Source organism: Tistrella sp. (assembly GCF_002684955.1).
Lineage (GTDB): Bacteria > Pseudomonadota > Alphaproteobacteria > Tistrellales > Tistrellaceae > Tistrella > Tistrella mobilis.
In genome coordinates, this window is the sequence record NZ_NYWI01000013.1 from 1 (window position 1) to 57,671 (window position 57,671).

Annotated in this window: 47 protein-coding genes and 1 riboswitch (1 of these 48 running past the window's edge); of the genes, 30 read left to right on the forward strand and 17 right to left on the reverse strand. The window is 70.8% G+C overall.

Annotated elements, in window-relative coordinates:
• The 12 genes from CMO28_RS02760 to CMO28_RS02815 all read left to right on the forward strand — a co-directional run.
• On the forward strand, positions 1-1,339 hold a 1,339-nt coding region (locus CMO28_RS02760; RefSeq protein ID WP_296709251.1), incomplete at its 5' end, for a dipeptide ABC transporter ATP-binding protein.
• A 117-nt stretch (positions 1,340-1,456) separates the two neighbouring features.
• A complete protein-coding gene (locus CMO28_RS02765) occupies positions 1,457-2,995 on the forward strand; it encodes an ABC transporter substrate-binding protein (protein WP_296709254.1) in 1,539 nt (512 codons plus the stop codon).
• A 280-nt stretch (positions 2,996-3,275) separates the two neighbouring features.
• On the forward strand, positions 3,276-4,199 hold the full coding sequence (locus CMO28_RS02770; RefSeq protein WP_014746240.1) for an ABC transporter permease: 924 nt from the start codon (positions 3,276-3,278) through the stop codon (positions 4,197-4,199).
• Between the two features lie 12 nt (positions 4,200-4,211).
• Complete coding sequence (locus CMO28_RS02775) at positions 4,212-5,057, forward strand: ABC transporter permease (protein WP_296709264.1); 846 nt, start codon at positions 4,212-4,214, stop codon at positions 5,055-5,057.
• Between the two features lie 99 nt (positions 5,058-5,156).
• On the forward strand, positions 5,157-6,908 hold the full coding sequence (locus CMO28_RS02780; RefSeq protein ID WP_296709266.1) for a M14 family zinc carboxypeptidase: 1,752 nt from the start codon (positions 5,157-5,159) through the stop codon (positions 6,906-6,908).
• Between the two features lie 117 nt (positions 6,909-7,025).
• On the forward strand, positions 7,026-7,925 hold the full coding sequence (locus CMO28_RS02785; RefSeq protein WP_296709269.1) for a metal ABC transporter substrate-binding protein: 900 nt from the start codon (positions 7,026-7,028) through the stop codon (positions 7,923-7,925).
• A 20-nt stretch (positions 7,926-7,945) separates the two neighbouring features.
• Positions 7,946-8,860, forward strand: coding sequence for a manganese/iron ABC transporter ATP-binding protein (locus CMO28_RS02790; protein ID WP_296709272.1), 915 nt, complete (start codon positions 7,946-7,948; stop codon positions 8,858-8,860).
• Entirely contained in the window at positions 8,857-9,717 is an 861-nt protein-coding gene (locus tag CMO28_RS02795; RefSeq protein ID WP_296709276.1) for a metal ABC transporter permease, read from the forward strand. The genes CMO28_RS02790 and CMO28_RS02795 overlap by 4 nt, the downstream gene beginning before the upstream one ends.
• A complete protein-coding gene (locus CMO28_RS02800) occupies positions 9,714-10,526 on the forward strand; it encodes a metal ABC transporter permease (RefSeq protein ID WP_296709279.1) in 813 nt (270 codons plus the stop codon). The genes CMO28_RS02795 and CMO28_RS02800 overlap by 4 nt, the downstream gene beginning before the upstream one ends.
• An 86-nt stretch (positions 10,527-10,612) precedes the next feature.
• Positions 10,613-11,218 carry a LuxR C-terminal-related transcriptional regulator gene (locus tag CMO28_RS02805; RefSeq protein ID WP_296709281.1) on the forward strand — a complete coding sequence of 202 codons (606 nt, stop codon included), beginning with the start codon at positions 10,613-10,615 and terminating at the stop codon, positions 11,216-11,218.
• A gap of 2 nt (positions 11,219-11,220) precedes the next feature.
• Entirely contained in the window at positions 11,221-13,017 is a 1,797-nt protein-coding gene (locus CMO28_RS02810) for a sensor histidine kinase (RefSeq protein ID WP_296709285.1), read from the forward strand.
• A 128-nt stretch (positions 13,018-13,145) separates the two neighbouring features.
• Positions 13,146-14,315 carry a hypothetical protein gene (locus CMO28_RS02815; RefSeq protein ID WP_296709288.1) on the forward strand — a complete coding sequence of 390 codons (1,170 nt, stop codon included), beginning with the start codon at positions 13,146-13,148 and terminating at the stop codon, positions 14,313-14,315.
• Here the strand turns inward: CMO28_RS02815 and CMO28_RS02820 are convergent.
• The 3 genes from CMO28_RS02820 to CMO28_RS02830 form a co-directional block, all read right to left on the reverse strand.
• Positions 14,308-14,835, reverse strand: coding sequence for a GNAT family N-acetyltransferase (locus CMO28_RS02820; protein WP_296709290.1), 528 nt, complete (start codon positions 14,833-14,835; stop codon positions 14,308-14,310). The two genes, CMO28_RS02815 and CMO28_RS02820, sit on opposite strands and share 8 nt — an antisense overlap.
• The gene (locus CMO28_RS02825; protein WP_156502970.1) at positions 14,823-15,143 is read right to left on the reverse strand and encodes a DUF1778 domain-containing protein; all 321 of its coding nucleotides are present in this window, start codon (positions 15,141-15,143) and stop codon (positions 14,823-14,825) included. The genes CMO28_RS02820 and CMO28_RS02825 overlap by 13 nt, the downstream gene beginning before the upstream one ends.
• A gap of 167 nt (positions 15,144-15,310) precedes the next feature.
• Positions 15,311-16,897, reverse strand: a complete 1,587-nt coding sequence (locus CMO28_RS02830) for a lysine--tRNA ligase (RefSeq protein WP_296709298.1) — start codon at positions 16,895-16,897, stop codon at positions 15,311-15,313.
• 214 nt (positions 16,898-17,111) lie between these two features.
• On the opposite strand from CMO28_RS02830, the gene CMO28_RS02835 reads away from it, so the two are divergent.
• From CMO28_RS02835 to CMO28_RS02850, 4 genes are all read left to right on the forward strand, one after another.
• The gene (locus CMO28_RS02835) at positions 17,112-20,075 is read left to right on the forward strand and encodes an ATP-dependent DNA helicase (protein ID WP_296709299.1); all 2,964 of its coding nucleotides are present in this window, start codon (positions 17,112-17,114) and stop codon (positions 20,073-20,075) included.
• Between the two features lie 82 nt (positions 20,076-20,157).
• Entirely contained in the window at positions 20,158-20,529 is a 372-nt protein-coding gene (locus CMO28_RS02840; RefSeq protein ID WP_014746260.1) for a tellurite resistance TerB family protein, read from the forward strand.
• A gap of 129 nt (positions 20,530-20,658) precedes the next feature.
• Entirely contained in the window at positions 20,659-21,318 is a 660-nt protein-coding gene (locus CMO28_RS02845; protein ID WP_296709302.1) for a ribonuclease HII, read from the forward strand.
• Positions 21,315-22,562: a site-specific DNA-methyltransferase gene (locus CMO28_RS02850; RefSeq protein ID WP_323755055.1), complete on the forward strand. Its 1,248-nt coding sequence runs from the start codon at positions 21,315-21,317 to the stop codon at positions 22,560-22,562. The genes CMO28_RS02845 and CMO28_RS02850 overlap by 4 nt, the downstream gene beginning before the upstream one ends.
• Positions 22,563-22,565: 3 nt before the next feature.
• On the opposite strand, the gene CMO28_RS02855 is transcribed toward CMO28_RS02850, so the two are convergent.
• From CMO28_RS02855 to CMO28_RS02865, 3 genes are all read right to left on the reverse strand, one after another.
• Positions 22,566-23,957 (reverse strand): tetratricopeptide repeat protein, encoded by a 1,392-nt coding sequence (locus CMO28_RS02855; RefSeq protein ID WP_296709305.1) that lies wholly within the window; start codon positions 23,955-23,957, stop codon positions 22,566-22,568.
• A 145-nt stretch (positions 23,958-24,102) separates the two neighbouring features.
• Entirely contained in the window at positions 24,103-25,278 is a 1,176-nt protein-coding gene (locus CMO28_RS02860; protein ID WP_014746264.1) for an A/G-specific adenine glycosylase, read from the reverse strand.
• Between the two features lie 99 nt (positions 25,279-25,377).
• On the reverse strand, positions 25,378-26,328 hold the full coding sequence (locus CMO28_RS02865; RefSeq protein ID WP_296709308.1) for a LysR substrate-binding domain-containing protein: 951 nt from the start codon (positions 26,326-26,328) through the stop codon (positions 25,378-25,380).
• 146 nt (positions 26,329-26,474) lie between these two features.
• On the opposite strand from CMO28_RS02865, the gene CMO28_RS02870 reads away from it, so the two are divergent.
• The 7 genes from CMO28_RS02870 to CMO28_RS02900 all read left to right on the forward strand — a co-directional run bounded on the left by CMO28_RS02870 (position 26,475) and on the right by CMO28_RS02900 (position 34,974).
• Positions 26,475-26,687 carry a hypothetical protein gene (locus tag CMO28_RS02870; RefSeq protein ID WP_296709309.1) on the forward strand — a complete coding sequence of 71 codons (213 nt, stop codon included), beginning with the start codon at positions 26,475-26,477 and terminating at the stop codon, positions 26,685-26,687.
• Between the two features lie 59 nt (positions 26,688-26,746).
• Entirely contained in the window at positions 26,747-27,364 is a 618-nt protein-coding gene (locus CMO28_RS02875) for a cysteine hydrolase family protein (protein ID WP_062761223.1), read from the forward strand.
• Between the two features lie 116 nt (positions 27,365-27,480).
• A complete protein-coding gene (locus CMO28_RS02880; protein ID WP_296709317.1) occupies positions 27,481-27,903 on the forward strand; it encodes a YciI family protein in 423 nt (140 codons plus the stop codon).
• Positions 27,884-29,164: an RNA polymerase sigma factor gene (locus tag CMO28_RS02885; RefSeq protein WP_296709318.1), complete on the forward strand. Its 1,281-nt coding sequence runs from the start codon at positions 27,884-27,886 to the stop codon at positions 29,162-29,164. Before CMO28_RS02880 ends, CMO28_RS02885 begins: the two co-directional genes overlap by 20 nt.
• A 71-nt stretch (positions 29,165-29,235) precedes the next feature.
• Positions 29,236-29,814, forward strand: a complete 579-nt coding sequence (locus CMO28_RS02890; protein ID WP_296709321.1) for a DUF721 domain-containing protein — start codon at positions 29,236-29,238, stop codon at positions 29,812-29,814.
• 180 nt (positions 29,815-29,994) lie between these two features.
• Positions 29,995-30,693 (forward strand): DsbA family protein, encoded by a 699-nt coding sequence (locus tag CMO28_RS02895; protein WP_062761229.1) that lies wholly within the window; start codon positions 29,995-29,997, stop codon positions 30,691-30,693.
• Between the two features lie 27 nt (positions 30,694-30,720).
• Positions 30,721-34,974 (forward strand): AAA family ATPase, encoded by a 4,254-nt coding sequence (locus tag CMO28_RS02900; protein WP_296709327.1) that lies wholly within the window; start codon positions 30,721-30,723, stop codon positions 34,972-34,974.
• 537 nt (positions 34,975-35,511) lie between these two features.
• Here the strand turns inward: CMO28_RS02900 and cobO are convergent.
• Genes cobO through cobW form a run of 3 tightly spaced genes read right to left on the reverse strand, consistent with a single transcriptional unit; the run spans position 35,512 to position 41,022 of the window.
• Complete coding sequence (cobO, locus tag CMO28_RS02905) at positions 35,512-36,117, reverse strand: cob(I)yrinic acid a,c-diamide adenosyltransferase (protein ID WP_062763574.1); 606 nt, start codon at positions 36,115-36,117, stop codon at positions 35,512-35,514.
• Between the two features lie 44 nt (positions 36,118-36,161).
• Positions 36,162-39,956: a cobaltochelatase subunit CobN gene (gene cobN, locus CMO28_RS02910; protein ID WP_296709333.1), complete on the reverse strand. Its 3,795-nt coding sequence runs from the start codon at positions 39,954-39,956 to the stop codon at positions 36,162-36,164.
• A 13-nt stretch (positions 39,957-39,969) separates the two neighbouring features.
• Positions 39,970-41,022 carry a cobalamin biosynthesis protein CobW gene (gene cobW, locus CMO28_RS02915; protein ID WP_296709337.1) on the reverse strand — a complete coding sequence of 351 codons (1,053 nt, stop codon included), beginning with the start codon at positions 41,020-41,022 and terminating at the stop codon, positions 39,970-39,972.
• Between the two features lie 126 nt (positions 41,023-41,148).
• Positions 41,149-41,382: riboswitch (cobalamin riboswitch) on the forward strand.
• Positions 41,383-41,529: 147 nt separating this feature from the next.
• Here cobW and CMO28_RS02920 point away from each other — a divergent pair.
• Genes CMO28_RS02920 through CMO28_RS02930 form a run of 3 tightly spaced genes read left to right on the forward strand, consistent with a single transcriptional unit; the run spans position 41,530 to position 45,156 of the window.
• Positions 41,530-43,497, forward strand: coding sequence for a TonB-dependent receptor plug domain-containing protein (locus CMO28_RS02920; RefSeq protein WP_296709340.1), 1,968 nt, complete (start codon positions 41,530-41,532; stop codon positions 43,495-43,497).
• Positions 43,481-44,242, forward strand: coding sequence for a (2Fe-2S) ferredoxin domain-containing protein (locus CMO28_RS02925; RefSeq protein ID WP_296709344.1), 762 nt, complete (start codon positions 43,481-43,483; stop codon positions 44,240-44,242). Before CMO28_RS02920 ends, CMO28_RS02925 begins: the two co-directional genes overlap by 17 nt.
• Positions 44,239-45,156 carry an ABC transporter substrate-binding protein gene (locus CMO28_RS02930; protein WP_296709347.1) on the forward strand — a complete coding sequence of 306 codons (918 nt, stop codon included), beginning with the start codon at positions 44,239-44,241 and terminating at the stop codon, positions 45,154-45,156. The genes CMO28_RS02925 and CMO28_RS02930 overlap by 4 nt, the downstream gene beginning before the upstream one ends.
• Positions 45,157-45,172: 16 nt before the next feature.
• On the opposite strand, the gene CMO28_RS02935 is transcribed toward CMO28_RS02930, so the two are convergent.
• A complete protein-coding gene (locus CMO28_RS02935; protein WP_296709350.1) occupies positions 45,173-46,579 on the reverse strand; it encodes a sensor domain-containing diguanylate cyclase in 1,407 nt (468 codons plus the stop codon).
• Positions 46,580-46,836: 257 nt separating this feature from the next.
• On the opposite strand from CMO28_RS02935, the gene CMO28_RS02940 reads away from it, so the two are divergent.
• The gene (locus tag CMO28_RS02940; protein ID WP_296709352.1) at positions 46,837-47,313 is read left to right on the forward strand and encodes a group III truncated hemoglobin; all 477 of its coding nucleotides are present in this window, start codon (positions 46,837-46,839) and stop codon (positions 47,311-47,313) included.
• On the opposite strand, the gene CMO28_RS02945 is transcribed toward CMO28_RS02940, so the two are convergent.
• A complete protein-coding gene (locus CMO28_RS02945) occupies positions 47,314-48,480 on the reverse strand; it encodes a Fic family protein (RefSeq protein ID WP_296709355.1) in 1,167 nt (388 codons plus the stop codon).
• A 109-nt stretch (positions 48,481-48,589) separates the two neighbouring features.
• Positions 48,590-49,156, reverse strand: a complete 567-nt coding sequence (locus CMO28_RS02950; RefSeq protein ID WP_296709357.1) for a helix-turn-helix domain-containing protein — start codon at positions 49,154-49,156, stop codon at positions 48,590-48,592.
• Between the two features lie 101 nt (positions 49,157-49,257).
• Between CMO28_RS02950 and rhtA the strand changes: the two genes are divergently transcribed.
• Entirely contained in the window at positions 49,258-50,154 is an 897-nt protein-coding gene (gene rhtA / locus CMO28_RS02955) for a threonine/homoserine exporter RhtA (RefSeq protein WP_296709360.1), read from the forward strand.
• On the opposite strand, the gene CMO28_RS02960 is transcribed toward rhtA, so the two are convergent.
• Positions 50,136-51,494, reverse strand: a complete 1,359-nt coding sequence (locus CMO28_RS02960) for a cobyrinate a,c-diamide synthase (protein WP_296709363.1) — start codon at positions 51,492-51,494, stop codon at positions 50,136-50,138. The genes rhtA and CMO28_RS02960 overlap by 19 nt on opposite strands.
• Positions 51,491-52,336 (reverse strand): uroporphyrinogen-III C-methyltransferase, encoded by an 846-nt coding sequence (gene cobA / locus CMO28_RS02965; protein ID WP_041606399.1) that lies wholly within the window; start codon positions 52,334-52,336, stop codon positions 51,491-51,493. Before cobA ends, CMO28_RS02960 begins: the two co-directional genes overlap by 4 nt.
• Before the next feature lie 122 nt (positions 52,337-52,458).
• Between cobA and CMO28_RS02970 the strand changes: the two genes are divergently transcribed.
• Together CMO28_RS02970 and CMO28_RS02975 are read left to right on the forward strand one after the other, a co-directional pair.
• Positions 52,459-53,640: a cobalt-precorrin-5B (C(1))-methyltransferase gene (locus CMO28_RS02970; protein WP_296709369.1), complete on the forward strand. Its 1,182-nt coding sequence runs from the start codon at positions 52,459-52,461 to the stop codon at positions 53,638-53,640.
• Between the two features lie 4 nt (positions 53,641-53,644).
• Entirely contained in the window at positions 53,645-54,439 is a 795-nt protein-coding gene (locus CMO28_RS02975; RefSeq protein ID WP_296709372.1) for a cobalt-precorrin-6A reductase, read from the forward strand.
• On the opposite strand, the gene CMO28_RS02980 is transcribed toward CMO28_RS02975, so the two are convergent.
• The 3 genes from CMO28_RS02980 to cobJ form a co-directional block, all read right to left on the reverse strand.
• A complete protein-coding gene (locus CMO28_RS02980) occupies positions 54,426-55,007 on the reverse strand; it encodes a HupE/UreJ family protein (RefSeq protein WP_014746286.1) in 582 nt (193 codons plus the stop codon). The genes CMO28_RS02975 and CMO28_RS02980 overlap by 14 nt on opposite strands.
• Positions 55,008-55,096: 89 nt before the next feature.
• The gene (cobM, locus tag CMO28_RS02985) at positions 55,097-55,942 is read right to left on the reverse strand and encodes a precorrin-4 C(11)-methyltransferase (protein WP_296709377.1); all 846 of its coding nucleotides are present in this window, start codon (positions 55,940-55,942) and stop codon (positions 55,097-55,099) included.
• Positions 55,939-57,671 carry the 3' portion of a precorrin-3B C(17)-methyltransferase gene (cobJ, locus tag CMO28_RS02990; protein WP_296709380.1) on the reverse strand. It continues 154 nt past the right edge of the window, so the window shows 1,733 of its 1,887 coding nt (coding positions 155-1,887); its start codon lies off the right edge, out of view; its stop codon occupies positions 55,939-55,941. The genes cobM and cobJ overlap by 4 nt, the downstream gene beginning before the upstream one ends.

Sequence of the window (57,671 nt, forward strand, 5' to 3'; positions counted from 1 at the left end):
GCGCCAGCGGGTGATGATCGCCATGGCGCTGGCCTGCCGGCCGAAACTGCTGATCGCCGACGAGCCGACCACGGCGCTCGACGTCACCATCCAGGCCCAGATCCTGTCGATCATCCGCGACCTGCAGAAGAAGCTGGGCATGGCGGTGATCTTCATCACCCACGATATGGGCGTGGTGGCCGAAATCGCCGACCGGGTGGTGGTGATGTGGCGCGGCCGCAAGGTCGAGGAAGGCCCGGTGGAGGAGATTTTCGCCCGCCCCGCCCATGCCTATACCCGGGCCCTGCTGTCGGCCGTGCCGGCGCTGGGTTCCATGACCGGCGAGCCCTTCCCCAAGCGCCTGCCGCTGACGGTGATGGATGGCGAGCAGTCGCGGGTGGTGGGCGTCGAAACCGTCCAGGACACCGCCCGGTACGACCAGGCGCCGATCCTGAGCCTGCGCGGGCTGGAGGCGCGCTTCGACGTGCGCCGCAACCTGCTTGGCCGGGTCACCCATCGGGTGCACGCGGTGGAAGGCGTCGATCTGGATCTCTGGCCGGGCGAGACCCTGTCGCTGGTGGGCGAAAGCGGGTCGGGCAAGTCGACCATCGGCCGCACCATCCAGCAGCTTCAGGACCCGACCGGCGGCGAGGTGCGTTTCGAAGGCCGGCCGATGTCGGAGATGTCGGCCCATGAACGCCGCAGGCTGCGCCGCCAGGTGCAATACGTCTTCCAGGACCCCTTCGCCTCGCTCGACCCGCGCCGGACCGTCGGCTTCTCGATCGCCGAGCCGATCACCACCCACGGGCTGATCGACGGCGCGAAGGCCATCCGCAGCCGGGTCGCCGAACTGCTGGAGCGGGTGGGGCTGAAACCGGAATTCGCCGACCGCTATCCGCATGAATTCTCGGGCGGGCAGCGCCAGCGGATCTGCATCGCCCGCGCGCTTGCCTCGAAGCCCCGGCTGATCATCGCCGACGAGGCGCTTTCGGCACTGGACGTCTCGGTCCAGGCGCAGATCATCAACCTGATGATGGAATTGCAGGCCGAAGAGGGGCTAGCCTATCTGTTCATCAGCCACGACATGGCGGTGGTGGAAAAGATCAGCCATCGGGTGGCGGTGCTCTATCTGGGCCAGATCGTCGAGATCGGCTCGCGCGCCGCGGTGTTCGAACGCCCGATGCACCCCTATACCCGCAAGCTGCTCTCGGCCGTGCCGGTCGCCGATCCGACCCGACGCCCCGACCGGCCGATGCTCGACGGCGAGATCCCGAGCCCGGTGCGCCGGGTCGGCGATGCGCCCCGGATCCTCTCCCTCAAATCCGTGGCCCCCGACCACAAGGTCGCCGAAACGGCATGAACCGTGCCCGCATCAAGGGCCGGGGCCACGTCCTGACCAGCAGCCGACCCGATCTTCCCATCCGACCGGGCCGGCCCTGAGGCCAACGTCCACTCGCATTCCACGCGGAGACGACGCATGAGACATCTCCAGACCACGAAACGCCTGCTGCTGACCGCGGCGCTGGCGGCGGCCCTGCCCTTCGGCATGGCCGCATCCGCCTCTGCCGCCGGCACCCTGACGCTGTCTTCCCCCCAGGATCCCGGCAGCTGGGACCCGATCGACACCTTCCTGGTCAACTGGTCGTCGGTTGCAACCAATGTCTATGAAGGCCTGGTCTATCGCACCCCCGACCTGAAGATCGTCCCGGCGCTCGCCACCAGTTGGGAGGTTCTGGACGAGGGCAAGCGGCTGCGCTTCAAGCTGCGCGACGGCGTCACCTTCCACAATGGCGAGCCCTTCACCGCCGAAGCGGTGAAGTTCACCTTCGACCGCCTGCTGGGCGAGGAAGGCAAGAAGGGCCCGCAGCGTTCCAACTATGCGGTCATCGACCGGGTCAACGTCATCGACGACCACACCGTCGACCTGGTGTTGAAGCAGCCCGATCCGGTGCTGATCACCAAGCTCGCCGGCTATGGCGCGATGATCGTGCCGCCGAAGTACACGGCCGAGCACGACGAGGCCTATGTCAACGCCCATCCCGTCGGCACCGGCCCGTTCCGCATGACCGCCTATGACCCCAAGGTCTCGGTCACGCTGGAGCCCTTCGCCGACTATTGGGACGGCGCGCCCGCCCTCGACAAGGTCACCTACCGCTTCATCGCCGAGCCCGCGACCGCGGTTGCCGAGCTTCAGGCCGGCCGCGTCGACGTGGTGATCCCGCCGACCATCCCGATCTCGATGGTCGACACCATCAAGGCCGATGCGAACCTGAACCTGGTCAGCGTCACCAGCCCCACCGTCTATGCGCTGCGCTTCAACACCCGCGACGGCATCACCGCCGATCCGCGCGTGCGCAAGGCGATGATCATGGCGGTGGACCGCGGCACGATCATCGATGCCATCCTGGGCGGCCAGGCCAAGCAGATCGCAAGCTTCCAGTCCGAGCTGTCCTTCGGCTACGACCCGAACATGAAGCCGCTGCCCTTCGATCAGGCGAAGGCGAAAGAGCTGCTGAAGGAGGCCGGCGTGAAGCCGGGCGCCGAGGTGCAGATCGACATCCGCGGCAACGACGCCACCTTCGCCGAGGTGTCGCAGGCGGTCGCCAGCTATCTGGGCATGGTCGGCATCAACGCCACCATCAAGCCCTACGAGACCAATGTGCTGCTGAACGACATCATCCCGCAGGGCAAGACCGGCGCGATGTTCCAGCAGAAATGGGGCGGCTGGACGCTCGACTACGACAACACCGCCTATCTGATGTACCACACCGGCGAGCGCTGGAACCCCTATGACAGCGATCCCAAGCTGGATGCGCTGCTGGAGCGTCAGCGGTCGATGACCGACGCCCCGGCACGCGAGAAGGTGCTGCACGGCATCGCCGCCTATGCCGCCGACCGGGCGCTGGAAATGCCGCTGTTCAACCTGAACGAAATCTACGGTGTCTCCAAGCGGGTGAAGGGCTTCGTGGCCCCGCCGGACAACCGCATCCGCCTGACCGGCGTGACGGTGGAGTGAGTCGTTAGTTTAGTCCCTCGCCGGGCGGGCGCTACCGCGCCCTTGGCCGCCGCCTCAATGGCGAGAGTCTGTTTGGCCCTCGCCGGGCGGGCGCTACCGCGCCCTTGGCCGCCGCCTCAATGGCGGCTTTGGTGGCCGGTTCCCGGCCACCGCCTGAACACGACTGATGCCGTGTTCCTGTGCCTGGGCGGGCGTTCCGTCCGGCGGGGTGCCTTCCTGGATCTGCCGGGCCTTCGGGTCCGGCGGGTCTTTCGTCGATCCATCCTCCGGAGGCTGACCCTTGGCCGGCTTTCTCCTCAAGCGCCTGTTGCAGGCGATCTTCGTCCTCTTCGCCGTGACGCTGACGGTGTCCTTCGCGATCCGCCTGACCGGCGATCCGGCGCTGATGCTGGCGCAGGGGGCGGGCAGCGTCACCCAGGAGGATCTCGACAACATCCGCCAGGCGCTGGGCCTGAACGAGCCCTTCCTGTCGCAATATCTCGATTTCGTCACCGGCCTCGTCACCGGCGATCTGGGTCGCAGCTTCCTGGGCGGCACCTCGGTCTCTCTGCTGGTTTCCAAGGCGCTGCCGGCGACGCTGGCGCTGGCCTTCACCTCGATGATCGTCTCGATCGCGCTCTCGATCCCGCTCGGCATCCATGCCGCGGTCAATCGTGGCCGGCCGGCCGATCAGGTGATCCGCATCCTGTCGCTGACCGGCCTGTCTTTCCCGAATTTCTGGCTGGCGATCATGCTGGTGCTGGTCTTCTCGATCACGCTGCGCTGGCTGCCGCCCTCGGGCATGGACGGGATCCTGAGCTTCGTGATGCCCGCCGTCACCATGGGCATCATCCTGACCGCGACCAATGTCCGCCTGGTGCGCACCGCCATGCTGGAAACGCTGCGCGCCCAGTATGTCCAGGTCGCCCGTGCCAAAGGGTTGAGCGAGAGCAAGGTGCTCTACAAGCATGCGCTCAGGAACTGCGCCATTCCGCTGATCACCTATTTCGGCCTCCAGTTCGGCGGGCTGCTCGGCGGCATCGTGGTGATCGAGCGGGTGTTCAACTGGCCGGGCCTTGGCACGCTCGCCTTCGATGCCGTCGCCGGGCGCGACTATCCGGTGCTGCAGGCGGTGATCACCGTGCTCGCCCTGCTCATCGTCGCGATCAACCTGCTGGTCGACATCGCCTATGGCCTGGTCGACCCGCGCATCCGCACCCGCTAGGAGACGAGACCCATGGCACGCGCCCGCACGCATAAAAGCGGCCCGCAGCTGGAGCTGGTCCTCGGCCTCCTGCTGGCCGGCGGCATGACCGCCGCGGTGCTGCTCTCGCCGCTGCTCTTCCCCGATGGCGGCGAGAAGATCAACCTGATGGCCCGGCTGACCCTGCCCTTCCAGACCTGGGCCCATCCGCTCGGCACCGATCCGCTGGGCCGCGACGTGCTCGCCCGGGTGATCACCGGCGGCAAGATCTCACTGCTGGTCGGCTTCACCTCGGTGGTGGGCGCGGTGGTGATCGGCGTGGTGATGGGCCTGGTCGCGGGCTATTACCGCGGCTTCTGGGACATGGTGGTGATGCGCTTCGCCGATGTGCAGCTGGCGCTGCCCTTCATCCTGCTCGCCATCACCTTCATCGCCATCGTCGGCGGCGGGCTCACCAACACCATCATCCTGCTGATCGCGGCCCAATGGGTGCAGTACGCCCGCCTGGTCCGCGGCTCGGTGCTTTCCCTGGTCGACCGCGAATTCATCCATGCCGCCCGCGCGATCGGCGTGCGCGATGCGAAGATCCTGTTCATCCATCTGCTGCCCAATCTGGCGGGGCCGGTCGTGGTGCTGATGACCCTGAACGTCGCCACCAACATCCTGCTCGAAAGCTCGCTCACTTTCCTCGGCCTCGGCGTCGATCCGACCATTCCCAGCTGGGGCGGCATGCTCGCCGACGGCCGCACCTATCTGCAGAACGCCTGGTGGGTCAGCGTCTTCCCCGGTCTCGCCATCCTGCTGACCGTGCTGGGCCTGAACCTGCTGGGCGACTGGCTGCGCGACCGCCTCGACCCCACCGGCCGCACCCAGGCCTGACCCGGATCTGGCCTGACCCGGATCTGGCCTGACCCGGATCTGGCCTGACCCGGATCTGGCCTGGCCGGGCCACCACCACCTCCTCTCCCGGAGCCGGACATGACGCTGCTCATCGACCAGACCTTCGAGCGCACCCTCGACCGGCTGCTCGCCACCTACGCCACCCCCGACTGGCGGGGCGCCAGCCTGGACGCCTGGCTGTTCGAGGATGCCGGCCAGCGCCGCGCCGCCGAGGCGCGGTTCCGGGCGGCGGGGGTCGATGCCCGGCTGCACCCGGCCTACAAGCCGCTGATCGGCTTCTTCGTCGAGGACGCCCGCGCCACGGGCCCCTTCACCCGGGTCGAACTCGGCTATCCGGTGGTGCCCGAGGCGGGCGAGAACCGCTTCCGGCTGGAGGCCTATCCGCTGGCCGGCATGATCGGCGATGCCCGGCTGGATCTGGTGCCCGAAGCCGTGGCGGCGGGCGCCATGCCCGCTTACCGGCTGCGGCTGGAAGCGGCCGATGGCAGCCTCACCGACCTCACTTTGCCCGCCCCCAACCATCTGGCGGAAGATCATGCAGGCGAAATGCGGCTGTCGCCGACCGGCTGGCTGAAACTGGCCCATCCCGATGGCCGGCGGATCGACCAGCGGCTGGAAACCGAGTACGAGGCGCTGTTTCACCGCGCCATGGCGGTGATCGCGGCCTGGGACTGGGGCGCGGACGAACCCTTCTTCGAGACGCTTGAGATCCGCGTCGAGCTGCCCGGCGCCGATACGCGCCTGCCGGTCGGCGAGGAGGTGATCAGCCTGCACGAGGCGCTGCACGAGGAGCTGTATTTCTCGCTGCTGGAACATTTCCAGCGCCGGTCCGGCCGGCCGATCGGTGCCCGCGACCTTCAGCCCGGCCGGATCCTGCCCGAGATCCGCGGCTCGGACGGGCTGGTCCGGCTGGTGATCGAGACCCGGCCGCTGGATACCGGCGAGGCCGACTGGCCCGACCAGCCGCTGCATCAGGCCGAGGCCCCCTTCGGCATGGCCCAGATCAGGGCGGAACTCGACCGGATCGGCGGCGAGATCTTCGTCGCCGGATCCCGCGCAGGCCGGCCGGTGCTTGCCCGCCATCGCCAGGGCAGCGATCATCCGGTGATGATCAGCGGCGGCCAGCACGCCAACGAGGTCTCGGGCGTCGCCGGTGCGATCCGTGCCGCCGCCCTGCTCGCCGATCGCCCGACCGCGCATTTCACCATCGCCCCGGTCGAAAACCCCGACGGCTATGCCATGCACCGCCGGCTGACCCGAAGCCAGCCCGACCATATGCATCATGCGGCGCGCTACACCGCACTCGGCGACGACCTCGAGTATCGTGGCCAGACCGGGCCGCTCTACGAGGCTGCGATCCGGGTGGAGGCACGGGCGCGGACCGGTGCCGACCTGCATCTCAACCTGCACGGCTACCCGTCCCATGAATGGACCCGGCCGCTGACCGGCTATGTGCCGCGCGGTTTCGAGATGTGGACGGTGCCCAAGGGCTTCTTCCTGATCCTGCGCCATCATCCGGGCTGGGAAGACCGGGCCCGCCGGCTGCTGACCCGGGTGACCGCCGAACTTGCCCGCCTGCCGGAGCTGGCGGCCCTCAATGCCCGGCAGATCGCGCTTTACGAAATCCATGCCGGCCGGCTGGGCTTCGAGGTGATCGACGGCTTCCCCTGCATGGTCTCGGAACAGCCGACCCAGGTGCCCGTCGTCACGCTGATCACCGAATATCCCGACGAAACCGTCTATGGCGCGGCCTTCCGGCTGGCCCATGAGGCCCAGACCCGGGCAGTGCTGGCCGCCTATGACGCCTGGCAGGAGATTGCGGGGGCCTGAGCCCCCGCCGCTTTCGGGTGCGACACCCGTCATATATTTAAGAATAATTCTAACTTGCAAATCCTGCCCAGAAGCGTAGATCTGAGAATGCGTATCATTCTCTGATGAGGCCCCGCCATGGGCATGCGTTCCATCGCCGCCGTTCTGCTCGCCCTCGTGATGTCGGGCGCTGCGGCCCTGCCGGCACAGGCGGCAGAGAAGCTGAAGGTGCTGACCACCTTCACGGTGATCGCCGACATCGCCGCCAATGTCACGGGCGATGCGGCCGAAGTGGTGTCGATCACCAGGCCCGGTGCCGATATCCATACCTACAGCCCCACCCCCGGCGACATCCGCCGGGCCCTGGGGGCGGGGCTGGTGCTGCGCAACGGGCTCAACCTCGAACTCTGGTTCGAGAAATTCCTGCGCACCCTGGGCGAGGTGCCGGCCGCGACCGTCTCGGACGGCATCAGCCCGATCGGCATCACGGAGGGCCCCTATGAGGGCAAGCCCAACCCGCATGCCTGGATGTCGCCCGAAGCGGTGAAGATCTATGTCGCCAATATCCGCGACGCCCTCTCGGCCGCCGATCCGGACCACGCCGCAGCCTATGCCGCCAATGCCGCCGCCTATGCAGCCCGGATCGATGCGGTGGCGGCACCGATCCGCGAACGGCTGGCGGCCCTGCCGCCGGACCGGCGCTGGCTGGTGACCAGCGAGGGCGCCTTTTCGTATCTCGCCCGCGATTTCGGGCTGAAGGAAGCCTGGATCTGGCCGATCAATGCCGATGGTCAGGGCACGCCCCAGCAGGTCCGCCGGGTGATCGATACGGTGCGGGCGCACGGGATCCCGGTCGTGTTCTCGGAAAGCACCGTCTCGCCCGATCCCGCCCGTCAGATCGCCCGCGAGACGGGCGCGCGCTATGGCGGCGTGCTCTATGTCGACACGCTGACCGACGCCGACGGGCCGGTACCGACCTATCTGGACCTGCTTCGCGTCACCGCCGGCCGCATCGCCGACGAACTTTCCCGCCCCTGATCCGACAGGATGCCCGTGCGATGACCCCGTCCTTTCCCCGCACCGCCGCCCGCGCCCGCACCCGTTTCCCCGAAACCGTCGCCGGTATCGAGGTCGAGGGCGTCACCGTCACCTATCGCAACGGCCTGACCGCGCTCCGCGATGCCGGCTTCCGCATCCCGCCCGGCAGCATCACGGCGCTGGTCGGCGTCAACGGTGCCGGCAAATCCACCCTGTTCAAGGCGATCATGGGGCTGGTCCGGCCGCGAGGCGGGCGGATCAGCATTCTGGGCCGGCCCGCCGCCCAGGCGCTCAAGGCCAATCTGGTCGCCTATGTGCCGCAGAGCGAGGAGGTCGACTGGACCTTTCCGGTGCTGGTGGAGGATGTGGTCATGATGGGCCGCTACGGCCATATGGGGCTGATGCGCCGGGCCAGGCCGCGCGATCATGCCGCCGTCGCGGCCGCACTCGACCGGGTCGGCATGACCGCCTTCCGCCGCCGCCAGATCGGCGAGCTGTCGGGCGGGCAGAAGAAGCGGGTCTTCCTGGCCCGCGCCATCGCCCAGGATGCCCGCGTCATCCTGCTCGACGAACCCATGACCGGGGTCGATGTCGGCACCGAAGACCAGATCATCGCCCTGCTCGAAGCCCTGCGCGACGAAGGCCGGGTGATGCTGGTCTCGACCCATAATCTGGGCAGCGTGCCCGAATTCTGCGACCGCTGCGTGCTGGTGAAGGGCACGGTGCTCGCCGCGGGGCCGACGGCCGAGGTCTTCACCCGCCGTAATCTGGAAGCGGCTTTCGGCGGCGCGCTCCGCCATGTGGTGCTGGAAGCGGCCGGTGCCGACGGCCGGTCGCTGGGCGTGATCACCGATGACGAGCGGCCGCTGCTGCTGCGCAGCGGCCGTACCACCACCCGCCGCGACGGATCGGGAGATGTGGAGGTGGCGCGATGACCACCCTGCTCGCCCCCTTCGCCTATGACTACATGGTCAACGCGATCTGGGTCTCGGCCCTGGTCGGCGGGGTCTGCGGCCTGCTCTCGTGCTATCTGATGCTGAAGGGCTGGTCGCTGATCGGCGATGCGCTCTCCCACGCCATCGTGCCGGGCGTGGCCGGCGCCTGGATGATCGGTCTGCCCTTCTCGCTCGGGGCCTTCCTGGCCGGCGGGCTCGCGGCCGGCGCGATGCTGTTCATCCGCCGCCGCAGCCGCCTGAAAGAGGATGCGGTGATCGGGCTGATCTTCTCGGCCTTCTTCGGGCTGGGCCTGTTCATGGTCTCGGTCTCGCCGGTCCCGGTGGATGTGCAGGCGATCGTGCTCGGCAACATCCTGGCGGTGACGCCGGCAGATACCCTTCAGCTCGTGTTGATCTCGGCCGTCACCCTGGCCGTGCTGGCGGTGACCTGGAAGGACCTGATGGTGGTGTTCTTCGACGAGGTCCATGCCCGCTCCGTCGGGCTGGCGGTCACCCGCCTGAAACTCATCTTCTTTACCCTGCTCGCCGCCGCAACCGTGGCCGCCCTCCAGACGGTCGGCGCCTTTCTGGTCATCTCCCTGGTGGTGGCACCCGGTGCAACCGCCTTCCTGCTCACCGACCGCTTCCCAAGGCTGCTGATCATCGCCGGCCTGATCGGATCGCTCACCAGCCTGGCCGGCGCCTATGCCAGCTATTTCCTGGATGGCGCCACCGGCGGGATCATCGTGGTTCTGCAGACCCTCATCTTCCTGACCGCCTTCCTGTTCGCCCCGCGTCACGGGCTGATCGCCGCCCGGCGGCGGCGGATGTCGTCGGCCGAAGGGAGGGTCGCATGACCACCGCGATCGATCTGCTGATCACCCCCTTCCGCTTCGGCTTCATGGCCGACGCGCTGATCATCTCGCTGCTGGTGGCGGTGCCGGCGGCGCTGCTGTCGTGCTTTCTGGTGCTGAAGGGCTGGTCGCTGCTGGGCGATGCCATCTCCCATGCCGTGCTGCCGGGGGTGGTGATCTCCTATGCGCTGGGCCTGCCCTATGTCGCCGGCGCCTTTGCCGCCGGTCTCGCCTGTGCGGTGGGCACCGGCTATATCGGCGACCATTCCCGGGTGAAGCCCGATACGGTGATGGGCGTGGTCTATTCGGGCATGTTCGGCGCGGGGCTGGTGCTCTATGTCTGGATCCGCCCGGATGTGCATCTGGACCACATCCTGTTCGGCGACATGCTGGGGGTCGCGCGTGCCGACATCCTGCTGACCGGCGGGATCGCACTGGTGACCACCGCGGCGATCGCCGTCAAATGGCGCGACCTGCAGCTCCATGCCTTCGATCCGGTGCAGGCACGCGCGGTCGGGCTGCCGACCCGGCTTCTGCATTACGGCCTGCTCTGCCTGATTTCGGCAACGGTGGTCGGCGCCCTGGCCGCCGTCGGCATCATCCTGGTCATCGCCCTGCTGGTCACCCGCAGCCTGGGGCGGATGCTGCTGGTCGCCGTGGCGGTGGCCGCCGGCGCCTCGGCAGCGGGCCTCATCGCCGCCTTCTATATCGATGCGGCACCGGCGCCGACCATCGTGCTGCTGCTGGCGGCCGGCTTCGTGGCGGCCTTCGCCATATCGGGTCAACGGGCGGCGATCGCGGCACGCGGCTGACATGGCGCCGTCTGCGGCGCCCGGCTATTCTGGGCATCGTGCGGCCCACCCGGTGCCGCGACCAGGACCCGGGGTGCGGCGCGCGCATGAAGCTTCTTCTCGCCGATGATCACGAGATCTTCCGCGATGGCATCCGCATGCTGATCGAGGCGCGCACCCCGCACCGCATCGTCTGCGAGACGGCATCGGGGAGCGAGATCGGCCGGCTGGTCCAGACCCATGCCCCCGATCTGGCGGTGCTGGATTATCAGATGCCGGGGGCCGAGATCACCGCGGTGACCGCCTGGCTGAAGAAGCGGTTTCCGGCGATCAAGGTCGTGATCCTGACCGGCGCCACCTCGGGCGTGCTGCATGCAAGGCTGGTCGAAGCGGGGGCCGATGCCGTGCTGCCCAAGGCGGGTGATGCCGAAACCCTGCTGAAGGCGCTGGAGGCGGTCGCCGCCGGCCGGCAGGTGCTGCCCCAGGCGATCCGCGAGGGGATCGCGGCGGGGGCAGAGGCGCTGTCGCTCACCCAGCGCGAATACCAGGTGCTGCGGCTGGTCTGCCAGGGGCTGGGCAATGCCGAGATCGCCGCCCGCTTCAACCTGTCGGACCGGACCATCGCCAAGCATCGCGAGAACCTGTTCCGCAAGCTCGGCGTCGGCAGCGCCGCCCAGGCGATCAACCGCGCCATCGAACTGGGGCTGATCTGACCATGGCGGCCGGGATGCTGCGGCTGCTGACGATGATCCCGGCCCTGCTGCCGCTCGTCTTCGCCGCCGCGGCCGCCGCGGCCGCCGCCTCGCCCGCAACCGGGCCGCTGCGCTGGATCACCCTGCCGGTCGAGACGGCGGTGCCGGGGGATGCGGTGGCGGGGGAGGCGGCGGCGGGGGATTTCGTGATGAGCTTCGGGGTTGCCGATGCCGAAGCGCTGATCGTCCGGCTCGACCATGGCGGGGAAAGCCGCCTGCTGCTGGTCCAGACCCCCGACAGCAACTTCGCCACCCGCCCGATCGCGGCACCGATGCTGGCCATGCCCGTGCAGCTTCCGCCCGGCATCTCGACACTGGTGGTCGGCTACCGGCTGCATGCCGACACGCCCCTTCAACTCAGACTCCGCACGGCCGCGGATTACGACCACTGGCAGGCGACGCGGCATCTGCTCGACGGCGTGCTGCTCGGCCTGTTCGTGGCGATGATCGTGGTGGCGCTGCTGCATTTCTTCGCCCTGCGCAGCCCGGAATACCTGCTCTATGTCGCGACCTGCGGCATGGTGCTCGCCTTCCTGGCCCAGATCGGCGGCTATGGCTTCATGTATCTCTGGCCAGAGGCGCCGGGCTGGAACCAGGTGGCACCGATCCTGTTCATGGGCGGGGTGCAGCTCGCCCATCTGGCCTTCACCATCCGTCTGCTCGATCTGCGCCGGCGCGCGCCGCTTCTGCGCCGGGCCATGCTCCTGATCGTGGCGGCGGTGCCGGCAGGCTTCGCGGTCTTCTTCCTGACGGGGACGCTGACACCGCTTTTCGCGCTCTCGGTGCTCTACACGCCCCTGCTGCTGATCGCAGGTCTGGGGGCGGTGCGGGACGGGGTGGCCGGTGCCCGCTTCTTCCTGGCAGGTGCCGCCGCGCTGGTGCTGTTCGTGAACCTCGCCTTCGGGGCCGGGGTGGTGGGCGGGGTTCCGCTGCCCGGGGGCGATGTTTTCCTCTATCCCAAGCTCGGCTATCTGATCGAGGCCGCCTGTTTCGCCGGCGCCCTGGCCGACCGGCTGCGGGTGGCGCGGGCACAGGCCGAAACGGCGCTGCGGTTGCGGCTGATCGATGCCGAGGAACTCGCCCGCGCCGAGGCCGGGAAATACCAGGCGCTGCGCATCGCCCATGAGCGGCAGCTGGCGCTCGCCGCCTCGGGCCATGATCTCGCCCAGCCCCTGCAATCGATCCGCCTGGCCCTCACCGCCATGCGCGACGACGAGGAGAACCGCCGGATCCGGGCGCATATCGACCGGGCGCTCGACCTCACCCGGCTGATGATCGACGAGCTGATCCAGGGGGCCCGGCGCGCACCCGCCGTGCTGCCGCTGGATCTCGCCGAGGTGTTCGAGGATCTGGCCGAACGCCACGGCCCCCAGGCCGCGGCGCGGCGGATGCGGCTTCGCCTGGTGCCGACGACCGCCCGGGTCGAGGCCTCGCAGCTGGTGCTGACCCGGATCCTCGACAATCTGATCGGCAATGCACTGCGCTATGGCCGCAGCCGCGTGGTCGCCGGGGTGCGTCACCGGCCGGGTTTCCTGTCGATCGAAATCCACGACGACGGGCCGGGCATCAGCCCGGCAGAGCGCGACCGCCTGCTCGCCCCCTTCGTCCAGGGCGGCGGCCAGGCCGGGGCCGAGGGCTTCGGGCTCGGCCTGCACATCGTGCAGCGGCTGTCGGCCCAGTCCGGCTTCGGGCTCGACATCCGCGCGCGCCCCGGGCGGGGCAGCGTGTTCACGATCAGCATTCCCCGCACGCCCCGCTGAGCCGCGAAAACCGCGCCCGACCCCTGCGAATTACGCGCCTGAGCGTATTCATCGCCCCCGGCCCCGCGGCCTAGTCTGCCGCCATGACGACGCGACGGGCGTTGCGGGACAGACGGGGGACGAGAACGATGCTGAGTGACATCTGGCGGGGAATGGTGGCCCTTGCGGACTGGCGGGGCTGGCTGCGGATCGCAGCCGGGCGGCCCGAGGTCGACGTGGTGTTCATCACCAATCTGCGGGACGAGGCCGACCGGCGGCGCTTCTTCGGCCGCAAGGCGCCGGTATTGGGCCATGCCAACGGGCCGCGCATGCATCTGGACGGTGTCGCCGGCCGGGTGCGCGGCATCTATGTCACCGCGGCCGAGATGATGACCAGGGACGGCCGCCGCGAGGCCCGCGACCGCTTCATCGCCGCCTGCCAGTGGGCAGAGGCCCGCGGTGCCCGCACGGTGCTGCTCGCCGCCTCCACCAAGCGGCTGTTCGGCCGCGACGGCCGGGCGCTGAAGGAGATGTTCCCCAACCTGGTCTTCACCATCGGCGACAACGGCACCTCCAGCCTGCTGATCCGCGACGTCCGCGCCGCCCTGTCGCGGGCGGATCTCGCCCCCGGCCGGGCACGGGTGATGGTGATCTGCCCCTATGGCATTCTGGGCCGGATGATCACCCGCCGGCTGGTCGGCGACGGTTTCGAGGTGGTCGGCTATGGCGCCAACCCGGCCGCCCTGGCCGAGACCGCCTCGGATTTCGGCATCGCCACCACCACCGATCTCGACCGGGTGGGCCGGGTGGACGCGGTCGTGGCCTGCACCCATAACGACGCGTCGAAGCTGACGGCTGAGGGCATCGCGATGCTGCGCCGCCCCGGCCGCCGCCTGCTGGTGGTGGATGTGGCCGAGCCGGCCAATCTGGATCAGGCGGTTTACCAACGCCAGACGGCAGTGGTGGTGCGCCAGGATGCCGGCAACGGCCATGCCCGGGGGCTGCGCTATGTGCTGGGCGCCTTGTCGTGGCGCAAGCTCACCCTGTCGCGCGGCGTCATCTTCGGCTGCTTCGCCGAGGCCATGACCCTGCACCACGCCATCCACCGCCAGGGCCGCACCGACCTCGCCGCCCGCGACTGGTTCGTCATCGACGACGCCAACCTCGCCGAGGTCGAAACCCTGATGACCGGCATCGGCTTCGAACCCCCGGCACCACGCTGTTTCGGGCGGCCGGTGGAGAGTTTCCGGCTGGCGATCAAAGAGGCGGACGAGCTGCCCTCCTCAGCCTCTCCGACACTTCCAGTCAGCGTCAGCTGAAGGCCGCGATGACCGTCTCGATCGGAAGCAGGAGCAGGCGGCTTTCTTCCGGGTACTCGATGAAATCAGCGCAGTTCAGGTAGAAGCGCCTGGCGCGTTCGTCCTTCGCCTGTACGAGCACGGCACTTATGCCAAGGGTGCGAGATGCGGCGGCGATACGACCAAACGCGTCCAACAACAGATCGGCGCCGAGGCCCTGCCCGGCGTGATCCAGGCTGACCGCCAGACGGCCGATGATCGACACAGGTATCATGTCGGGGGCATTCCGACGCAGCTTGCCGGGAACGGCAGCACGCCCGAGAGCCCCCGCTGAAATGCAGTAATAGCCAACCACCTTCCGGCCGCGGCACATCACATAGGTTCTTGAGAAACGGCCTTCGTTGCGGAGGGCACGATGCCGCAGCCAGGCATCCAGCTCAGGCGTACCACAACTAAAAGTTGATAAATCATGCTCAGGGCTGAGGGGCTGGGGAGAGGTCAGCGCCTCTCCACCCTCGATCTCGCCGCCTATTTCTCCCATGCCGGTGTCCGCTTGACGAGTTTGCGGAGCTTCGGTCCGGGCGCGGGGGGATTGTCGAGCACCTGCAGAAAGGCGTCGTAACGCGCCGGATCGAGCAGAAAGAGCCGCTGGTCGAGGATCACGTCAATGGCAAGACTGCGGGCACTTTCGACCATGAACTCGGTGCGGGTCTTGCCCAGTGCCTGCGCTGCCTCGTCGATGAGCTGCCGGGTTCCGGCATCAATCCTGAGATTGATGCTGGCCTTGGTATCCGGCGCAGCGCCACGCTCCGCAACTGTGGTCGCGAAGGCATCCGGAGCATCATGCATGGCGGGTCTGCGGATCCTGGTCATAATCCGAATATGGCTCGGCGTATCTACATCGTCAATACGCCGCTCACCAAGACGCTGAAGCCGCAGCCGTCAAGGTGTTGACGAAGAAGGGCCGGACAGGTCGCCCCGTCCGGCCCCTCGCTTGCGGATCTCCGCCCCCGCGGTCAGGCGGTGGCGAATTTGCCGGCCAGGGCGTCCTCGATCAGGCGGATGGTCTCGGGCCGGCCGTAAAGCTGGATGAACGAACCCATGCGCGGGCCCTGTTCCTGACCGAGCAGCACCTCGTAGAGCAGCTTGAACCAGGCGCGCAGGTTCTCGAAGCCATGGGCCTTGCCGACCTCGTAGACCTCGTCCTGGATCGCCTCGGCCGTGGCGTCGGCCGGCAGGTCGCCGAGCCTTGCCGCCAGGGCCTCGATCGCCGCGCGCTCGGCCGCGTCCGGCAGCTTGTAGCGCTTCTGCGGCTTCACGAAATCCTGGTAATAATTCACCGCATAGCCGACCAGCCGGTCCAGATCGGGCTGGGTTTCGGGCGTCGCCTCGGGGGCGTAGCGGGTGATGAAGCCCCACAGCACCGACTTGTCCTCGGCATTGCAGGCGCTGGCCAGGTTGAGCAGCATGGAGAAGCCGACCGGCGGCTCGCCCGCCGGCGGGTTGCCGCCATGGATGTGCCAGGCCGGGTTCTCCAGCGTCTTTGCCGGCTCGTCCGCGGCGTGGAAGCCGCGGAGATGGGCGTAATAATCGTCCACCGCCCGCGGGATCACATCGAAATACAGCCGCTTGGCGCGCTTGGGCTGCTGGAACATGAACAGCGACAGGCTTTCGGGAGAGCCATAGCGCAGCCAGTCTTCGATGCTGAGCCCGTTGCCCTTCGACTTCGAGATCTTCTGGCCCTCGGCATCGAGGAACAGTTCATAGGCGAAGCCGTTCGGCTGGCGGCCGCCCAGGATGCGGGCGATCTTGCCCGACAGCTCGGCCGAGGGGATCAGATCCTTGCCGTACATCTCGTAGTCGACGTCGAGCGCCACCCAGCGCATCGCCCAATCGGCCTTCCACTGCAGCTTGGCCCGGCCACCGGTCACCGGCTGCTCCACCGTCGTGCCGTCCTCGTCCTGGAAGACGATGGTGGTGGCGGCGGCGTCATAGGACAGGATCGGCACCTGCAGCACCCGGCCGGTCGAGGGGCTGACCGGCAGGATCGGGCTATAGGTCTTCTGCCGTTCCTCGCCCAGCGTCGGCAGCATGACCTTCATGATCTCGTCATAGCGCTCCAGCACCCGGCGCAGCGCGTCGTCGAAGGCGCCCGAGTGGTAGCAGTCGGTCGCCGAGCGGAATTCGTACTCGAAGCCGAAGGCGTCGAGGAAGGCACGCAGACGGGCATTGTTGTGGGCGCCGAAGCTCGCATGGGTGCCGAACGGGTCCGGCACCGCGGTCAGCGGCTTGCCGAGCGCGCCGCGCACCAGCTCCTGATTCGGGATGTTGTCCGGAACCTTACGCAGCCCGTCCATGTCGTCGGAAAAGGCGATCAGCTTGGTGGGCATGCCGGTCAGCTGCTCGAAGGCCCGGCGCACCATGGTGGTGCGGGCCACCTCGCCGAAGGTGCCGATATGCGGCAGACCCGAGGGGCCGTAGCCGGTCTCGAACAGGACATAGCCCTTCGCCGGCAGTTTTCCGTCCAGCCGCTTTGCCAGATCCTGGGCTTCCTTGAACGGCCAGGCCTTGGCCTCGGCCGCGAGACGGCGATCGACGGTCATGATGGGACGCATCCCTGCGAAGGGGTTGATGGATGGAGACGCGGCGAAGGTATGCGCAGCCGCAGCATGGGTCAATCGAGCGGATCTCATACAAGGCCGGCGGCATGTGCATGGCCGAACTGGTACAAGACGCGAACAACCCCTATAACCTACGGACACGCTCAGCCCGTCCCCGCCCGCACCCCAGCCGCACGAGCCCGGTAACCGGACCCCGATGCCAGCCCAAGACGACGCCTTCCGGGGTCTCGATCCCGCCCGGACCGATCCGCTGAACGCACCCGTTCTGGTGGCGCGTCGCGGCCGCGGCTATTGGAGCGCGCGGCCGGGCGAGACCTCGCGGGCGCTTCGTCCCGACCGGGTGGCGACCGCCTGGCACGATCATCAGCCGCTGGTGATCCACAAGCCGGCGACAGCGCGACGGCTGGGGCTGGACCCCGCACAGCTTGAAGCCTTCGACCTGCTGGAACTCTTCGCCTTCATCAACCCGGCAGAGACACCGCCGCCCACCGCGCTCGGCCTTGCCGCGGCGCTCGATGTGGAGCTGCCCGGCGCCGATCCCACGGGCGAGATCGCCTGCATCCGTGCCATCACCCGCCGGCTGCTCAAGGTCGCCTCGATCAAACTCCGCCTGCCGGAACCCGCCGCCCTGCTGCACGAGGCGGCGCAGGCCGGCTGGATCTGGGCCCGGCCGCTGATCCAGGCTTCGGGCGCGGTGCCGCCCGCCGACAGCTGGGGGCTGAAGGTCTGGGGGCGGCTGCCCGAATGGCAGGAACAGCCGCCCGAAGGCCGCCCCACCCAGCTGGGCGTGCTACCCGAAGAGGCGGTGCAGCGGCTGGAGCGGCTGACCGGTGCCGGCGCCGAGCCGCGCCCGGAACAGCGCCGCTATGCCATGCATGCCAGCCTGGCCTTCGCCGCCCGCCATGAAGGCCAGGGCCCGGCCCTGGTGCTGGCCGAAGCCGGCACCGGCACCGGCAAGACGCTCGGCTACATCGCCCCCTCCAGCCTCTGGGCCGAGAAGAACGGCGGCACGGTCTGGATCAGCACCTATACCAAGAACCTGCAGAAGCAGATCGACGACGAACTCGACCGGCTCTATCCCGATCCGGACGAGAAGGCGCGGCGCGTGGTGGTGCGCAAGGGCCGCGAGAACTATCTCTGCCTGCTGAACTATCAGGAGGCCATGCGCCGCACCGATACCGGCCCCGACCGGGCGGGGCTGGTGCTGACCGCCCGCTGGATCGGCGCCACCCGCGATGGTGCGCTTTATGGCGGCGACTTCCCGGGCTGGTTGTCGGAACTGGTCGGCCGGCGGGCGACGCTGGACCTCACCGATCATCGGGGCGAGTGCATCTATTCGGCCTGCGAGCACTATCGCCGCTGCTTCATCGAACGCGCGCAGCGCCGCTCGCGCCGGGCGCGGATCGTGGTTGCCAATCATGCCCTGGTGATGGTTCAGGCGGCGACCGGCGGCGATGATCAATACGGCCCCGACCGCTTCGTCTTCGACGAGGGCCATCACCTGTTCGACGCGGCCGATGCCGCCTTCGCCGTCGACCTGTCGGGACGCGAGGGCGAGGAACTGCGCCGCTGGATCGCCGGCCGCGAGACCCAGCGCCGCAGCCGCGCCCGCGGCCTGCGCGACCGGGTGGGCGATCTGGTCGCCGGCCGCCCGGCTGCGGAAGAGGCGCTGGCCGAGGCGATGCGCGCCGCCCGCGCCCTGCCGGCCGAGGGCTGGCGCCAGCGTCTGGAAGACGGCCTGCCCGAGGGGCCGTTCGAGGTGTTCCTGGCCCGCGCCCGCGGCACCGTGCTTGCCCGTGCCGCGGGCGATGCCGATGCGCCCTATGGGCTGGAGGCGCCGGTCGCCCCGCCGGCCCCCGATTTCATCGTGGCAGCCACAGAGCTTGAAGCCGCACTCCGCCTGCTGGAAGTGCCGCTCGGCCGGCTGTCGGAAGCGCTGGCCGGCATGCTGGACGAAGAGGCCGACACGCTGGAGCCGGGGGACCGCGCGCGGATCGATGCCACCGCCCGGGCGATCAGCCGCCGCGCCGCGGGGCTGGTCAAATCCTGGCGCGAGATGCTGGGCGCGGTGGAAGAGGGCCCGCCCGCCCATCATGTCGACTGGCTGGCGATCGACCGCGCCTTCGGCCGCGATGTCGACGTGGCGCTGAAGCGGCGCTGGATCGACCCGATGCTGCCCTTTGCGCGGGTGTTCGGCGAACGCGCCCGCGGCCTGCTGGTGACATCCGCCACCCTGACCGGCGGACGGCTGCCCGCCCGGGCCAAAGCGACGGCACCCGACGGCGACGGCGACCCGCCAGCGACGGCAGAAACCCGCGACGGTCTGGACTGGCGGACGGCCTTCACCCGATCGGGCGCCCGCCACATTCCCGGCACGCCGCAGACGCTGAGCCTGCCCTCGCCCTTCGATTACGGCGCCTCGGCGCTGGCCCTGGTGGTGACCGATCTGCGCCGGTCCTCGGCCGACCAGATCTCGGCCGCCTATCGCGAACTGTTCCTGGCGGCAGAGGGCGGCGCGCTCGGCCTGTTCACAGCCGTGCGCCGCCTGCGCGTGGTGCACGACCGGATCGCGGCGGCGCTGGAAGAGGCGGGGGTGTCCCTTTACGCCCAGCATGTCGATCCGCTGGACACCGCCACCCTGGTCGACATCTTCCGCGCCGAGGAAGAAAGCTGCCTGCTGGGCACAGATGCGGTACGCGACGGCGTCGACGTGCCCGGGCGGTCGCTGCGCCTGCTGGTCGCCGACCGGGTGCCCTGGCCGCGGCCCGACATTCTGCACCGGGCCCGGCGGCTCGCCTTCGGCGGCAGCCATTACGACGACGCCATCGTCCGGCTGCGGCTGCGCCAGGCCTTCGGCCGGCTGATCCGGGCGCGGGAGGATCGCGGCGTCTTCGTGCTGCTGGACGGTGCCCTGCCCACAAGGCTGACCACCGCCTTCCCCGAAGGCGTGACGGTGGAACGGGTCGGCATCGCCGAGGCAATCCGTCGCACCCGTGCCTTTCTGCACCCGCAAGCCGGCCAGGATCGGGACCGGCGGGACGGGGCCGGCTTGCCCCTGCCCGAGGCTTCCGGTAACAATCGGGGACCGGCGGTGCCGGGCGCCCGGAAACCGGGGGACCGGCAACACGACAACCGGCGCCCGGACGACATCTCCGGCTGACGACACCACCTCCTCATCGCATCTCCCGCCCCTCGACGGTTGACGGTAAATGGCTGCTCATCACTCCGCATTGATCCACACCATGGTTCTGATCTCCGCCGCCGATCGCGAGATGACCGATTTCGAGATGAAGGCGATCGGCGACACGGTGCAGGGCCTGCCCGTGTTCCGCGATTTCGACGCGACCACGCTGCCCGCCATCGCATCGGATTGCGTCGGCATGCTCCAGAACGAGGACGGGCTGGATGCCGTGCTCGACCATCTGGCCGCCGACCTGCCGGCGAAGCTGCGCGAGACCGCCTATGCGCTGGCCTGCGAAGTGGCCGCCGCCAACGGCTCGGTCAGCCAGGAGGTGATGCGCCTGCTCGAAATCCTGCGCCATCATCTGAACATCGACCGCCTGATCGCGGCTGCGATCGAGCGCGGCGTCCGCGCCCGCTATGCCCATCTCTGATCGGCAGAGCCGGTGAACGAAACCGCCCCGCCCCGACCGTCGCGCGCAAGGCGCAGACCGGCCGCCCCCGCCACCGAAGCGGCGCCACGCAGGCGTGGCCGCCGCGGGGGTGAACGGGCGGCCGCGGCCATGGCTGCGGCCGAGGCGGCGCTGGTCCGCGAACTGACCGATCCGCTGGCCGTGGTCGGCATCGACGAGGCCGGGCGCGGCCCCTGGGCGGGGCCGGTGGTCGCAGCCGCGGTGATCCTGGATCCCGCGCGCCCGATCGAGGGTCTGGCGGACAGCAAGAAGTTGAGCCGCAAGAAGCGCGAAGCCCTGTTCCCGCTGATCATGGAACGCGCCCGGGTCGGCATCGGCGAGGCGTCGGTGCGCGAGATCGACCGGCTGAACATCCTGAAGGCGAGCATGCTGGCCATGCGTCGCGCCTTTGCGGATCTGGATGCCGGCGGCCGGCCGCCGGAACTCGCGATCGTCGATGGCGACCATACGCCCGAACTGCCGGTGCCGGCGGTGCCGGTGATCGGCGGCGACGGCCGCTCGGCCGCGATCGGCGCGGCATCGATCATAGCCAAGGTCACCCGCGACCGGATCATGGCCGAACTGGACCTGATCCATCCGGGCTTCGGCTGGGCGCACAATGCCGGCTATGGCACCGCCGAGCATCTGACCGCGCTGGAACGCCAGGGCACCACCGGCCATCACCGGACCAGTTTCGCGCCGATCGCCCGGCTGATCGCCGGCGCGCCGGTGGAGGCCGAGCCGACAGCAGACGAGGTTGCGGCCGAATGAGGCGCCGGCGCAGCGACAGGACGTCCGCTCCATCACCGGCAGAGCCGGCGCCCATCGACCCGATCGACCCCGACGCCGCGGCCGGCAGCGTGCTTGCCGGCGACTGCATCGAGGTGATGCGCCGCCTGCCTGCGGGATCGGTGGACATGATCTTCGCCGACCCGCCCTATAATCTGCAGCTGGCCGGGCCGCTGCACCGGCCCAATAACAGCCGGGTGGCCGCGGTCGAGGATGCCTGGGACAAATTCCCCGATTTCGCCGCCTATGACGCCTTCACCCATGCCTGGATGGCCGAGGCCCGCCGGGTGCTGAAGCCCCAGGGCACGATCTGGGTGATCGGCAGCTATCACAACATCTTCCGGGTCGGCGCCGCGATCCAGGATCTGGGTTTCTGGATCCTGAACGACGTGATCTGGCGCAAGACCAACCCGATGCCCAATTTCCGCGGCCGGCGCTTCACCAATGCCCACGAGACCCTGATCTGGGCCGCACGCGATGCCCGCACCCGCTATCGCTTCAACTACAAGGCGCTGAAGCGGCTGAATGACGGGCTGCAGATGCGCAGCGACTGGCTGCTGCCGATCTGTTCCGGCCCCGAGCGGCTGAAGGATGGCGACGGCCGCAAGGCCCATGCGACCCAGAAACCCCTGGCCCTGCTCTACCGGGTGCTTCAGGCCGCAACCGCGCCGGGGGACCTGGTACTGGACCCGTTTTTCGGCACCGGATCGACCGGTGTCGCCGCCAAGGCGCTGGGCCGGCGCTTCATCGGCATCGAGCGCGACCCGGGCTATGTCGAGCTGGCGATGCGGCGCCTTGCCGAGGCGCCCGAGACGCCGGATCCGAAGCTGCTGGGCGGCGACGGGGTGGAGCGCGAGCCGCGCATCGCCTTCGGCCTGCTGGTGGAAACCGGCCTGCTGCCGGTGGGCACGAAGCTTTGGGACCGGCAGGCCCGCCATTCGGTCAAGGTCCGCGCCGACGGTCTGGTGGAAACCGGCCGCGGCCGCAACGCCGCCTTCGGCTCCATCCATCAGATGGGGGTGAAGGCCTCGGGCGGGCCGTCCTGCAACGGCTGGACCTTCTGGCACACCCGCGCCCGCAACGGCACGCTGACCCCGATCGACGAGCTGCGCCGCCGGCTGCGCGCCGAAATGGCCGAAGAGCCGCTGACCGCCGCGGAAGAGGATGCGGCAGAAGAGAATGCGGCCGGGACCGACATCCCGGCCATCCTCTCGGTCACGACCTGAGCGTCAGCCGCGATAGCGGCGGGTCAGCGCGTCGGCATGGGTCAGCAGCGCCTGGGCCCGGGCATCCAGACCAAGCCTGCCATACACGTTCGACAGGGCCCGCAGGGTCGCCGGCACTTCGGGCGTGGCGGCGCGGCGCAGTTCCAGCATCTGCTGGGCCGGCACCAGCCGGTCGGCCCGGATCAGGGCATCCAGATAGACCTGTTCGAACAGGTCGCGCTGGGCATGGCTGCCGCCGATCTCGGTCATCCGCGGCAGGGCCTGGCCCAGGCCGCGGATCGCCGCCTGCCATTCGCCCTTCGCATGGGCCAGCAGGCCGTCGGCGGCCGGAACCGCCACCTCGGCCCAGGCCGGCACCAGGAAGGGCGGCACGGCGCGGGCATGGGCATGGATCGCCAGCCGCAGGGCATCGGCCTTCCCGGTCAACCCGGCGCGGGCCAGACCGTAGAGATATTGCAGGTCCAGGAAGGGCTGGACATGGTCGCCGGTACGCAGCGCCAGATAGGTGCCGAGATCGGCCCAGCGGTCGCCGACGTCGATCCCGGCCAGTTCCAGCCGCATCAGCAGCGAGACCGCGTTGATCTGGTCCTGGGAATATTCCTTCCACACCCCCCAGACCCGGCCGTCATAGATCGCGAAAATCTCGTCCACCCGGTCGCGGTCCAGCAGGAACAGGCAGAGATGCCACCAGTTATGGGTCGACATGAACGAGTTGAGCCCGACCCAGGTCTCGCTCATCTCCTGCATGAAGGCGAGCCCGTCATCGGTGCGGCCGCGGCTGAGGCAGACATGGGCGATGGCGTGATGGGCCCAGGGCTCGTCGCGGCGCAGCCGGATCGCCTCGCGCGCTTCCGCCTCCGCCTCGTCGATCAGATGGCACTGTTCCAGCGCGAAGGCGCGCATGCCGTGCAGCTCCGCCACCTCGGGCGCATGGGGCACGGCATGATCGACGATGCGCAGCATGGTCGGGCTGTCGCCCAGATTGAAGGCGTGATACTGGCCGAGCTTGGCGGCGACCAGATCACGCGGGAAGCGGCTGACCGTCTCTTCATGCAGCCGGATCGCCCGCGGCATGTCGCCCCGGACCCAGGCGCCCACCGCCTCTACCGTCAGCCGCTCGCGCGGGGTGGCATCGCCGGCCGCCGCCTCGGCACGGGCCAGATAGGGCGTGGCGTTGGCGACCGCATCGGGGGTTTCGGCGAACATGTGCAGGGCTGCCGCATAGGCCTGGGCCAGGGCCGAATCATGATCGGCATCCGCCGCCGGCAGCAGGTCGACCGCCTCGGCCCTGTAACCCAGGAAACCGCCGATGAAAGCGTCGATGCCGTCGATGGTGCCCGACCGGCCGGTGGTCACGGCATTGTCGAGACGGTCGGTCTGTCGGCTGATCGGCATGGTCCAGGCATCCCTTGCTGTCGCGCTGAGGCTGGCGGTGACCGGGCCGGATGGCCGTCACCGCCGCCTGCACCAGTCTGGGTGCGCCGGGCCCGGCGGATCAAGGGTTCCGTTTGCCGCAGCCCCCCCGATCCACCGGCCGGGATCAGAAGGGCAGCCCCTGCTGGCGGCCACCGACACCGGCATGTTCGACCAGCTTGGCCATCACGCTCGGCAGGCCGGCGACGCCCAGATGTTCGGGCTTGCACCAGCGCGGATCGCCCGCCTCCCCCGCTTCGGCCGCATCCAGGGCCGCGGCTTCGGCACGGGTCATCCGGCGCAGCATCACCCGCGCTTCCAGCCGGAAATGGGTGAAGACATGAACCACCGTGCCCGGCAGCATCCGCCAGCCGGTGGGGCCGAGCGGGGCATGGGCCAGGGCCTCGGCCTCGTCCCAGGGCGCCCCCTCGCGCCAGGGCGTGGCCGGCACTTCGGTCATCGCCCCCAGCAGCCCGCCTTCGGGGCGGGTGCGGATGCGCAGCGCATCGCCGGGCGCCAGGGCCACGAAAGCCACGGCATGGCGCACCGGCCGCTCCCCCTTGGGCAGGCGGGCGGGCAGGTCGTCGGCGATCTCCCGCGCCTCGGCGGCGCATTCGCCGGTCCAGGGGCAGCGATGGCAGGCAGGCCGGCGCGGGGTGCAGAGCGTAGCGCCCAGATCCATCATCGCCTGGGCGAAATCGCCCGGCCGGTAGTCATGGGCGAACTGGGCGGCGCGGGCGCGCAGTTCCGGCTTGGCATCCGGCAGGGGCGTCGTGACGGCATAAAGCCGCGCAGTCACCCGCTCGACATTGCCGTCCACCGGCACGGTCGGCCGGTCGAAGGCGATCGCCGCCACCGCCGCCGCGGTATAGGGGCCGACACCCGGCAGATCCAGCAGCCCCGCCTCGGTATCGGGAAAGCGGCCGCCATGATCCGCTGCCACCGCCTGAGCACAGGCATGAAGGTTGCGCGCGCGGGCGTAGTAGCCGAGCCCCGCCCAGCGCGCCAGCACCTCTTCCCGGGGGGCGGCGGCCAGATCGGTCACCCGCGGCCAGCGGTCCAGGAAGGCGCGGAAATAGGGCCCGGCCGCGGCCACCGTGGTCTGCTGAAGCATGATCTCGGACAGCCAGACGGCGTAGGGATCGGCGGTCTCGCCCGGCGCCGCCCGCCAGGGCAGCACCCGGCGGTTGTGATCATACCAGTGCAGCAGCCGCATGCGCAGCCGGTCGCGGCGCGCGGGATCGATCGGCGGCACGGCAGGACCGGCAGCGATCCGGGTCTTGGGCGGGCGGCCTCGGGGCATGGGCGGCGGACATCCTGGCTGAACGAGCGAAGCTCCCGGAGACCGGGGGCGGCCCTGACATAGCGCCGGGCGATGCCGGCGGCAAGGCCCGGCTGCGCCTCAACCGCCGCCCCGCGGCGGCGGCAGGGCCTTCAGCTGGCATTCGGCTTCCGCCTGAATCCAGGTCAGGAAATCGCGGATCGGCCGCGCGCCCTCGCGGTCTTCGGGATAGACCACCCAATAGTCATGGGGGACGTCCAGGCTTTCGGCGAAGGGCCGGACCAGCGCGCCGGTCACCAGCGCATCGACCGCCAGCCCCAGCGGCACGATGGCAGCCCCCATGCCCGCCGCCGCCGCGTCCAGGCACAGAAAGGTCAGGCCATAGCGCGGCCCCCGGCCGCCATCGACGCCCGACAGCCCGTGATGGCGCAGGAAATCGGTCCAGCCCGGATCGACGAAATTGCCGGCCGGGTCGATCTCGTCATGCAGCAGGGTGACGCGGGCCAGATCCGCCGGGCTGCGCAGCCGCGCGGCCATCGCCGGCGCGCAGACCACCACCATCCGCCCGGGCAGGATCCGGTGTGCCACCAGCCCCGGATAGCGGCCACCGCCATAGCGGACCGCGACATCGACGCCGTCGCGGTTGAAATCGGCCAGCGTCGAGGCGGCAAGCAGGCTGACCTGGCGGCCGCCCAGCGCCGCGGTCAGCCGCTCCATCCGCGGCAGCAGCCAGCGGCCGGCAAAGCTCGCCAGCGTCGAGACGGTCAGGCCGAATTCGGAGGTGACCTCCTGCACCCGCCGGATTTCGGTTTCCAGCTGGTCGAACTGGTCGGTCAGCGCCGGCTGCAGGCGGCGGGCATATTCGGTCATCTCCACCCCGCGCGCATGGCGGGCGAAGAGCGGCCGGCCCAGCCAGTCTTCAAGCTGGCGGACCTGCTGGCTGACGGCCGCCGCCGTCACGCCCAGTTCCTCGGCCGCGCGGGAAAAGCCGCCGAGGCGGGCGGCGGCCTCGAAATGACGCAGCGCCAGCAAAGGCGGCAGACGGCGACGGCGAAGCGGCGGCTGACTCACGCAGGTGGATCCCGTCCTGGGGGCGGCCCGGGTCCTGCCCGACCCAGGCTCAGCCTGATTGAGGCTATGGGCGAGAAAGGCTCCGTCGCGGCCGGGGCCGGCTCGCCGTAGTCTCAGGACCGTATCATGAACTCCGGAGACGAACCATGTCCCCCTCCCCGTCGGCCCCCTGCATGGACCGGCGGCGCGCCGTCTTTCCGTCGGTGGCACCGCTGTCTGCGGCCCTGATCTCCCTTGTCCGGCACATCGACCGCCTGGTGCGGAGCGACCGCCCCGGCCGGATTCCGGCCGCCGAGCGCCAGGCCTATGACCTCGGCGATCCGCATCCCGAACCGCCCCGCCCCTGCTGGCCCTTCTGACACCACCCTGGCCCTTCTGAAACCGGATCCTTCCGCGCCCCCAACGGAAAGCCATGCCGATGCCGCTGACTGCCCCGGCCACCACCCTGCTCGCCCATGCCGGCACCACGCTTCAGCCGGCCGAACCGGCGCGGGCCGCCCTGGTGCTGGTCGCCGTGCAGGAGGAATATCGCAACGGCCGGCTGCCGCTGGTGGGGGTGGATGCAGCGCTGGATGAAATCTGCCGCCTGCTGCACCGCATGCGCCGGCTGGAAGTGCCGGTGATCCATCTCCGGCACCTCGGCCGGCCCGGCGGCGGGCTGTTCGATCCGGGCGGAACCGGGGCGCTGATCATCCCGGCGGCGGGCCCACGCGACGGCGAGATCGTGATCGACAAATCCCTGCCCGACGGTTTCACCGGCACTGATCTCGCGGCGCGGCTGCGGGCAGAGGGTCGCGACCAGCCGGTCTTTGCCGGCTTCATGAGCCATCTCTGCATCTCCAGCACCGCCCGCGCCGCCCTGCATCTGGGTTTTGCGCCGACGGTGGTCGGCCGCGCCTCGGCCACCCGCGACCTGCCGGCCGCGGCGGGCGAGACCGAGCCGGTCCCGGCCGAAATCCTGCATCGCGCAACGCTCGCGGCCCTCGCCGACCGCTTCGCGGCGGTGGTGCCGGATGCCGGTGCCTGGGGCGGCTGACCGCGCCGCCGGAAATCCCCCTAAAAAAATCTCTGCGCACTGTCGATTGCGGCCGAACCGGTTCGTCGTCATGTCAGGGGGGCGATCAAGCCTCCATCGACAACGGAGACGAGACGATGCGTGTCATGGTTCTGGTGAAGGCGACGGCCGACAGCGAAGCGGGCATCATGCCCTCCACCGATCTGCTTGAAGCGATGGGTCGCTTCAACGAAGAGCTGGTCGCGGCCGGCATCATGCTGTCGGGCGACGGCCTGAAGCCTTCCGCCCAGGGCAAGCGCGTGGCCTTCGACGGCCCTGCCCGCAGCGTGATCGACGGCCCCTTCGCCGAGACCCGCGAGCTGGTCGCCGGCTTCTGGATCTGGGAGGTGAAGGACATGGCCGAGGCGGTCGAATGGGCGAAGCGCTGCCCCAACCCGATGCCCGGCCCCAGCGAACTCGAAATCCGGCCCTTCTACGAGATGGCCGATTTCGCCGATGTCCTGACACCCGAGGTGGCGGCGATCCACGACCGGGTCCGCGATGACCTTGCCGGACACTGACCCCGACGCGGCGGTCCGCCGCGCGGTCGAAACCGTGTTCCGGATGGAGCGGGCCCGCCTGATCGGCGGGCTCGCCCGGATGCTGCGCGACATCGATCTGGCGGAGGACCTGGCGCAGGAGGCCCTGCTCGCCGCCCTGGCCGACTGGCCGCGCAGCGGTATTCCCGCCCGGCCCGGCGCCTGGCTGATGGCGACGGCGAAGCGTCGGGCGATCGACCGCTTCCGCCACCGGCGGATGCAGGCGCGCAAGCTCACCGAACTCGGCCACGCGCCCGAGGATGACGGCGCGGCACAGGTGACGGCGGCAGAGGCGGCGATGGATGATGACCTCGGCGACGAGATCCTGGGCCTGATCTTCGCCGCCTGCCACCCGCTGCTGACGGCCGAGGCCCGGGTGGCGCTGACCCTGCGCCTGATCGGCGGGCTCACCACCGACGAAATCGCCCCCGCCTTTCTGGCGAAAGACGCCACCATCGCCCAGCGGATCCTGCGGGCGAAGAAGACACTGGGGCGCGCCGGTCTCGCCTGGGAGATCCCCGAGGGCGACGCCCTGAAGCCCCGGCTCGCCTCGGTGCTGGAAGTGATCTATCTGGTCTTCAACGAAGGCTATGCCGCCACCGCCGGCGACGATCTGATCCGTCCGGCGCTTGCCGACGAAGCCCGACGTCTGGGGCGGATCCTGGCCGCGGCGATGCCGGGGGAGGCGGAGATCCACGGGCTCTGCGCGCTGATGGATCTGCAGGCCTCGCGCTTCGCGGCCCGGGTGGCCCCGGACGGATCCCCCGTGCCGCTGACCGGGCAGGACCGCCGGCTCTGGGACCGGACGCTGATCCGGCGGGGGCTCGATGCCCTGGCGAAAGCCGAGGCAGCGGGCGGCGCCGACGGCCCCTATGCCCTGCAGGCCGCCCTTGCCGCCTGCCATGCCCGCGCGGGCCGGGCGGAGGACACCGACTGGCCGCGGATCGCCGGGCTCTATGACCGGCTGGCCGTGGTTATGCCCTCGCCGGTGGTGGAGCTGAACCGGGCGGTGGCCCATGGCGTGGCCTTCGGCCCCGGGGTCGGGCTCGCGCTTCTGGCACCGCTCGACGGGCTGCCGGCGCTTGCCGGCTATGCGCCCCTGCAGGCGGCGATCGGCGACATGCTCGCCCGGGCCGGCCAGCCTGGGGAAGCGCAGGCGCGGTTCACCCGCGCCGCATCCCTTACCAGCCATCCCAGGGAGCGGGATTTCCTGCTGGCACGCGCCGCCGCCTGCGTCGTCTGACGATGCGGTTCGCCTTCCGGCCCGCACGGGGCTAGAATGGGCGCCGAACCCCGCCAGCCGCCGGAGCCCCGATGGCAGAGACCGCCGCCGATACCGCCGCCGAGCGCCGCCGCGCCGCCAGCCGCCGCGCAGCGCGGCCCGATGGCCCGCGCAAAGAGGGGGAGGCCGAGCGGATCCGGGCGGAACGCAGGCTGGCGGATCTGGTGCCGGGGCTGCTGGACCGCGATCTCAGGCGCCGGGGCTTCATGGCCGGGCGCATCGTCACCGACTGGCCGCAGATCATCGGCCGGCCGCTCGACCGGGTGACCATGCCGCTGGAACTGAAATTCCCGCCCGGGCGCCGCGCCGGCGGCACGCTGATCGTGAAGGTCGCCGGCCCCTTCGCAACCGAGATCCAGATGCTGAGCCATCTGGTGATCGAGCGGGTGAACGCCTATTTCGGCTATGGCGCGGTGGAACGGCTGCGCATCCAGCAGGGGCCGATCCCCGCCCCCCAGACCCGACCCCATCCGGTGGTCCGGCCGCTGCCGCCCGCGGAAGAACGCCGGCTGGGCCAACTGGTCGCCACCGTGCCCGATGCCGATCTGGCCGCGCGTCTGGAACGGCTGGGCCGGGCGGTCTATGACAAGGCGGCCCGCCGGCGTGCCTGATGCGGCTGACCCTTGTGGGGTTCCGCACCGTCATGCACCGGCTGCGGCCCGCCGCCGCAGGATCGAGACTGGTTTGCAGCGCCGTCCCGCACTAAACTCCGGTCGCGCGGCGGGTCCTGCCGCCGACGCATCAGCGATTTCCACCCGGTATTTCCAGTTGTTAGGGAGCTTCGTCGTCCGGTGCGCAATCTGACCTATGGCCTGATCGGCATCGCCGCCGTCGCCGTCGTCGGCCTCGGTGCCTGGCAGTTCGCCCTGAAGGACGAAGCCCCGACACCGACAGCGGCGCCGGCCGCCCAGCAGGGCCAGGCCAGCCAGAGCCCCGCCACGGGCGGCAATGCCGCAGCCCAGCTCGCCCAGGCGATGCCCGGCGATCATGTGATCGGCGACCCGGCGGCGCCGGTCACGATCATCGAGTATTCCTCGCTGACCTGCCCGCATTGCGCCGCCTTCCATGCCGGCACCCTGCCCGAGTTGAAGACCCGCTATATCGACACCGGCAAGGCCAAGCTGGTGCTGCGCCATTTCCCGCTGAACGAGCCGGCGCTGGTCGCGGCCAAGCTGGCGGAATGCGTGCAGCCCGAACGCTATGCCGGCTTCGTCGACGTGCTGTTCCGCTCTCAGGCCGAATGGGGCGTGATGCAGGACCCGACCGAGGGGCTGAAGCGCTATGGCCGCCTTGCCGGCCTCAGCGACGATCAGATGCAGGCCTGCCTGACCGACGGTGCCATCGAGGAGAAGATCCTGAACCAGCGCCTTGAAGGCTCGCGGGTCTTCGAGATCAACAGCACGCCGACCTTCATCGTCAATGGCGAGAAGGTGGTGGGCGACCAGCCGATCGATGCCTTCGCCAAGGTTATCGACGACAAGCTGCCGTAAACCGGCAGGCCGCAGCGCTTCGCGCCGATGCAATTCGTCCGGCTGGTCCTGAGCGGGTTCAAATCCTTCGCCGATCCGACCACGGTCGAGATCGCGCCGGGGATGACCGGCGTGGTGGGCCCGAACGGCTGCGGCAAATCCAACCTCACCGAAGCGCTGCGCTGGGTGATGGGCGAGGCATCCGCCCGCACCCTGCGCGGCACCGAAATGGACGACGTGATCTTCGCCGGGGCCGAGGGCCGCGGCCGGCGCAACCTCGCCGAGGTCACGCTGGTGCTGGATAACGGCGACGGCCGGGCGCCGCCGCCCTGGACCGAGGCCGAGACCATCGAGGTCCGCCGCCGGATCGAACGCGGCCAGGGCACGCAATACCGGGTGAACGGCCGCCCGGCCCGCGCCCGCGACGTCCAGATCCTGTTCGCCGATGCCGCCAGCGGTGCGCGGTCTACCGCCATCGTCGGCCAGGGGCAGATCGGCCAGATCATCTCGGCCCGCGCCTCGGACCGGCGCGCGATCCTGGAAGAGGCGGCCGGCATCGGCGGGCTGCATGCCCGCCGCCGCGAGGCCGAACAGCGGCTCGGCGCCGCCGAGGCCAATCTCACCCGGCTCGACGACATCATCGCCCCCCTGGCCGACCGGGTCACGGCGCTGCGCCAGCAGGCGCGCGAGGCCCGGCGTTACGGCCGGCTGTCGCAGCGCCTGCGCCTGGCTCAGGCCGAGCTGATGCTGGCCCGGCGGATCGCCCTGGTGGAGCGCCGGGCACGGGCCGCCGAACGCGAGGCCATAGCCGAGACCGGCCTGGCCCAGGCCACCGCCACCGCCGGGCGCGCCGCCCGCGCCTCTGCCGCCGCCGGGGCCGCGGCAGAGGCCGCCCGTGCCGCACTCGATGCCCCCAGAACAGCCCGCGATCTTGCCCAGGCCGATGGCGCCCGGATCGCCGCCGAGCGCGCCCGGATCGACACGCTGGCCCAGGAACTGGCCCGCGCCCGCCTTGCCCTGGACGAGGACCGCGAGGCCGCCACGCGCGAGGCCGGGCTGGCGGAGGCGGAAGCCGGCCGGCTTGCCGCCGAGGCGGAGACGCTGCAGGCCGAAGCCGGCCGGGCGGCCGAGGCGGCCGCCGCCGACGACGCCGCGGCCGCCGAAGCCGAGGCCGCCCTGGCCCGCGCCGAGGCCGGACACGCAGAGGCCCAGGCCGCGCGCAGTGCCGCCGAAGCGGCCGCCGCCGCCGCGGCACGCGACCTTGCGGCCCTGGCGCGCGACCGCGACCGGTTGCAGGACGCGGCCCGCCTGGCCACCCGCGAGCTGGAGGATCTGCGCCGCCGGCTGGACGACCGCCGCCGGCTGGACGAGGCCGAAACCCGCCTGGGCCGGATGGAGGCCGAAGCCGCCCGCGCCGCCGCGGCGCGCGATGCGGCAGAGGCGGCGCTTGCCGCGGCCGACACGGCGCGGGGCGCCGCCGAAGCCGCCCGCGACCCGGCGGTTTCCGCCGCAGCCGAGGCCGGCCAGGTGCTGGGCGCCCGCAAGCGCGCCCTGGACGAGGCCCGCGCCGCGGCAGAGGCCGCCCGGCGCCGCGCGCGGGAGATCGAGACCCGGCTGACGGCCGCCACCGCCCGGCGCGACCAGGCGCAGGCCGCCCTGACGGCCCTGCCCGACCCGGCCGGACGTGCCGCCGCGGCGGCAGAGGCCGGGCAGCGCGCCGCCAGGGCGGCAGAGGCGCAAACCGCGGCCGACGCCGCCGAAGCGGAAGCCGAGGCCGGATTTGCCGCGGCCGAACCCCGGCTGCGCGAGGCCCGCCGCCTGCGGACAGAGGCCGAGGCGACCCGCGCGGCGCTCGGCGCCGAGGCCGCCTCTCTCGACCGGCTGATCGCCGCCGAGGCGGAGGGTGGACCAGGGGGAAGACCCGTCTCGGCGAGCCTGACGCTCGACGACACCCATGCCGCCGCTCTGGCCGCAGCACTCGGCGACGGGCTCGGCGCCGGGCTGGATGCGACGGCGCGGCGCCATTGGGTGGCGGGCAGCACGCCGCCCGCCATGCCCCGGGCGATCATCGATGCCGGTGCCCGGCCGCTGCTGGAGCTGGTGCGGGGGCCGGAGGTGCTGACGCCCGCGCTCGCCGCCTGCTGGCTGGTGGCCGATGCCGCGACCGCGCAGCGGCTCGCGCCCCTGCTGCCGGCCGGTGCTGCGCTGGTGACGCCCGATGGCGGGCTGTGGCGCTGGGACGGCTATCGCCGCCGGGGCGGGACGGCCGAGGATGCCGGCACCGCCGATCTGCGCCGCCGGGCGCGCCGCCGGCAGCTGGATGCCGAGATCGCCGCGGCCGATGCGGCACAGGCGACGGCCGCAACCGCCGGCGACGCCGCGGCGGCGGACCAGACGGCCGCACGCGCCCGGCGCGATGCCGCGCGCAAGGCCGCGGCCGAGGCACGGCGTCAGGCAATGGCGGCCGCCGATGCCGCCGCCCGGGCCGACAGCGCCGCCCGGGATGCCGCGGCCCGCATGGCGCTCGCCCGCGAGACGCTCGCCGCCGCCGAAGAGCACCTGGCGGATGCGGCCGCCGCGGCCCGCAGCCTTGCCGACGCGGTCGATCCGGAAGCCGCCCTCGATCCGGCGCGGGCCGCGGTCGAACAGGCCGCGGCCGAAGAGGCCCGCGCCCGGGCGGCGCTGGCCGCGGCCGACCGGGCCCTGGCCGAGGCCCGCCGGGGCCGCGCCGAGGCCGACCAGGCCCTGCGTGCGGCGGATGGTCGGCTGCGCCAGCTCGACCGCCAGACCGCCGAGGCGCGCGGCCAGCTCGACCGGGTGGAGGCTGAACGCAAGGCCCTGGCGCGGCGCCTGGAACAGGCCGAAGCCGCCGCCGCCCGCGCCGATGAAGAGGCCCGGGCGGCGGTTGCCCGCCATGACGCGCTTGCCGACCGCCTCGCCGCCGATCCGGCGGTGGACGAGGCCCGTGCCGCCGTGACCCGCGCCGAGGCCGCGCTGGCGCCGGTCCGCGCGGCCCGCGACGAGATCGCCCGGCGCCGGGCGGGCCATGCGGCGGAGCTTCAGGCGCTCTCGCGCCGGCGCGAGGGGCTTTCTGCCGATCGGGCGCGGGCGGCGGAGCGCGCGCGCGCCGCCCTGGACCGCCGTGCGGCCCTGGACCGGCGCGCGGCCGAGATCGACCGGCGCGCGCAGGAGATTGCCGGGCAGCCCGAGGCGCTGGAGGCGGCGGCCCGCGCCGCCGAAACCGCGCTTGCCGAGGCCACGGCCCGGCTGGAGGCCGCGACCGAAACCCTGCGTCAGGCCGAAGCCGCACGGGCCGCCGCCACCGCCGAGGAACGCGCCGCCGAACAGAAGCTCGCCGAGGCGCGCGAGGCCGGCACCCGGGCCGGCGGCCAGCGCGACCAGGTCCGCGAGGCCTGGAACGCCTTCGTCGCCGATCTGCGCGAACGGCTCAATCTGGGACCCGATGCGCTGGAGGATGCGGTGCGCGCCGAGCGCCGCGCCGTCGGCGAGGCCGGCGAGGACGAGGATGACGGCGGATCCGACGACGGAGAGCCTGAACTGCCGCTCGCGCCCGCGCCCGTGGCGGAGACGGGTCCGCGCTTCGTGGCGCCGGTGCTGCCATCGGCCGAAGAACCGGTGCTGGTCCGCCGGGTGGCCGATCTGACCCGCAGGCGCGAGGCGCTGGGCGCCGTCAACCTTCGGGCGGCCGAGGAATATGCCGCGGCCAGGGCCGCCCATGATGCGACGCTCGCCGAGCGCGAGGATGTCCAGGGCGCCATCGACCGGCTGCGCCGGGCGATCGCCGACATCAACCGCGACGGCCGCGCCCGGCTGCTTGCCGCCTTCGAAGAGGTGGATGCCGCCTTCGGCCGCCTGTTCGAACGGCTCTATGGCGGCGGCCGTGCCCGGCTGGAGCTGGTGGAGAAAGACGACCCGCTGGATGCAGGGCTCGAAATCCTGGCGAGCCCGCCGGGCAAGAAGCTTCAGTCTCTGGGCCTGCTCTCGGGCGGCGAGCAGGCGCTGACCGCACTGGCCCTGCTCTTCGCCGTCTTCCTGTCCAACCCGGCACCGATCTGCGTGCTGGACGAGGTCGACGCGCCGCTGGACGACGCCAATGTCGACCGCTTTCTGTCCCTGGTGGAAGAAATCGCCGCCGCCGGCCGCACCCGCTTCCTGGTCGTCACCCACCATCGCATGACCATGGCCCGGATGGACCGGCTCTACGGCGTCACCATGGTCGACCGCGGCGTCAGCCGCCTGGTCTCGGTGGATCTGACCGAAGCGGAACGGATGGGGGATTGAGTGGGGTCAGCCGATCCGAAGGCTGGGGATCGGCGGATCTCACCTTGTCGTCAAGGCTGCTTCCGCGCAGGCCCAGGCTCGCGCAGAACCTCCGCCGCGCATGCCAGGACCCTTTCGCGGACAGCAGGATGCAGGGTCCGATAGCGGGAACCGTCGGCGCGGTCGACAACCCGGAACGCTCCATGGATGCGCCGGAGTTCTGAGCACTGCCGCCGTGCCGCCGTCGTCTTCACCAGAGACGCACGAGCGGCCGCGACCGCACATGCCATGACATCAGCCCGCAAGCTGCGCCGGAATGCTCCATCGAAGCCGCGGACCAGCACGAAGAGTGACTGGAACGGCTGCTTTCCACCGCCGCTTGTCGGGCTGACACCGCCGAAGATCCGCCTGAACCAGAGAGCCATGGAACATCCCCTCCGACGAAAGACCGGCGGCCGGCCGGCCTCTGATCGGAACATTCCGGGACCCGACGCCACCCGCGTCAAGGGAAAGAGACGGCATCCATGACGTTTACAACGGTTGATCCCGGCCGCAGCCTCAGAACTCAACGCCCGCCTGCGCCTTCACGCCGTCGCGGAAGGGATGCTTGATCATGGTCATTTCGGTCACCAGATCGGCGGCCTCGATCAGCGCATCGGGGGCATTGCGGCCGGTGGCGATGACATGGGTGTCCGGGTGGCGGCGCGACAGGCCCTCGACCACCTCTTCGACCGGCAGATAGCCATAGCGGAGCACGATGTTGATCTCGTCCATCAGCACCATGCGATAAGACGGATCGGCCAGCATTTCCAGCGTCGCATCCCAGGCGGCGCGGGCGGCGGCGATGTCGCGGGCGCGGTCCTGGGTTTCCCAGGTGAAGCCTTCGCCAAGTGCCTTGATCGTCACCTGGTCGGGGAAGCGCTCCAGCACCGTGCGCTCGCCGGTGTCCCAGGCGCCCTTGACGTACTGGACGATCCCCACCTTGAAGCCGTGGCCGATCGCGCGCAGCACCATGCCGAAGGCGGCGGTCGACTTGCCCTTGCCCTTGCCGGTATGGACGATCAGCAGCCCCTTCTCGATGGTCTTGCCGGCGACGATCTTGTCGCGCACCGCCTTCTTCTTCGCCATCTTCTCGGCATGGCGACGGTCCTGATCCTCGGGCAGTGCGTCGGCAGCGGTGGGGGCGGCGGGGGTCTCGGAAGCCTCGGTCACGGGGTGGTCTCCCTGGTGGCGCGCGCCTCGGCGCGGAGTTGGGCGAGTTCGTCCTGAACGGCATTGCGGGCGGGCTGCCAGAGCCCGCGCTCGATCGCCTCGGCAAAGCGGGCGGCCATTTCGTCCAGCGCCGGGCGGTTGGCGTCGGCGATGAAGTCGCGCACCCGCGGATCGCCCAGATAGGCGTCGTAGAGCTGATCGAAATGATGGCCCTTCACCGCATCGGTGGTGGCGGCGAAGGCGAAGAGATAGTCGACCGTCGCCGCCATCTCGAAGGCGCCCTTGTAGCCGTGGCGCATCACGCCCTCGATCCATTTCGGGTTGGCGGCGCGGCCGCGCACCACCCGGCCGATTTCGGCATCCAGGCTGCGGATCACCGGCAGCTCGGGCCGGCTGTGATCCGGGTGCCAGACCGCGGGCGCCTTGCCCGACAGCGCTTCGACCGCAGCGGCGGCGCCACCTTCGAACTGGTAATAGTCGTCGCTGTCGAGCAGGTCGTGCTCGCGATTGTCCTGGTTCTGGACCACCGCATCGGCGCGCGACAGCACCGCCTCGAACAGCGCCCTGGCACCCTCGCCCTCGGCGCCGGCACCATAGGCATGGCCGCCCCAGGTGAGATAGGCCTCGGCCAGATCGGCGCGGCCGGACCAGCCGCCCTCGTCGATCAGCGCCTGAAGCCCGGCACCATAGGCGCCGGGGGCCGAGCCGAAGACCCGGAAGCCGGCGGCACGCCGGGCGAGGCCGGGTTCCATGCCGTCGGCCACAAAGCCCGCGGCCTGGTCGCGCATTGCAGCCGCGATCGGGTTGGTCTCGTCATCCTCGTCGTCGAGCGCCGCGACGGCCCGCACCGCGCTGTCGAAGAGGTCGATCTGGGCCGGAAAGGCATCGCGGAAGAAGCCCGAGACGCGCAGCACGACATCCACCCGCGGCCGCCCCAGAACCCCCGCCGGCAGCACTTCGAAGCCGATCACCCGGCCCGAGGCGTCGTCCCAGCGCGGCCGGGCCCCGATCAGGGCCAGCGCCTGGGCGATGTCGTCGCCGCCGGTGCGCATATTGGCGGTGCCCCAGGCGGTCAGCACCATCCGCCGCGGCCAGTCGCCCTGTTCCTGGACATGGGCATCGACCAGCATGCCGGCCGATTTCCAGCCCAGCGCCCAGGCGGCCGGCGTGGGCAGTGCCCGGCTGTCGACCGAGAAGAAATTGCGCCCGGTGGGCAGTACTTCGGGCCGGCCGCGGGTCGGCGCCCCCGAGGGGCCCGGGGGCACGAACCGGCCGTCGAGCCCGGCGAGCAGCGCGGCCATCTCGGCGCCCCCGCAGGCATCGAGCGCGGGGCCGATCACCGTCTCCGCCGTCTTCAGCACGGCCGCGGTGTCGGTCCAGGCGGGGTCGCAGGCGATCTCTCCCGCCACCAGCGCGCGCGCCAGGGTCTCCAGCCGCTCGACCGTATCGCCCAGGCTGCGCCAGCCGGCAGAGGGCCCCAGCACCGCCGGGCGCGGCCCCGTCCAGACGGCGGCGAAATCGCGCGACAGTGGGTCGAAGCCCTCGGCCATCAGCCCCAGATCGCGGGCGAGCGCCCGCAGGATCGAGGCATCGCCGCCCTCGCCCGCATGGCGGGGGCTGCGCAGGATGGCAACCAGCAGATCCAGGCGCCGCGCCGCATCGGGGCTTTCGCCGAAGATGTGTAGCCCGTCGCGGATCTGAAGTTCCTTCAGGTCGCAGAGATGGGCGTCGATCCGGGCCAGCGCCGCCTCTTCGGCCATGCCGGTTTCCACGCCGCAATCCCGGTCGAGCCCCAGCCTCGCCGCCTCGGCGACGATGCCGCGGCCAAGCTCGGGCAGGCGGCGCGGATCCATGCCCGCCGCCTCGTAATATTCATCGACCAGCGCTTCCAGCCGGCCGAGCGGGCCATAGGTGCCGGCGCGGGTCAGCGGCGGGGTCAGGTGGTCGACCACCACCGCGCCGATCCGGCGCTTGGCCTGCGAGCCCTCGCCCGGATCATTGACGATGAAGGGATAGAGATTGGGCACGGGGCCCAGCACCGCCTCGGGCAGGCAGTCGGCCGAAAGCGCCAGCGCCTTGCCCGGCAGCCATTCCAGATTGCCGTGCTTGCCGACATGAACGATCGCATGGGCATCGAAATCCCGCCGCGCCCAGCCATAAAAGGCGACATAGCCATGGGGCGGCGGCAGGGCCGGGTCGTGATAGCTCTCGGACGGATCGATGTTGTAGCCGCGCGCCGGCTGCACGGCGACCGCGACCTTGCCGAACAGGTGCACCGGCAGGCGGAAGGCGCCCTCGGCCACGAAGGGGTCGGCCTCGGGCGCGCCCCAGCGATCCCCGATCCGGGCGGCCGCGCCGGGTGACAGCGTCTCGAAATGTGACCGATAGCTGTCGATGCTCCAGGCGACGCCGCCCTGGCGATCGCGGGTCAGATCATTGGTCGGCCCGGCCAGCAGGCGGGCCATCAGCGCGGCACCGTCGGGTGGCGCATCGCCGGTGTCATAGCCCGCATTCTTCAGCGCCGCCAGGATCCGGGCCACACTCTCGGGCGTGTCGAGGCCGACGCCGTTGCCCAGCCGTCCGTCGCGATTGGGATAATTGGCGATGACCAGCAGCACCCGGCGATCACCCGCCGCCGTGCGCGCAAGCCGCACCCAGGCGGCGGCCAGCGCCGCCACATGGTCGATCCGGTCGGGCCGGGGCGCCTGAACCAGGATCGGGCATTCGGTCGCCTCGTCCCAGCGCGCCTCGGCCTTGAAGGCGACGGCGCGGGTCAGCACCCGGCCGTCGATTTCGGGCAGGGCCACATGCATGGCCAGGTCCGACGGGCCCAGCCCCCGGCTGCTGCCGGCCCAGGCCGCCTCGGACGCGCCGGACAGCACCACCTGCAGCACGGGGCCGGGCAGGCCGTCGAAGGGGGTGCGCGCCGCGCCCCGGCCATTGGCATCGCCCAGCGCGAAAGCGGTGGTGTTCAGCACGATCGCGGCCTTCGCCCGCTCCAGCGCCGCGCGCACGAAAGCGGCCGCCGCGGGGTCTTTCAGGCTTTGGGCGTGGACCATCAGCGGCGCCAGACCGCGCGCCTCCAGCCCCGAGGCCAGCGCTTCCACCGCCGCCGTCTGGCCGCCAAGCGCCAGAGAGCGGTAGAAGACGATCGCCGCCACCGGCCGGCCGCCCGCCGCCAGGGCGTCGATGCGCGCCAGATCCGCCCCGGTCAGCCCGGCATCGGCCGGGGCGGTACCGGTGGTCGCCGGATGCAGCCCCGCCGGCGGCAGCCTGACGGGTGCGGGGCCGGGCACATCACGCCGGCCCAGCAGGTGCTGCGCATGGATCAGCAGACCGGCAGCATTGTCGATGCCATAGCCGTTGAAATAGGACCAGATCAGCGCCCGCTCCCGCGCCGAGACGGTCGACAGGCCGTCGAGCGAACTGTCGGGCCGGTCGTCGCCGGGAATGACCACCAGTGCCACGGCACGGCTGCGGGCCAGCGCCGTCAACCGCTCCAGCCCATAGGACCAGTAGGCGGCGCCACCCAGCAGGCGCACGATCACCAGCCGGGCGCGGGCCAGCGTGCGGTCGACCCAGAGATCGACCGACATCGGGTGTTTCAGCCGCTGAAGGTTGACCAGCCGAAGCTCGGGCGCATCGGCGCCCAGCCGGGCCTTCGCGGCCGAAAGGCAGGCGAGTTCGGTATCCGCAGCCGTGACCACGACCATCTCTGCCGGGCTCTGGCGGAGGTCGATCGCCTCGTCGCCATCGTCGATCCGGCCGGGTTCGGCTGCAAGCAGATGCATGACGCCGGTACCCTCAGCTTGCCGGACGGCCGCCGAGGGCTTCGGCCACCGCGGCGGGATCCAGCCCCTGGGCCCCGATCACCACCAGGCGCGAGCGGCGTGCCTCGCCCGGCTGCCAGGGCCGGTCGAACTGCTGCTGCAGCCGCGGGCCCACGCCCTGAACCAGCAGGCGCATCGCCTTGCCCGGCACGGCCACGAAGCCCTTCACGCGATAGATCGGGTGCGCCTCGACCGCGGCCCCGATGCGGCCCGGCAGTGCCTCGTGATCCACGCCCTCCGGCAGTTCGACCACGAAGCTCGCAAAGGCGTCGTGGCCGTGCTCTTCCTCGCTTTCGCCGTCGTGATGGCTGGGGCGGGCGGCAAGATCGTCCTCGACCGCCGCCCCCAGGCCCAGCAGCACGGCCGGGTCGACCATGCCGCGCGCGGCCTCCACCACCCGGGTGGCGGGGCGAAGCTCGGGCGCGATCGCGGCCCGGGCCCGGGCCATGCCGTCGGCGTCCAGCATGTCGGCCTTGGTCACCACCACCATGTCGGCGCAGGCCAGCTGATCCTCGAACAGCTCGTCGACCTCGGCCTCGTGGTCCAGGGTCTGGTCGGCGGCGCGCTGGCGGTCCAGCGCCTCGGGGTCGTTGGCGACACGGCCCTCGGCCAGGGCCGCGCCATCCACCACCGCGATCACGCCGTCGACGGTCGCACGGGTCTTCACCCCCGGCCAGGCGAAGGCCTGGACCAGCGGCTTGGGCAGGGCCAGACCGCTGGTTTCGATGATGATGTGATCGGGCCGCGGCTCGCGGGCGAGCAGGGCTTCCATGGTCGGCAGGAAGTCGTCGGCGACGGTGCAGCAGATGCAGCCATTCGCCAGCTCAATCACGTTTTCATCAGGGCACGTTTCTATACCGCAACCCTTCAGCAGGTCGCCGTCGATGCCGACATCGCCGAATTCGTTGACGATCAGTGCCAGACGACGCCCGCCGGCATTCTCGATCAGATGCCGGATCAGCGTGGTCTTGCCCGCGCCCAGGAAGCCGGTGACGATCGTCGCAGGTATTTTCGCCCGGGTGCTCATGCGCGCCTCGCGTTGGTTCGATCCGATCGCGGCAACGGTAGAGGTCGAATGGCCGCGCCGTCAATCCACTCTCTGACAGCCGGTCCGGGCTGCGAAATCACGTTGCGCGCGCCGGATCGGGCCGCTAGCATCGTGCCCGCACGTGGTGCCACCCCGATCCAGGCGGAGGGGGTGGAGAATTGGGAAAGCGGTACGCGGAAGGCTCATAGCCCCGCAAAGCCGCTGCTGCCCCCGCAACGGTGTGGAAGCTTAAAGGCCGTCGAAACCACTGGGTCGGAAGACCTGGGAAGGGACGGCCCCCGGTCCGGATCTCCGGTCCGACTTCCGAGCCCGGATACCAGCCCGTGACATGACCGGCAGGCCGCGGTGGGCGGTGAGCGCTGATCCAGGGGGGCCCCTCTTGCGGACCTGCGGTCCGGCCGTCATCCGCCCCCGTTCCGGATCCGTTTACAGACCAGTTAGCTGCGGTCGCTGTCCCGTTCCGTCGACGAGGATGCGACCCTGTTTATGCGTTTGACCTATTGGATTCAGGGGCTTGCAGCCCTGCCACCCCTCCTCGGCGCAGGTCTGGCCGGGGCGGCGGAAACCCGTCTCGACCCCCTGGCGGTCGAAGCGCCGGGCATCGAGGAGACGGCGACGTCAGACCTCGCGCGCCTGGGCTGGGAGATGGAGGTGGTGACCCGCGCCCAGATCGAGCGGGCCGGCCCCTCGGCCGACGTCACCCGGGTGCTGCAGCGCTATGTGCCGGGGCTCTACGTCGCCCCCAAGACGGGCCCCTTCGACTATGGCACCTATTCGCTGCGCGGCTCCAGATCGGCGGATATCCTGATCCTGCTCGACGGGGTGCGGCTCAACAACCGGCTCTATGGCGGGCTCTACATCGACACGATATCGACCGCCGCGATCGAACGGATCGAGGTGGTGAAAGGCGCCCAGGGGCTGATCTTCGGCACCGAGGCGGTCGCCGGGGTGATCAACATCGTCACCCGCCGGGGGACCGGCGACGATCCGGAGGGCGCAATCTCGGCCGGGCTCGCCAGCGACGGCGCCCGCCATCTCGACGGCCGGGCGGGCGACCGCTTCCCGAACGCGCTCGGTGCCCTGGATCTGATGGTGTTCGGCTCCCACGACCAGAGCAACGGCTACATCCCCTATCGCAGCGAGGACATCGACGCCACGGTCAGCGACCGCCGCCGGTCCTATCGCGTCGCCAATCTGGGCTTTCGCGCCACCCAGCATCTGGGCGATACCGCACGCGTTGATCTGTTCTATCAATACGCCGCCGGCAAGCTGGACTTCGCCCGTCCGGTGTCGAACCACGACACCTTCAACGACCGCACCCAGCACATCGTGACCGCAAGCTTCGAGCACACGCCCTCCCAGGCTTTCGACTACGCACTGCGTGCCCATCTCAATGTCTGGGACACGGACTACACCCGGATCTACAATCAGCCCGGCGGCGGCACGACCACGCTCAATGACGGCGACTATTGGGGCTTCAAGGATTACGGGCTGAAGGCTCAGGGCCGCTGGCGGTTCGCCGGCCAGGAACTGCTCTTCGGGGCCGACAGCCAGTTCTACCGGGGCGCCGATGACGTTCTGGTCATCGGCAAGCAGACGGGTGAGGCCTATGGGCTGTTCACCCAGCTCCGCCCACATCTGGATGCCCTGCCCGAAACCGATCTGTCGATCGGCACCCGCTACAACTGGACGGCCGACGGCGCCGAGGCGCTGGTCTGGTCGGCGAGCATCCGCCAGGGTTTCGGCCCGGCCTTTATCCGCGCGCTTGCCGGCACCTCCTTCCGCCTGCCCACCGCCGAGCAGCTCTATGCCAACGACGATTGCTGTGCGAAAGGCAATCCGGGCCTCGATCCCGAGACCAGCCGCGAGGTGGAACTGGGCGGCGGCGTCGATGTCGATCTCGGCCGCGATGCCCGCCTCACCCTGGAAGTCACGGCCTTCCGCCGCGAGATCGACGACATGATCGACGGCTCCGGCGACCGCTTCGTCAACGTTTCGGAAGGCGTGCTCTCGGAAGGCGTAGAGCTTGAGGCCGGGCTCGATTTCGCCCGCGGCTGGTCGACCGGGGCCGGGGTCACCTTCGTCTCGACCGAGCGCCGGGACACCGGGCTGCAGCTCGACAACATCCCGACCCGCCATGGTTTCGTCCGGATCGGCTATGAGATGCCGGATGACACGCGGGGCTTTGCGCCCGGTGACAGCTGGGGCGCCGATCTCTATGCCCGCCATGTCGGCAATGTCCGCGCCCGCGGCGTCGACTATGGCGACTATGTCGTCTTCGACGCCTCGGGCTTTTATGCCTTCGGCCCGAAAGGCGCCCATCGGCTGACCTTGACCGTCGAAAACCTCTTCGACCGCGACTATGCCACCGGCCGCACCACCGGCGCCTCGGGTCAGGTCGACCAGCTCGGCCGGCCGCTCACCGCAGAACTGCGCTATGGCTACAGTTTCTGAGCGATCTCCCGATCTGGTCCTCCTGCTGGCCCGCCGCGGCTATGGCAGTCCGCGGCGGCTGGAGGCCCTGCGTGCCGCGGTGGCAGCGCGTCTCGCCGACGAGACCGGTTTTGCGGGGCCGGTGGTGCTGGGTTTTGCCGAACTGGCCGTCCCGTCAGTCTCGGACGCCCTGGACATGTTCGCCGATCGGGGCCGGATCCGGGTGCTGGTGGTCGATCTGATCGTGCCCGCGGATATGAGCCTGCGCGGCTGGCTGCCCGGCGCGCTGCACGACTGGGCCAACCGCCGGGGCGTCGCACTCGACATCGCCTTTTCGGACCCGGTGGACGGCGACCCCGCCTTCGTCTCGGCGGTGGTGTCGCGGATCACCGGCGGGGCGGCGGAAGATGTCCGCCAGAGCCCCGCCACCGACAGCCGGCCGTCCTGGAACGACCCACCGGACCATGCCGTCCATCTCTTCGCCTGCGACGGGCCGCGCTGCGCCCATCGCGGATCGGGCGCCGTCTGGGCGGCGATGCTGGCGGCGCTGGAAGGGGCGGGGCTGCGCGGCAAGACGGCGGAGCGGGTGATGGTCACGCGCACCCGCTGCCTTTATCCCTGCAATCGCGGGCCGGTGGCGACGCTGCATCCGGGCGGTTTCTGGTATGCGGTCCCCGATGCCGAGGCCGCCCGCCGGATCGCGGTCGAGCATCTGAAGAACGGCCGGCCGGTAGCCGATCTGCTGTTCCGGGAGGGTGGCAGGTGACACGGCTGGCCGCCGCCCTGCTGCTGCTCTGCCTGGGCGTCATGGCCGGTCCGGCCGGGGCGGCGGATGGCTGCGGCAACCCGCCCCTGCCCGACAGCCCCCCTGAGCGGGTGGTGGTGGTGCATCAGCACGCGATCGAAATCCTTCTCGCGCTCGGCGTCACCGACCGGATCGTCGCCGCCGGCTATCTCGACGATGCCCTGCCGCCTGATCTTCAGACCGGCTTCGACCGCATCCCGGTCAAATTCGACCGTTATCTCGCCACCGAAGCGGTGGTGGGCCTGCTGCCGGATCTCGTGCTCGGCGGCTTCGCCGCGGCTTTCGGCATCGGCGGGCTGGGCCCGCGCGAGACCTTCGCGGGGCTCGGCATGCCGACCCATGTGCTCGCCTCGGGCTGCATGACCGCAGGCGATGATCCGGTCGCGACCGCCATCGCCGACATCCGGCAGATGGGCGCGTTGTTCGATCGGCGGCAAAGGGCGGAAGCGCTCGTGGCGGAGATCGAGGCCGGGCTGGAGGCCCTGACGCCCGGGCCGGCCGTGACCGTCTTCATCTATGACGGCGGCGAGAAGACCCCCTATACCGTCGGTCGCGACGGCCTGCTCCCCCTCCTGCTCGCCCGCGGCGGTGCCCGCAACGTCTTCGACGACACGCCCGGCCGCTGGGCGACGGTGTCGTGGGAAGCCGTGCTCGCCCGGGATCCGGATCTGATCCTGCTGGTCGATACCGCCGCCGACCCGGCCCCCCTGAAAGAGCGGCGGCTTCGCGCCGATCCCGCCCTGGCCGGTCTGCGTGCCCTTGAGACCGGCCAGGTCGTGACCCTCGCCTTTTCCGAAACCGTCGCCGGCATCCGCACCGGCCTGGCCGCCCGCCATCTGGCACGGATCCTGGCTGCAATCCGCCCCGGCGGGTAGGCATCAGGGGCGGCCGTCAGGCACCGCCCGGCACCAGCCGGTGTGCGACGCGGTCCCGGCCGGCGTCCTTGGCGTCGTAGAGCGCCCGGTCCGCCTCGATCAGCAGGGGCGAGGGCCCGGCGCCGCAATCCGTCGTCACCGCAACGCCGATGCTGACGGTCACGCATAGCAGCCGGCCATCCGGCAGATCCATCGCCTGGTCGGCAATGGCCCGTCGCACCCGCTCGGCCAGGGCCACGGCCTCGTCCGCCGCCATGGCCGGCAGGATGGCGGCAAATTCCTCGCCCCCCACCCGGGCGAAGAGATCCCCCGGGCGCAGCATCGCGGATGCCTTGCGGGCAAACACCCGCAACACCTCGTCGCCCGTGGCATGGCCGTGATTGTCGTTGATCGCCTTGAACCGGTCGATGTCGAGCATCATCGCCGCCACCGGATGTCCGGCGGCAGCGGCCCGGTCCATGGCCTTGCGCGCCTCGCGGTCGAATTGCCGCCGGTTGGCGACCCCGGTCAGCTGGTCGCGGGTGGCCATGTCGTGCAGGCGCTGCATCATCACCGCCCGATCGGTCATGACGCTCGAGATCGCGATCGGCGTCAGCGCGATCAGCGTCACGCCGATACGCAGCGACATCAGCGCATGTTGCCCGGCAAGCTCCGAGCCCAGCGCGATCACACCGGTCGCAACCCCGATCAGCATCATGGCGCTGACACCGAAGGCGATCAGGGCGTTCACGAACAGGCCATAGCGCACCGCGCACCACAGCAGGGCCGGCACCGGAAAGGCGATCGCCCCCGGCCCGCCGATCAGCGCGGCAATCGCCGCCGATGCCGCAAGCGCGCCCAGCGGGGCCAGCATCCGCGCATGCAGGCGCCCGGGCCACCGCAGCCCGTCACGGGTGGGAATGGTCAGAACCACGGGCAGGATGGCGATGTAATTGATCAGCTCGGTCGCAAACCAGATCACCCAGCCGGTCACCGGCGGCTGATCGAACAGGATCGCGTTCGCGATCGCACCGCCACAGCCGGCCGCGGCGGCGGCCAGGAAGATCACCAGGACCATCCGGATCACCGATGACGGCCGGCGCAGGCTGCGATCGGCGATGTCCAGATGCCGCGCGGCCAGATAGCCGGTGCAGATACCCGAAAGATTGGCCGCCGTCAGCAGCAGGGACGTGGCCGGATCGCTGCCGGTCACCAGATCGGCCGCCAGGAAGCCCGCAATCCCGCCCAGCCAGCCCATCGGCCCCCCCAGCCATGGCCAGCGGATCATCAGGCCGAGCATCAGGGCGTTGGCGGGCCAGAACGCCGCCAGAAAACCGGGCTCGCGGGTCAGGATGCCGAACAGGGCGGCGAAGAACATGGTCACGCCGACCATCAGCGCCCCCCGTCCGGCCCGGATCACAATCGGCGCCCGCAGCTTGCCCATCGACTGGTCGATCTCCACGACAGGTCAGGTGGCCCCTGACGGCCGGTGCTCCGCATCGGCAGGACCGCCCGATCCGTGACAGGTCAGGTGGCATCCGGAACTGTGCCGCAAACGAACTGCCCTGACCAGATTTCGCGTGGGTCCCCAGAGGCGGGACGCACCCGCCCGGGCGCGCCGATCCGCCGCAGATCCGTCGCTTGTCAGCGTCATCCGGCCGGCCCATAACATTCCCTGCAAATGCATCTATGGAGGCAGAGATGACCGCACATCCCGAAGGCGGGCCCGCCCGCCGCGAGGCGCTGACCCGCGAGGTGATGGCGGCAACCGGTCTTGACGACACGACGATCGGTCTGGTGGTCGACCGCTTCTACAACCGGGTGCGGGCCGATCCGGTGCTGGCGCCGCTCTTCGCCGCCCGGCTGTCGGATGCGGATTGGGGGCCGCATCTGGCGAAGATGAAGCGCTTCTGGGCCTCCCTCGCCCTGATGACCGGCGATTATCACGGCCGGCCGATGCAGGCCCATCTGCCGCTGCCGGTCTCGGGCGCCGATTTCGACCGCTGGCTCAACCTCTTCCGCGAGACCGCCACCGAACTCTGCACCCCCGCGGGTGCCGCCCTGCTGATCGACAAGGCCGAACGGGTCGCCGCCAGCCTGGAACTCGGCATCGCCGCCGGCCGCGGCCGCATGCTCCGCCGGGGCGAGCGGCTGCCGGCGATAACCGGCAGCCGCTGATCATCGGGGCAGAGGTTCGGTGCCTTCGGACAGGATCGTCATGAGGGCATCATAGGCGAACACCCGCCCACGCTTGCGCCCGGTCACTTCGCGCACGATGCCAAGCATCTCAAGCTGGCCAAGAGCGGCATTCGCGGTGGGGGTCGACAGCCCCGTCGCCGCCACAAGACCAGCTGCGGTCACGAACGGCGTCTGCCGCAGGACGTCCAGAACCCTCAGCGCTGAATTCGGGTTCGACAGCCCGGACATCACCCGATCGCGATCGTTCCGGTGCAGGTCGAGAATCCGCTGGGCAGCGCCATAGGCCTGTTCTGCGGTCTGCGCGACACCTTCCAGGAAGAAGGCGATCCAGCCTTCCCAGTCGCCGGCTTCCCGCACAGCCTGGAGATGGTCGTAATAGGCCCGTCGATGGGTCTTGAGATACAGGCTCAGATAGAGCAGCGGCTGGGCAAGGACTTCGGCCTGCAGCAGATACAGGATGACCAGCAGACGCCCGACGCGGCCATTGCCGTCCAGGAAGGGATGGATCGTCTCGAACTGCACATGAAGCATGGCGGCGCGGATGAGCGGCGGCAGGTTGTCGTCGGCGTGAATGAAGCGCTCCAGCGCATCCAGACAGGCATGCATCCTGTCGACGGGCGGCGGCACGAACATGGCATCCGACGGTCGCAGTCCGCCGATCTGGTTCTGCGTCCGCCGGAACTCACCGGGCGCCGCAGCCTCGCCCCGGCCGCTTCTGAGCAGGCGGGCATGCAGTTCGCGCACCAGCCTGAGCGAGAGCGGCAGATCCCGCAGGCGCTCCACGCCATAGATGAGCGCGTCGACGTAGTTGGAAACCTCTCGCACGTCATCGATCGGCACGCCCGCTTCCGCTGCGGCTTCAAAGCGGAGCAGGTCGGTCAGCGTGGATTGGGTGCCCTCGATCTGCGAAGACAGCAGCGCTTCCTTGCGGACATAGAGATAGAGAAAGAGTTCCCGCCGGGGCCGCATCGACACGATGCCGTCCAGGCGCCCAAGCGCCCGATCCGCCCGGCCGAGCAGGGCCATGAAGGGAACCGGATCGACGGCCGGAACCGGCGGCAGGGCCGGCGGGATAAACGCCGACACCCGCTCGTTCATCACGCTGATCGGGACCCGCTCTCCCAGGCGCCTCGGATCGACCACCATGCCCCCCAGACCCCTTATTTAAATTTTCGCGATTTTCTTTAATAAGCCCGCCGGCTGATTAAACGCCTTAAATAAGCGTGGGGCCAGCCCCTCGGCCGGCGGGGCCGGCTCAATAGACGACGTTGCGCAGAAAGCGCAGCAGGCCCGGGCCCTGGTTGACATAGGCGAAGGGGCGGTCGGTGGGGAAGGCGTGGAAGTCGCCCGTCTCGACGAGGCGGGTGGTGCCGTCGACCTCCACGGTCAGGCGGCCTTCCAGCACATAGACCATGTCCTGCCAGCCGGTGGGGTCGGGGCCCGAGGCATAGCGGTCGCCGGGGCCGAGCGACCAGAGCCAGAGTTCGGCCGCCTGGGCTGCCGCCACCCCGGTCAGCAGCGTGCCGCGGCTTTCGGGTGCCGCACCGGCCCAGGCGAGGGCGGCGATGCGGCCGCGATCCGCCGCCGGGTCGGGGCTGCGGACCAGGTCGACGAACAGCACGGCCAGCGCCGCCGCCAGCCGGTCGAGGGTGGCGAGGCTGACATTCGCGTCGCCGCGTTCGATGTTCACCAGCATCCGCCGGCTGACCCCGGCGCGCACGGCCAGCGCTTCCTGGCTCAACCCCGCCTCCTGGCGCAGCCGGCGCAGATTGCCCGCGACATGTTCCAGGATCGGCGGACGCTCCCCGTCTTGACTGTGCATTATATTGCCCATATCCTCCGCTCTGAGCAGTATACTACACCATGCTCCGGTCATCGGAAGCCCTCCCCCGCCCCCGTCCCGCCCGAAAGCCGCTGCGCGCCATGTCTTCCCGTCATCAGGGCTCGATCCTGCTGCCCGTCGGGCTGCTGCTGATCGCGATCACCTCCATCCAGAGCGGCGCCTCGCTTGCCAAGACGCTGTTCCCCGCGATCGGGGCTCAAGGGGCGGTGACGCTCAGGCTGGTCTTCGCCGCGATGCTGCTGATGGCGGTGTTCCGGCCCTGGCGGGCGCGCTTCACCACCTCGGCGCTCAAATCCGTCGCGATCTACGGCCTGGCGCTGGGGGGTATGAACCTCTCCTTCTATATGGCGCTGCGCACCGTGCCGCTGGGCGTGGCGGTGGCGCTGGAATTCACCGGCCCGCTGGTCGTGGCGCTGGCCGGTGCCCGCCGGCCGATGGATTTCCTCTGGGTAGCGCTGGCGGTGGCGGGGCTTGTCCTGCTGCTGCCCGTAGGCGGGCTGGAAAACGGCATCGATCCGCTGGGGGCCGCCTATGCGCTGGGGGCCGGGGCCTGCTGGGCACTCTATATCCTGTTCGGCCAGAAGGCCGGCGCCACCCACGGCATGCAGACCTCGGCCTATGGCGCGCTGATTGCGGCGGCGCTGGTGATGCCCTTCGGCATCCTGCATGCCGGCACCGGCCTCATCGACCCCGCGGTCCTGCCAGTGGCGCTGGTCGTCGCGGTGCTGTCGACCGCCCTGCCCTATTCGCTGGAAATGATGGCGCTGACCCGCCTGCCGACCCGCACCTTCGGCATTCTGATGAGCGTCGAGCCGGCCATGGCCGCCCTGTCGGGCCTGGTCTTCATGGGCGAGCAGCTGTCGGGTCTTCAATGGCTGGCGATCGGCGCGATCATCTCGGCCTCGGCCGGCACCACGCTGACCGCCAGGCGCGAGGCCGCCCCCGCCCCTGCCCCGGTTCAGCCGGCGACCGACTGACCGGCCGCGATCAGGTGCAGGAACGAGCCGGCGACCCGTCCGGCGCGCAAGCCCTGCGCCCCTTCGACCGCGGCCCCGGTCGCATCCTCCACCGACGACCAGAGCGGATCGCCCCGCTCGGCGGTGATGGTCGCATAGTGGAATTCATGGCCGCGCCAGAGCCTGCCCTCCAGCGGCCCCGCGACCATCCGGCCCAGGCGATAGCCAAGATGCAGCCGCCGCGCGGCAAAGCTGGTGGAAAGCCCCAGCAGCCCGGCCATCGGCCAGTCGCGGCCATCGGCATCGGTCAGCCCCTGGCCCAGCGCCATATAGCCGCCGCATTCGCCGAAGATCACCGCTCCCCGGTCGCGGGCCGCGACCAGCCCGCGCACCCAGGCGCGCCCGGTCGCAAGCCGCCCGGCATGCAGCTCGGGATAGCCGCCGGGCAGCCAGACGGCATCGGCCGACGGGTCCGGCGCCTGGCCCGCCAGCGGCGAGAAGGGCAGCACCTCGGCCCCCGCCGCGTGCCAGTCCGCCAGCAGATGCGGGTAGATGAAGGCAAAGGCATCGTCGCGGGCAAGGGCGATACGGCCGCCCGGCGGCGGCACCGCCGGCCCGGGTTCCGCCGCCACCAGCCGGGCGCCCGGGGTCGCCAGCTGGTTCAGAGTCGCCGGGCGGGCCAGCGCCACCACGGCATCCAGATCGACATGGGCCGTCACCAGATCGGCCAGCCGGTCGAGCAGCGCCTCCAGATCCGTGGTCTCGCGGGCCTGCACCAGCCCCAGATGGCGCGACGGCAGGGCGATATCGGCCCGGCGGGGCACGAAGCCCAGCGCCGGCACCCCCGCCTCGGCGGCAGCCGCCGCCAGCACGCGCCGGTGGCCGGGGCCGCCGACCCGGTTGAAGATCACCGCCGCCACCTGAACCGCCGGATCGAAGCTGCGGAAACCGTGGATCAGCGCCGCCGCCGATCGCGCCTGGGCCCCGGCATCGACCACCAGCAGAACCGGCAGGCTGAACATGCGCGCCAGCGCCGCCGCCGACCCGTCGCCGCTGGCCCCGGGTGCCGGCGCGCCGTCGAACAGCCCCATGACCCCTTCGATGGCCAGCAGCCCGGCAGGCGCCTGCATCTCGATCAGGCGGGCCAGCCGCCCGGGCGCCATCGCCCAGCCGTCGAGATTAACCGACGGCCGGCCCGCGGCGACCTCGTGAAAAGCCGGGTCGATATAGTCGGGCCCGATCTTGGCCGCGACGGGGCCGAGGCCACGGCGCCGGAAGGCGCGAAGCAGGCCCAGCGTCATGGTGGTCTTGCCGCCCGAAGAGGCGGGGGCCGCCAGGATCAGCGCCGGCGGCGGGGTCACGAGGCGGCCTTGTGTCCGCGGGTGCCGAGCGGGTCGGCCTTGGGCGTGCGGCTGCCGTCCAGCACCCCCATCCAGTCGAGCGCGGCGCGCAGCCGGACCACCGGCCCCATCACCACGATCGACGGCGCCTCCAGCCCGGCCGCCACCACATCGTCATGGGCGCGGGCGAGCGTGGTTTCCAGCACCCGCTGATGCGGGGTGGTGGCCCGGCTGATCACCGCCACCGGCTCTTCTGCGTCGCGGCCACCGGCGATCAGCCGGCTGGAGATCTCGCCCAGATGCTTGAGCCCCATATAGAGCACGATCACCGGCGAGCCTTTGGCCAGCGCCGCCCAGTCGATGCTGCCGGTCACACCGCCGGTGGTGTCGTGGCCGGTGATGAAGCTGACCACATGATTGGTGTCGCGATGGGTGACCGGAATGCCGGCATAGGCCGAGCCGCCGATCCCGGCGGTGACGCCTGGGATCACCCGGAAGGGAATGCCGGCCTCGACCAGCGCCAGCCCTTCCTCGCCGCCGCGGCCGAAGACGAAGGGGTCGCCGCCCTTCAGCCTGAGCACCCGCAGCCCTTCGCGGGCGAGTGCGATGATCCTGAGCGTGATGTCGGCCTGTTTCGGAGAGGGCCGGCCGCCGCGCTTGCCGGCATATTCAAGCCGCACATGGGGCCCGGCCAGGGCCAGGATCCGTTCATCCACCAGGGCGTCGTAGACGATGACATCGGCCGAGGCGATGGCATGGGCCGCCCCCAGCGTCAGCAGCGCCGGATCGCCGGGCCCCGCCCCCACCAGCCAGACCTGGCCGGGCGCGAAGGCAGGCAGGCCCAGCAGGCCGGGCAGCACCATGCCGGCACCACCCGGGGTCGCCCCCGGCATCTCCTTGCCCTCTGCCTCGCTCATCGCGCCATTCCTCCGTTTGTCACGGCCGGGCCCATGACCCTTCCGCCGCTTGATGATATCGTCGCGCCATGACCACGACCCGCGCCATACCGGAAACCCTGCCCGGCAATCAGACCTCCGGCCGCAAGCCTGGGGGCGGGCCGGCTGCGCCTGAGCTCCGCTCGGGCTGGACCACCGGTGCCTGCGCCACCGCCGCCACCGCCGCCGCCTTCACCGCCCTCGCCACCGGCCGCTTCCCCGAGCGGGTGGAGATCACCCTGCCCAGGGCCACCCTCCGCACGGGACAGCGCCCGGTTTTCGATGTCGCCGAGCGCCGGGTCGAGCCCGACGGCGCCATGACCGCCGGCATCGTCAAGGATGCCGGCGACGACCCCGACGTCACCCATGGCGCGCTGATCCTGGCAACGCTGCACCCGGGCCCCCGCGGGACGGGCGTCACCTTCCGCGCCGGTGCCGGCGTCGGCACCGTCACCCGGCCCGGCCTGCCGATCCCGCCCGGGGAACCGGCGATCAACCCGGTGCCGCGGCGGATGATGACCGAGACCGTGGCCGAACTCGCATCCCTGCTCGACCATCCGGGCGATGTCGCCATCACCATCTCGGTCCCCGGCGGCGCGGCCCTTGCCGAACGGACCTGGAACCCGCGCCTCGGCATCCTGGGCGGGATCTCGATCCTGGGGACCACCGGCGTGGTGGTGCCCTATTCCTGCGCCGCCTGGATCCATTCGATCCATCGCGGCGTCGATGTCGCCCGCGCCACCGGCCTCGACATGGTCGCCGGCTGCACCGGGTCGACCTCGGAAGCCATGCTGCGCCGGTTGCTGCCCGATCTGCCCGACCACGCCCTGATCGACATGGGCGATTTCGCGGGCGCGCTCGCCAAATATCTCCGCAGCCACCCGGTCCCCCGGCTGGTGGTGGCCGGCGGCTTCGCCAAGCTGGTCAAGCTGGCCCAGGGGGCGCTCGACCTGCATTCCAGCCGTTCGACGGTGGATTTCGGCCGTCTTGCGGGGCTTGCCGCCGGCATCGGCGCCGGAGCAGAGCTGACCGCCACGATTGCGGCCGCCAACACCGCCAAGCAGGTGCTCGACCTCTGCGGTGCCGCCGGGCTCGACATCGCCCGGCCGGTGGCCGAGGCGGCCGGGGCGACGCTCGCCGCCGCGGTCGCACCCGCCGCAGTGGTCATAGACGTGGTGGTCGCCGACCGGGCGGGCAAGCCCGTGGCCGCCACCGCCGGGATCCGGATCTGAGCCGATGGTCGAGCCGCTCAAGCTTCTGATCCTCGGCGGCACGGCCGAAGCCGCCGCCCTGGCCGAGGCCGCCACCGCCGCCGGCCACGAGGTCTGGACCTCGCTCGCCGGCGCCACCCAGACACCGCGGCGCCCGGCCGGCCGGCTGGTCTCGGGCGCTCTGGGCGGTATCGACGGACTGACCCGGCTGCTGGCCGACGAGGGGTTCGACCGGCTGGTCGATGCCACCCATCCCTTTGCCGAGACGATATCGGCCAATGCGGTCGAAGCCGCAAGGCGCGCGGGTGTTCCCCGGATCACGCTCCGCCGCCCGCCCTGGACCGCCGGCATCGGCGACCGATGGTACGGTGTCGCGGATCTGGCCGAGGCGCTGGAGACCCTGCCGCGCGCGGCAGCGCCCGAGGACGGGCGGGTCTTCGTCGCCACCGGCCGGCGCGGGCTGAACCTGCTGGCGGCGCGGGCCGAATACAGTTTCGTGGTCCGCACGATCGAGCCGGTGGCCGTGCTGCCGCCCGGGGTCGACGTCACGCTGGTCCGCGATCGCGGCCCCTTCGACCTTGCCGCCGAACGAGGCTTCTTCACCGAACACGCGGTCTCGGCGGTGATCGCCAAGAATGCCGGCGGCACCGGTGCCGAGGCCAAGATCCAGGTCGCGCGCGAATGCCACATCGCCGTGCTCATGATCGACCGTCCCCCCTCACCGCCGGGCCTCTGGGCCAGCCGGGTCGACGAGGTGGTCGACTGGCTGGCCCGGCCGGTGGCGGAAGACCAGGCGCTCCCCCCGGTCAGCCGACCATAAGCACCAGACCGGCGGCGGCGATGCCGGCGCCGATCAGACGCTCGACCCTGGCCACCTGCAGCTTCTGCAGCCCCATGGCGATGCCGATGCCGGCCAGATGCAGCAGGCCGGTCGCCGCCAGGAAGCCCAGAGCGTAGAGCGCCGCCGAGCCGTCGCCCGCCATCTCGGTGCCATGGGCATGGCCGTGGAACAGGGCGAAGACGCCGGCGATGGCGGCCGCCGCCACCGGGTTCGGGCGGAAGGCGAAGGCGATCATCAGGCCGAAGACCACGATCGAGGCGACGATGCCGAGTTCCACCCCCGGCAGGCCGATCCCGGCCATGCCGAGCGCGCCGCCGGCGATCATCAGCGCCATGAAGCCGAGCGGCGCCGCCCAGATCATGCGGCCGCCGGTCTGCCCGGCCCAGAAGCCGACCGCGAGCATGGCCAGAACATGGTCGAGACCACCGATCGGATGGGCGAAGCCGCTGGCGAAACCGGCCACCTCGTGGCCGGTATGGGCGAAGGCGGGGCCGGCCACCAGTGCGGCAGCGGCGGTCAGCGGCAGGATCAGGCTGCGTCGGAACATGGGATCGTGTCTCCGTCGTCGGGACGTCCGGTGCGGACAGGGTTCGGGAAGGGGTCTGAGGGGGCGCCAGAGCCGGTGGGAAATGACACTCAGCGGGAGAGGATATCGGCGTCCCCGACGCGGGGGGCAGCGCCGGCCGCGGGGTCGGGCAGGCTGCCCCGGGGACGTTTCGGGGCAGCACGCACCGGCCGCAGCACATGCGCATGTCCCGGATCATAAAGCGCGCTGTCGGCGAAGTCGCCGGGCTCGAAGACCCGGCCGACCAGGATCAGCGCGGTGCGGGTGATCTTGGCCGCGCGCACCCGGGCGGCGATATCGGCCAGCGTGCCGCGGATGATCATCTGGTCGGGCCAGGTCGCCCGATAGACCACCACCACCGGGCAGTCGTCGCCGTAATAGGGGGCCAGCGTCCGGTGGATCTGGGGCAGGAAACGGATCGACAGATGGATGGCGAGCGTCGCCCGCGACCGGCCCAGCTCTTCCAGCGTCTCGCCTTCGGGCATGGGCGACGAGGCATGGCCGGTGCGGGTCACGATCACCGTCTGCGAGATGCCGGGCAGGGTCAGCTCGCTTTGCAGCGCCGCCGCGGCACCGGCGAAGGCAGGCACCCCCGGGGTCACGTCGAAGGGGATGCCCAGCGCCTTCAGCCGGCGCATCTGTTCGGCCGTCGCCCCATAGATCGAGGGATCGCCGGAATGGACCCGGGCGACATCCTCGCCCCGCTCATGCGCCGCCCGCATCTCCTCCACGATCTCGTCGAGGGTGAGCGGAGCAGTGTCGACCACCCGGGCGCCCTGCGGTGCCCAGGCCACCACCTCGGCCGGCACAAGAGAGCCGGCATAGAGGCAGACCGGGGCGGCGGCGATCAGGTCGCGGCCGCGGATGGTGATCAGATCGGCCGCACCGGGGCCGGCACCGATGAAATGAACCGTCACGCCACGGCCTCCCCTGATCCGGTCCGGCCGAAACCGGCATCTGCAAAACTGTCCTCGCCGCGGCTGCCATAGCCGCGGGGGGTGTAGACCCGGCTGCCCTGCCCCAGTTCCAGCCGCCGGCTGCCCCGGGCGCCGACCATCACCAGGGTCAGCATGTCCACGGCATCGACCGCGAGCCCGTCCAGATCGGTGATGGTCACCGTCTCGTCGGGCCGGCCCAGATTGCGGGCCAGGATCACCGGGGTGGCGCCGCCGCGCGCCTCGATCAGGATCTCGCGGGCGCGGGCCAGCTGATGGCGTCGGCGGCGCGAGACCGGGTTGTAGAAGGCGACCACGAAATCACCGGCGGCCGCGGCCCGGATCCGGCGTTCGATCACCGTGAACGGCGTCATCAGATCGGACAGCGAGATGGTGCAGAAATCATGGCCGAGCGGCGCGCCCGCCCGTGCCGCTGCGGCCTGGAGCGCCGAGATGCCGGGCGAGACCTGCACCGGCACATGCGCCCAGCCGGGGCGAGGCTCGCCCAGATCCTCGCCGCGCTCGATCAGCTCGTAGACCAGCGCCGCCATGGCATAGATGCCGGCATCGCCCGAACAGACCAGAGCCACGCTCCGCCCCTCCGCCGCCAGATCGAGTGCCGCGGCGACGCGGCGTTCCTCTTCGCCCAGCTCGTAGCCGTGGCGACGCTTGCCGGCCGCCGCCGGGCCCAGCAGGTCCAGATAGAGGCCATAGCCGACCAGGTCGGTCGCCTCTGCGACCATGCGGTCGACCTCGGGCGTGCGCCAGTCGGGCCGGCCAGGGCCGATGCCGACGACATAGAGCATGCCCGGCGCGCGCCCGACGTCGCCCGCGATGATCGGCGCCGGGGCGAGCGCCACCGCACAGGTCGCGCGCGGCGATTTGCGCTTGGCCACGATCAACTCCCCCGCGGGGCCCGCCGCCGCCAGGGCCGCCGCCTCGGCGACGCCCGCCACCCCCACCGTCGCCCTGACATAATCGGACGGCGTTGCAAGCCGCGGGGTTTCCTCGGCAAGCCGCGCGGCGGGGAAAACCCGCACCGGCAGGCCGCGCGCGGCGGCCGCGGCGGCGATCCCGGCCTCGTCGGCCTTGATGTCGATGGTCGCGATCAGGGCCACGGCCCCGGGCGCCAGACCGGCACCGGCCAGGGTCTCGTCGATCAGCCCGCCGATCTCCTCGGCCCCGGCACCGCGTTCGCAGCCGATGCCGACGGCAAGGCGGGCCGGATGATAGAGCAGCCCGCCCGCCGGCACCTGCCGAAGCCGGTGATCGATCACCAGCGGCACGCTGCCCTCCGCTGCCTGTGGCAGGGGGGCGAGCCAGTCGGGAAGATCCGCCTCGCCCCGCACCGAGGCCCCGGCGACCAGCGCCGCCATGGCGGGTTTCGGATCCAGCCCCGCCGCCAGCCGCCAGCCGGCCGGCGGGTCGTCGAGCGCGACGCCGAAGCGCAGATCGCCCGCGGTCGTGACAGCGGCCACCGCCCCCAGCGCCGTTGCCAGATGGCGGGCCAGATCATTAGCACCGTGATGGCCGCCCAGAAGCGGCACGACCGCACTGCCGTCCTCGGCGAGTGCCAGCACCGGCGGCTCGGCCGTCTTGTCGGCCAGGACCGGAGCGAGCATGCGGATCAGCGCGCCGGCAGCCGCAATGCCAAGGATCGGCCGGCCGGCCAGGAACAGGTCGCGCAGCCCCTCGGCCACGGGATCGAGCG

What these genes read in the sequence shown, in the direction of transcription:
- CMO28_RS02870 (WP_296709309.1), top strand. Translation starts at nt 26,475, where the DNA reads ATGTCCCCCTCCCCGTCGGCCCCCTGCATGGACCGGCGGCGCGCCGTC.
- CMO28_RS02795 (WP_296709276.1), top strand. Translation starts at nt 8,857, where the DNA reads ATGACCACCCTGCTCGCCCCCTTCGCCTATGACTACATGGTCAACGCG.
- CMO28_RS02875 (WP_062761223.1), top strand. Translation starts at nt 26,747, where the DNA reads ATGCCGCTGACTGCCCCGGCCACCACCCTGCTCGCCCATGCCGGCACC.
- CMO28_RS02885 (WP_296709318.1), top strand. Translation starts at nt 27,884, where the DNA reads ATGACCTTGCCGGACACTGACCCCGACGCGGCGGTCCGCCGCGCGGTC.
- CMO28_RS02855 (WP_296709305.1), bottom strand. Translation starts at nt 23,957, where the DNA reads ATGCCGATCAGCCGACAGACCGACCGTCTCGACAATGCCGTGACCACC.
- CMO28_RS02940 (WP_296709352.1), top strand. Translation starts at nt 46,837, where the DNA reads ATGACCGCACATCCCGAAGGCGGGCCCGCCCGCCGCGAGGCGCTGACC.
- CMO28_RS02825 (WP_156502970.1), bottom strand. Translation starts at nt 15,143, where the DNA reads ATGCATGATGCTCCGGATGCCTTCGCGACCACAGTTGCGGAGCGTGGC.
- CMO28_RS02890 (WP_296709321.1), top strand. Translation starts at nt 29,236, where the DNA reads ATGGCAGAGACCGCCGCCGATACCGCCGCCGAGCGCCGCCGCGCCGCC.
- CMO28_RS02920 (WP_296709340.1), top strand. Translation starts at nt 41,530, where the DNA reads ATGCGTTTGACCTATTGGATTCAGGGGCTTGCAGCCCTGCCACCCCTC.
- CMO28_RS02975 (WP_296709372.1), top strand. Translation starts at nt 53,645, where the DNA reads ATGGTCGAGCCGCTCAAGCTTCTGATCCTCGGCGGCACGGCCGAAGCC.
- CMO28_RS02810 (WP_296709285.1), top strand. Translation starts at nt 11,221, where the DNA reads ATGGCGGCCGGGATGCTGCGGCTGCTGACGATGATCCCGGCCCTGCTG.
- CMO28_RS02830 (WP_296709298.1), bottom strand. Translation starts at nt 16,897, where the DNA reads ATGACCGTCGATCGCCGTCTCGCGGCCGAGGCCAAGGCCTGGCCGTTC.
- CMO28_RS02945 (WP_296709355.1), bottom strand. Translation starts at nt 48,480, where the DNA reads ATGGTGGTCGATCCGAGGCGCCTGGGAGAGCGGGTCCCGATCAGCGTG.
- CMO28_RS02980 (WP_014746286.1), bottom strand. Translation starts at nt 55,007, where the DNA reads ATGTTCCGACGCAGCCTGATCCTGCCGCTGACCGCCGCTGCCGCACTG.
- CMO28_RS02925 (WP_296709344.1), top strand. Translation starts at nt 43,481, where the DNA reads ATGGCTACAGTTTCTGAGCGATCTCCCGATCTGGTCCTCCTGCTGGCC.
- CMO28_RS02800 (WP_296709279.1), top strand. Translation starts at nt 9,714, where the DNA reads ATGACCACCGCGATCGATCTGCTGATCACCCCCTTCCGCTTCGGCTTC.
- cobW (WP_296709337.1), bottom strand. Translation starts at nt 41,022, where the DNA reads ATGAGCACCCGGGCGAAAATACCTGCGACGATCGTCACCGGCTTCCTG.
- CMO28_RS02970 (WP_296709369.1), top strand. Translation starts at nt 52,459, where the DNA reads ATGACCACGACCCGCGCCATACCGGAAACCCTGCCCGGCAATCAGACC.
- CMO28_RS02805 (WP_296709281.1), top strand. Translation starts at nt 10,613, where the DNA reads ATGAAGCTTCTTCTCGCCGATGATCACGAGATCTTCCGCGATGGCATC.
- cobN (WP_296709333.1), bottom strand. Translation starts at nt 39,956, where the DNA reads ATGCATCTGCTTGCAGCCGAACCCGGCCGGATCGACGATGGCGACGAG.
- CMO28_RS02785 (WP_296709269.1), top strand. Translation starts at nt 7,026, where the DNA reads ATGGGCATGCGTTCCATCGCCGCCGTTCTGCTCGCCCTCGTGATGTCG.
- rhtA (WP_296709360.1), top strand. Translation starts at nt 49,258, where the DNA reads ATGTCTTCCCGTCATCAGGGCTCGATCCTGCTGCCCGTCGGGCTGCTG.
- CMO28_RS02840 (WP_014746260.1), top strand. Translation starts at nt 20,158, where the DNA reads ATGGTTCTGATCTCCGCCGCCGATCGCGAGATGACCGATTTCGAGATG.
- CMO28_RS02900 (WP_296709327.1), top strand. Translation starts at nt 30,721, where the DNA reads ATGCAATTCGTCCGGCTGGTCCTGAGCGGGTTCAAATCCTTCGCCGAT.
- CMO28_RS02820 (WP_296709290.1), bottom strand. Translation starts at nt 14,835, where the DNA reads ATGGGAGAAATAGGCGGCGAGATCGAGGGTGGAGAGGCGCTGACCTCT.
- cobA (WP_041606399.1), bottom strand. Translation starts at nt 52,336, where the DNA reads ATGGTGCTGCCCGGCCTGCTGGGCCTGCCTGCCTTCGCGCCCGGCCAG.
- CMO28_RS02790 (WP_296709272.1), top strand. Translation starts at nt 7,946, where the DNA reads ATGACCCCGTCCTTTCCCCGCACCGCCGCCCGCGCCCGCACCCGTTTC.
- CMO28_RS02765 (WP_296709254.1), top strand. Translation starts at nt 1,457, where the DNA reads ATGAGACATCTCCAGACCACGAAACGCCTGCTGCTGACCGCGGCGCTG.
- CMO28_RS02860 (WP_014746264.1), bottom strand. Translation starts at nt 25,278, where the DNA reads ATGCCCCGAGGCCGCCCGCCCAAGACCCGGATCGCTGCCGGTCCTGCC.
- CMO28_RS02815 (WP_296709288.1), top strand. Translation starts at nt 13,146, where the DNA reads ATGCTGAGTGACATCTGGCGGGGAATGGTGGCCCTTGCGGACTGGCGG.
- CMO28_RS02935 (WP_296709350.1), bottom strand. Translation starts at nt 46,579, where the DNA reads ATGGGCAAGCTGCGGGCGCCGATTGTGATCCGGGCCGGACGGGGGGCG.
- CMO28_RS02845 (WP_296709302.1), top strand. Translation starts at nt 20,659, where the DNA reads ATGGCTGCGGCCGAGGCGGCGCTGGTCCGCGAACTGACCGATCCGCTG.
- CMO28_RS02950 (WP_296709357.1), bottom strand. Translation starts at nt 49,156, where the DNA reads ATGCACAGTCAAGACGGGGAGCGTCCGCCGATCCTGGAACATGTCGCG.
- CMO28_RS02780 (WP_296709266.1), top strand. Translation starts at nt 5,157, where the DNA reads ATGACGCTGCTCATCGACCAGACCTTCGAGCGCACCCTCGACCGGCTG.
- CMO28_RS02835 (WP_296709299.1), top strand. Translation starts at nt 17,112, where the DNA reads ATGCCAGCCCAAGACGACGCCTTCCGGGGTCTCGATCCCGCCCGGACC.
- CMO28_RS02880 (WP_296709317.1), top strand. Translation starts at nt 27,481, where the DNA reads ATGCGTGTCATGGTTCTGGTGAAGGCGACGGCCGACAGCGAAGCGGGC.
- CMO28_RS02775 (WP_296709264.1), top strand. Translation starts at nt 4,212, where the DNA reads ATGGCACGCGCCCGCACGCATAAAAGCGGCCCGCAGCTGGAGCTGGTC.
- CMO28_RS02850 (WP_323755055.1), top strand. Translation starts at nt 21,315, where the DNA reads ATGAGGCGCCGGCGCAGCGACAGGACGTCCGCTCCATCACCGGCAGAG.